This window comes from Roseibium sp. AS2 (assembly GCF_038900065.1).
In the GTDB taxonomy this organism is placed as follows: domain Bacteria; phylum Pseudomonadota; class Alphaproteobacteria; order Rhizobiales; family Stappiaceae; genus Roseibium.
On the sequence record NZ_JBBMQN010000005.1, the window covers coordinates 167109 to 224779 of the forward strand.

At 62.5% G+C, this 57671-nt stretch carries 46 protein-coding genes (1 of these 46 only partly in view); 22 read left to right on the plus strand and 24 right to left on the minus strand.

The genetic code is table 11. The annotated features are described in order from the left end of the window. A protein-coding gene (locus WNZ15_RS15935; protein ID WP_342893985.1) for a universal stress protein crosses the window boundary here: on the plus strand, positions 1-414 show its 3' portion. It extends 21 nt beyond the left edge of the window; 414 of the gene's 435 nt are visible here — the last part of the coding sequence; the start codon falls outside the window, past its left edge; the stop codon is at positions 412-414. A 21-nt stretch (positions 415-435) separates the two neighbouring features. After that, positions 436-1977, plus strand: coding sequence for an alanine/glycine:cation symporter family protein (locus WNZ15_RS15940; protein WP_342893986.1), 1542 nt, complete (start codon positions 436-438; stop codon positions 1975-1977). 831 nt (positions 1978-2808) lie between these two features. Here WNZ15_RS15940 and WNZ15_RS15945 read toward each other — a convergent pair. The 3 genes from WNZ15_RS15945 to yghU all read right to left on the minus strand — a co-directional run bounded on the left by WNZ15_RS15945 (position 2809) and on the right by yghU (position 7102). After that, on the minus strand, positions 2809-4242 hold the full coding sequence (locus tag WNZ15_RS15945; RefSeq protein ID WP_342893987.1) for an NAD(P)(+) transhydrogenase (Re/Si-specific) subunit beta: 1434 nt from the start codon (positions 4240-4242) through the stop codon (positions 2809-2811). Between the two features lie 12 nt (positions 4243-4254). Continuing rightward, the gene (locus tag WNZ15_RS15950) at positions 4255-5826 is read right to left on the minus strand and encodes a Re/Si-specific NAD(P)(+) transhydrogenase subunit alpha (protein WP_342894364.1); all 1572 of its coding nucleotides are present in this window, start codon (positions 5824-5826) and stop codon (positions 4255-4257) included. 406 nt (positions 5827-6232) lie between these two features. Beyond that, positions 6233-7102 carry a glutathione-dependent disulfide-bond oxidoreductase gene (yghU, locus tag WNZ15_RS15955; protein WP_342893988.1) on the minus strand — a complete coding sequence of 290 codons (870 nt, stop codon included), beginning with the start codon at positions 7100-7102 and terminating at the stop codon, positions 6233-6235. Between the two features lie 438 nt (positions 7103-7540). Here yghU and WNZ15_RS15960 point away from each other — a divergent pair, with 438 nt between their 5' ends. Beyond that, the gene (locus WNZ15_RS15960; RefSeq protein ID WP_342893989.1) at positions 7541-8941 is read left to right on the plus strand and encodes a selenium-binding protein SBP56-related protein; all 1401 of its coding nucleotides are present in this window, start codon (positions 7541-7543) and stop codon (positions 8939-8941) included. Positions 8942-8953: 12 nt separating this feature from the next. Beyond that, complete coding sequence (locus WNZ15_RS15965; RefSeq protein WP_342894365.1) at positions 8954-9604, plus strand: hypothetical protein; 651 nt, start codon at positions 8954-8956, stop codon at positions 9602-9604. Positions 9605-9714: 110 nt separating this feature from the next. Here the strand turns inward: WNZ15_RS15965 and WNZ15_RS15970 are convergent, their stop codons facing one another. The 4 genes from WNZ15_RS15970 to WNZ15_RS15985 form a co-directional block, all read right to left on the minus strand. Next, entirely contained in the window at positions 9715-10149 is a 435-nt protein-coding gene (locus WNZ15_RS15970) for a universal stress protein (protein WP_342893990.1), read from the minus strand. After that, a complete protein-coding gene (locus tag WNZ15_RS15975) occupies positions 10146-12782 on the minus strand; it encodes a TRAP transporter permease (RefSeq protein WP_342893991.1) in 2637 nt (878 codons plus the stop codon). Before WNZ15_RS15975 ends, WNZ15_RS15970 begins: the two co-directional genes overlap by 4 nt. Positions 12783-12967: 185 nt before the next feature. Further along, positions 12968-13930 carry a TAXI family TRAP transporter solute-binding subunit gene (locus WNZ15_RS15980; protein ID WP_342894366.1) on the minus strand — a complete coding sequence of 321 codons (963 nt, stop codon included), beginning with the start codon at positions 13928-13930 and terminating at the stop codon, positions 12968-12970. Between the two features lie 64 nt (positions 13931-13994). Then, complete coding sequence (locus tag WNZ15_RS15985; protein WP_342893992.1) at positions 13995-14864, minus strand: MurR/RpiR family transcriptional regulator; 870 nt, start codon at positions 14862-14864, stop codon at positions 13995-13997. 291 nt (positions 14865-15155) lie between these two features. Here WNZ15_RS15985 and WNZ15_RS15990 point away from each other — a divergent pair, with 291 nt between their 5' ends. Further along, positions 15156-16034: an alpha/beta hydrolase gene (locus WNZ15_RS15990; protein WP_342893993.1), complete on the plus strand. Its 879-nt coding sequence runs from the start codon at positions 15156-15158 to the stop codon at positions 16032-16034. Between the two features lie 59 nt (positions 16035-16093). Here WNZ15_RS15990 and egtD read toward each other — a convergent pair whose 3' ends face one another. Both egtD and egtB read right to left on the minus strand, forming a co-directional pair. Next, positions 16094-17041 (minus strand): L-histidine N(alpha)-methyltransferase, encoded by a 948-nt coding sequence (egtD, locus tag WNZ15_RS15995; RefSeq protein WP_342893994.1) that lies wholly within the window; start codon positions 17039-17041, stop codon positions 16094-16096. Next, positions 17038-18303 (minus strand): ergothioneine biosynthesis protein EgtB, encoded by a 1266-nt coding sequence (gene egtB / locus WNZ15_RS16000; RefSeq protein ID WP_342893995.1) that lies wholly within the window; start codon positions 18301-18303, stop codon positions 17038-17040. Before egtB ends, egtD begins: the two co-directional genes overlap by 4 nt. Positions 18304-18821: 518 nt before the next feature. Between egtB and dapA the strand changes: the two genes are divergently transcribed. Beyond that, positions 18822-19703 (plus strand): 4-hydroxy-tetrahydrodipicolinate synthase, encoded by an 882-nt coding sequence (dapA, locus tag WNZ15_RS16005; RefSeq protein WP_342893996.1) that lies wholly within the window; start codon positions 18822-18824, stop codon positions 19701-19703. 386 nt (positions 19704-20089) lie between these two features. Further along, positions 20090-20602, plus strand: a complete 513-nt coding sequence (locus WNZ15_RS16010) for an Hcp family type VI secretion system effector (RefSeq protein WP_342891585.1) — start codon at positions 20090-20092, stop codon at positions 20600-20602. Between the two features lie 177 nt (positions 20603-20779). On the opposite strand, the gene metG is transcribed toward WNZ15_RS16010, so the two are convergent. From metG to WNZ15_RS16025, 3 genes are all read right to left on the minus strand, one after another. Then, positions 20780-22306: a methionine--tRNA ligase gene (gene metG, locus WNZ15_RS16015; RefSeq protein ID WP_342893997.1), complete on the minus strand. Its 1527-nt coding sequence runs from the start codon at positions 22304-22306 to the stop codon at positions 20780-20782. Positions 22307-22631: 325 nt separating this feature from the next. Further along, positions 22632-23627, minus strand: a complete 996-nt coding sequence (locus tag WNZ15_RS16020; RefSeq protein WP_342893998.1) for a YeiH family protein — start codon at positions 23625-23627, stop codon at positions 22632-22634. A gap of 20 nt (positions 23628-23647) precedes the next feature. Continuing rightward, positions 23648-24985, minus strand: a complete 1338-nt coding sequence (locus WNZ15_RS16025) for a cytochrome c peroxidase (RefSeq protein WP_342893999.1) — start codon at positions 24983-24985, stop codon at positions 23648-23650. On the opposite strand from WNZ15_RS16025, the gene WNZ15_RS16030 reads away from it, so the two are divergent. Then, positions 24968-25450, plus strand: coding sequence for a tetratricopeptide repeat protein (locus WNZ15_RS16030; RefSeq protein WP_342894000.1), 483 nt, complete (start codon positions 24968-24970; stop codon positions 25448-25450). The genes WNZ15_RS16025 and WNZ15_RS16030 overlap by 18 nt on opposite strands. A 110-nt stretch (positions 25451-25560) precedes the next feature. Here the strand turns inward: WNZ15_RS16030 and dctP are convergent, their stop codons facing one another. From dctP to WNZ15_RS16060, 6 genes are all read right to left on the minus strand, one after another. Continuing rightward, positions 25561-26619, minus strand: a complete 1059-nt coding sequence (dctP, locus tag WNZ15_RS16035) for a TRAP transporter substrate-binding protein DctP (RefSeq protein ID WP_342894001.1) — start codon at positions 26617-26619, stop codon at positions 25561-25563. Between the two features lie 28 nt (positions 26620-26647). Continuing rightward, positions 26648-28141, minus strand: a complete 1494-nt coding sequence (locus WNZ15_RS16040) for a TRAP transporter large permease (protein WP_342894002.1) — start codon at positions 28139-28141, stop codon at positions 26648-26650. After that, positions 28141-28731, minus strand: coding sequence for a TRAP transporter small permease subunit (locus WNZ15_RS16045; protein ID WP_342894003.1), 591 nt, complete (start codon positions 28729-28731; stop codon positions 28141-28143). The genes WNZ15_RS16040 and WNZ15_RS16045 overlap by 1 nt, the downstream gene beginning before the upstream one ends. Before the next feature lie 160 nt (positions 28732-28891). Next, complete coding sequence (locus tag WNZ15_RS16050; RefSeq protein WP_342894004.1) at positions 28892-29407, minus strand: flavin reductase family protein; 516 nt, start codon at positions 29405-29407, stop codon at positions 28892-28894. Next, the gene (locus WNZ15_RS16055) at positions 29407-30297 is read right to left on the minus strand and encodes an aldo/keto reductase (RefSeq protein WP_342894005.1); all 891 of its coding nucleotides are present in this window, start codon (positions 30295-30297) and stop codon (positions 29407-29409) included. Before WNZ15_RS16055 ends, WNZ15_RS16050 begins: the two co-directional genes overlap by 1 nt. Next, complete coding sequence (locus WNZ15_RS16060; protein WP_342894006.1) at positions 30297-31451, minus strand: LLM class flavin-dependent oxidoreductase; 1155 nt, start codon at positions 31449-31451, stop codon at positions 30297-30299. The genes WNZ15_RS16055 and WNZ15_RS16060 overlap by 1 nt, the downstream gene beginning before the upstream one ends. A 182-nt stretch (positions 31452-31633) precedes the next feature. Here WNZ15_RS16060 and WNZ15_RS16065 point away from each other — a divergent pair, with 182 nt between their 5' ends. After that, positions 31634-32344 carry a GntR family transcriptional regulator gene (locus WNZ15_RS16065; RefSeq protein WP_342894007.1) on the plus strand — a complete coding sequence of 237 codons (711 nt, stop codon included), beginning with the start codon at positions 31634-31636 and terminating at the stop codon, positions 32342-32344. Positions 32345-32377: 33 nt separating this feature from the next. Continuing rightward, positions 32378-33502 carry a Gfo/Idh/MocA family oxidoreductase gene (locus WNZ15_RS16070; protein WP_342894008.1) on the plus strand — a complete coding sequence of 375 codons (1125 nt, stop codon included), beginning with the start codon at positions 32378-32380 and terminating at the stop codon, positions 33500-33502. 54 nt (positions 33503-33556) lie between these two features. Here the strand turns inward: WNZ15_RS16070 and WNZ15_RS16075 are convergent, their stop codons facing one another. Further along, positions 33557-33994, minus strand: coding sequence for a hypothetical protein (locus WNZ15_RS16075; RefSeq protein ID WP_342894009.1), 438 nt, complete (start codon positions 33992-33994; stop codon positions 33557-33559). A gap of 241 nt (positions 33995-34235) precedes the next feature. Here WNZ15_RS16075 and WNZ15_RS16080 point away from each other — a divergent pair, with 241 nt between their 5' ends. Then, positions 34236-36857 (plus strand): SH3 domain-containing protein, encoded by a 2622-nt coding sequence (locus WNZ15_RS16080; protein ID WP_342894010.1) that lies wholly within the window; start codon positions 34236-34238, stop codon positions 36855-36857. Between the two features lie 47 nt (positions 36858-36904). On the opposite strand, the gene WNZ15_RS16085 is transcribed toward WNZ15_RS16080, so the two are convergent. Next, the gene (locus WNZ15_RS16085; RefSeq protein ID WP_342894011.1) at positions 36905-37072 is read right to left on the minus strand and encodes an Lrp/AsnC ligand binding domain-containing protein; all 168 of its coding nucleotides are present in this window, start codon (positions 37070-37072) and stop codon (positions 36905-36907) included. A 39-nt stretch (positions 37073-37111) separates the two neighbouring features. Between WNZ15_RS16085 and WNZ15_RS16090 the strand changes: the two genes are divergently transcribed. Then, positions 37112-37792 carry a class II glutamine amidotransferase gene (locus tag WNZ15_RS16090; protein ID WP_342894012.1) on the plus strand — a complete coding sequence of 227 codons (681 nt, stop codon included), beginning with the start codon at positions 37112-37114 and terminating at the stop codon, positions 37790-37792. Between the two features lie 144 nt (positions 37793-37936). Here the strand turns inward: WNZ15_RS16090 and WNZ15_RS16095 are convergent, their stop codons facing one another. Further along, positions 37937-38515: an HD domain-containing protein gene (locus tag WNZ15_RS16095; protein WP_342894013.1), complete on the minus strand. Its 579-nt coding sequence runs from the start codon at positions 38513-38515 to the stop codon at positions 37937-37939. A 103-nt stretch (positions 38516-38618) separates the two neighbouring features. Then, positions 38619-39191, minus strand: a complete 573-nt coding sequence (locus WNZ15_RS16100) for a helix-turn-helix transcriptional regulator (protein ID WP_342894014.1) — start codon at positions 39189-39191, stop codon at positions 38619-38621. 325 nt (positions 39192-39516) lie between these two features. Here WNZ15_RS16100 and WNZ15_RS16105 point away from each other — a divergent pair, with 325 nt between their 5' ends. Continuing rightward, positions 39517-40767, plus strand: a complete 1251-nt coding sequence (locus tag WNZ15_RS16105; protein ID WP_342894015.1) for an 8-amino-7-oxononanoate synthase — start codon at positions 39517-39519, stop codon at positions 40765-40767. Then, entirely contained in the window at positions 40764-41606 is an 843-nt protein-coding gene (locus WNZ15_RS16110) for an SDR family NAD(P)-dependent oxidoreductase (RefSeq protein WP_342894016.1), read from the plus strand. Before WNZ15_RS16105 ends, WNZ15_RS16110 begins: the two co-directional genes overlap by 4 nt. Positions 41607-41872: 266 nt before the next feature. Here the strand turns inward: WNZ15_RS16110 and WNZ15_RS16115 are convergent, their stop codons facing one another. Together WNZ15_RS16115 and WNZ15_RS16120 are read right to left on the minus strand one after the other, a co-directional pair. Then, positions 41873-42244 carry a VOC family protein gene (locus WNZ15_RS16115; protein WP_342894017.1) on the minus strand — a complete coding sequence of 124 codons (372 nt, stop codon included), beginning with the start codon at positions 42242-42244 and terminating at the stop codon, positions 41873-41875. 104 nt (positions 42245-42348) lie between these two features. Next, positions 42349-42984 carry a DapH/DapD/GlmU-related protein gene (locus WNZ15_RS16120; RefSeq protein WP_342894018.1) on the minus strand — a complete coding sequence of 212 codons (636 nt, stop codon included), beginning with the start codon at positions 42982-42984 and terminating at the stop codon, positions 42349-42351. 386 nt (positions 42985-43370) lie between these two features. Here WNZ15_RS16120 and phnC point away from each other — a divergent pair, with 386 nt between their 5' ends. The 8 genes from phnC to pbpC all read left to right on the plus strand — a co-directional run bounded on the left by phnC (position 43371) and on the right by pbpC (position 57476). Next, positions 43371-44204, plus strand: coding sequence for a phosphonate ABC transporter ATP-binding protein (gene phnC / locus WNZ15_RS16125; protein ID WP_342894019.1), 834 nt, complete (start codon positions 43371-43373; stop codon positions 44202-44204). A gap of 57 nt (positions 44205-44261) precedes the next feature. Beyond that, positions 44262-45179 (plus strand): phosphonate ABC transporter substrate-binding protein, encoded by a 918-nt coding sequence (gene phnD / locus WNZ15_RS16130; RefSeq protein ID WP_342894020.1) that lies wholly within the window; start codon positions 44262-44264, stop codon positions 45177-45179. Between the two features lie 114 nt (positions 45180-45293). Further along, positions 45294-46142: a phosphonate ABC transporter, permease protein PhnE gene (gene phnE / locus WNZ15_RS16135; protein ID WP_342894021.1), complete on the plus strand. Its 849-nt coding sequence runs from the start codon at positions 45294-45296 to the stop codon at positions 46140-46142. Positions 46143-46153: 11 nt separating this feature from the next. Next, positions 46154-47491, plus strand: a complete 1338-nt coding sequence (gene phnE / locus WNZ15_RS16140) for a phosphonate ABC transporter, permease protein PhnE (RefSeq protein ID WP_342894022.1) — start codon at positions 46154-46156, stop codon at positions 47489-47491. 188 nt (positions 47492-47679) lie between these two features. Next, entirely contained in the window at positions 47680-48846 is a 1167-nt protein-coding gene (locus tag WNZ15_RS16145) for a lytic murein transglycosylase (protein ID WP_342894367.1), read from the plus strand. A gap of 190 nt (positions 48847-49036) precedes the next feature. Next, entirely contained in the window at positions 49037-49678 is a 642-nt protein-coding gene (gene parA, locus WNZ15_RS16150; protein WP_342894023.1) for a ParA family partition ATPase, read from the plus strand. 109 nt (positions 49679-49787) lie between these two features. Then, positions 49788-55331, plus strand: a complete 5544-nt coding sequence (locus WNZ15_RS16155; RefSeq protein WP_342894024.1) for an MG2 domain-containing protein — start codon at positions 49788-49790, stop codon at positions 55329-55331. Between the two features lie 48 nt (positions 55332-55379). Continuing rightward, the gene (gene pbpC, locus WNZ15_RS16160; protein WP_342894025.1) at positions 55380-57476 is read left to right on the plus strand and encodes a penicillin-binding protein 1C; all 2097 of its coding nucleotides are present in this window, start codon (positions 55380-55382) and stop codon (positions 57474-57476) included. Positions 57477-57671: the final 195 nt, after the last annotated feature.

The following is a 57671-nucleotide window of genomic DNA, read 5'->3' on the forward strand; positions in this document are numbered from 1 at the left end:
GGATATGACGGCAGTGAAGGCGCCGCGAATGCGCTTGAATTCGCTGCTGGTCTCGCCAAGGCCAGTGGGGCCGGACTTGTGATTGCTCATGTGTTGGAGTGGTCGCCCTATACTTTCCTGACACCCAATGAAATCGAGGAACGTCACGCGAGGCGCAAAGAGGAGCTGGAACGCGCGGACAAGGCGGTTTTGGCGCCTGTTTTGAAGAAACTGGAAGGCAGTGGCCTGGAAGTCACCTCGGCGCTGCGCTACGGCCACATTGCGGAAACGCTGATCAAGATTGCCGAAGATGAACACGTTGAACATCTGGTGATCGGCCGAACGGGCCATTCCAGTCTTTCGACCCGTATCTTCGGCTCCGTGGCCGGCAGCCTGGCGCAGGCCGCTCCGGTTCCGATCACCATCGTTCCGTGATTTCAGAAGGTGAATTCCAGCATGAAAAATTTCAGCGCTGCGGCTTTTGCCGCGACAGCCTCGCTCTGTGCGTCCGCACCGGCCATGGCTCAAACGATCGATGAACAGGTCAATGCCGTGTTTGCCAGCTCGACGGGCTGGTTCGTCAGTTTCATCTTCAGTCCCTTTCCCGGAACGTCGTTCCCCTGGATCGTGGCCTGGCTCGTGGTCGCGGCCACGATCTTCACGCTCTATTTTGGTTTCATTCAGTTCAAGGCGTTTCCGCATTCCATCGCTCTGGTGCGCGGTGACTACTCGGATCCGAATGATGCCGGAGAAGTCAGTCATTTCCAGGCCCTGGCAACCGCGCTGTCGGGCACCGTGGGTCTGGGCAACATTGCAGGTGTGGCCGTTGCGGTCGGCATCGGCGGGCCCGGGGCAACGTTCTGGATGGTCCTGGCCGGTCTCATGGGCATGGCGTCGAAATTCACCGAGTGCACGCTCGGCGTGAAGTACCGCAACGAATACGCGGACGGCACGGTGTCCGGCGGCCCGATGTACTACATGACCAAGGGTTTCGAGGAACGCGGCTTCCCCGCAGGCAAGGTGCTGGCCGTCGTGTTCGCGGTGTTCTGTATCCTCGGCGCGCTTGGTGGCGGCAACATGTTCCAGGCCAACCAGGCGCATGCCCAGATCTCGAATGTCGTGGGTGACTATCCGGGCTGGATCACGGGCATCATCTTTGCCGGGATCGTGTTCGCGGTCATCGTCGGCGGTCTGAAGTCCATTGCTTCGGTGACCGAAAAGGTCGTGCCCTTCATGGGGGTTCTCTATGTCGTCACCGCGCTGGTGATCATTCTCATGAATGCCGACAAGATCGGCTGGGCCTTCGGTCAGATCTTCGAAGGCGCCTTCAGCGGTCTGGGTGTCGCGGGCGGCATGGTCGGTGCGCTGATCCAGGGCTTCAAGCGGGCAGCCTTCTCCAACGAGGCAGGCGTCGGTTCGGCGGCGATCGCCCACTCCGCTGTTCGCACCAAGGAACCGATCACGGAAGGCTTCGTCTCCCTGCTGGAGCCGTTCATCGACACGGTCGTCATCTGCACCATGACCGCTCTGGTCATTATCATCACGGGGCAACTGGTCGCGGACCCGACAACGGGCCTCTACTTGCTCAACGAGAGCGGCTCGGCCATTCAGACGGTCGAGGGCAATTCCGGCGTGGCCCTGACTTCGGCGGCGTTCTCCTCGGCCTTCGGCTGGTTCCAGTACGTGCTGGTGATCGCGGTGGTGCTGTTTGCCTTCTCCACCATGATCAGCTGGTCCTATTACGGGCTGAAAGCCTGGACCTTCCTGTTCGGCGAAGGCAAGTCAAAGGAACTGGTGTTCAAGATCCTGTTCTGCATCTTCGTCGTGATCGGCGCGGCTGCGAGCCTGGGGCCGGTGATCGACTTCTCCGACGCGGCCATTTTCGCCATGGCGGTCGTCAACATCATCGCGCTTTACGCCCTGATGCCGATCGTCAAGAAGGAAATGAACAGCTACCTGAGCCGGCTGAAATCCGGTGAGATCAAGAAGTTCAAATGAGAACGTTCCTGATCTGGTGAAAAACCGAAGCCGCCCTTCGCAGGGCGGCTTCTTGCTGACGGTCCCTCGGTTCGCCATTCCGGACAAGGGCGGCAAGGCTGCGCGATGGTCCGGAAGCCGCAATGTCAGTGCGAGCGAATGCGAGCGCCACAGCAATTCAAGTATCAGAAATCATGAATAAAGACGCGTCAGCGGCGCGAAGTTGACGCTGGAGCGTGTCGCATTTAAACGGAAAAATCAGCATCGCTTTTTGCGTTGGAACTCCCGGTTCCAGAAAGCGAAAAGCGATTCCGATTAAATGCGATTTGCTCTAGGCTCCGGCTCTGGCCATGCAGCTCTGCTGCAGACCGTCCGGGAATGTTTGTCTCAGGTGATGTTATGATGGGGCTGGTCTCCCGGAAAGAAATTCCGGGAGACCAGTGACAGGCGACCGTGCCGGGGTGACCCGGATGGGGAATTGGTCCGGTAAACCTGAGCTGCGATCCCCGGCATCCCCCCACCCTCGGGGTCACCCCGGACGCAGCGCAGCGAAGATCCGGGGCCTACTCGTTCGCAGAGGCTTTGTTGGGTGTCCCGGAGAACACGGCATATGCTGACCTTCTGGCAAGCGTAAGGAGCGCAGCCGTTCGCAGCACGGCTTGCGCAAACCGCTGCTACCTCAGCAAGCGGCATCGCGAGTAGGCCCCGGCTCTGCGCTGCGCTTGGCCGGGGTGACGCCGAGGGTGGCAATCAGCATCTCTTTCTTTCAACAGAGTTGATGACCGCCCGAATATGTCAACAAGCTGAGCCACCCCGGGGCCGGGGTGGCTCGAAGTCGAAAAGACTGCCTTCTCAGCTGATCTGGGTCAGCAGCTTGTCGAGGCTGGCCTTGGCGTCGCCGTAGAACATCCGCGTGTTTTCCTTGTAGAACAGCGGGTTCTCGATACCTGAATAGCCCGTGCCCTGGCCGCGTTTGGAAACGAAGACCTGCTTGGCCTTCCACACTTCCAGCACCGGCATGCCGGCGATAGGAGAATTCGGGTCTTCCTGTGCGGCCGGATTGACGATGTCGTTGGACCCGATCACGATGACGACGTCCGTCTCCGGGAAGTCCTCGTTGATCTCGTCCATTTCCATGACGATGTCGTAAGGCACCTTGGCTTCGGCCAGCAGAACGTTCATGTGGCCGGGCAGGCGCCCGGCGACCGGGTGGATCGCGAAACGGACAGTCTTGCCCTTTGCGCGCAGGCGCCGGGTCAGCTCGGCGACATTCTGCTGGGCCTGGGCCACCGCCATGCCGTAGCCCGGAACGATGATGACGCTGTCCGCGTCTTCAAGCGCGGCGACCACACCATCGGCGTCGATGGCGATCTGCTCGCCTTCCACTTCCATCGCCGGCCCGGTGGTGTTGCCGAAGCCGCCGAGGATCACGGAGATGAACGAGCGGTTCATCGCCTTGCACATGATGTAGGACAGGATCGCGCCGGAGGACCCGACCAGGGCACCGACGACGATCAGCAGATCGTTGCCGAGCGAAAAGCCGATAGCCGCCGCGGCCCAGCCCGAATAGGAATTCAGCATCGATACCACCACCGGCATGTCGGCGCCGCCGATGCCCATGATCAGGTGATAGCCGATGAAGAACGCCAGCAGCGTCACCAGGATAAGTGTCCAGATTCCCGCGCCGTTCAGGAACAGGATCAGCAGGATCAGGCTGAGGATGCCCGCACCGGCATTGAGCATGTGGCCGCCCGGCAGCTTTTCCGCCTTGGAGGTGATCTTGCCGGCCAGCTTGCCGAACGCGACGACCGACCCGGTGAAGGTGATCGCGCCGATGAAGACGCCGAGAAAGACCTCGACCTTGAGGATCGACTGTTCGACCGGGCTCTTGTGCGCCAGGATCGCGGCAAACCCTTCCAGGGCTTCGCGTTCCTCGGCTCCCATGGCGAGGACCCGTCCGAGTTCGATATCAGCGTTGAAGCCGACGAAAACGGCGGCCAGGCCCACCAGCGAATGCATCGCCGCAACCAGTTGCGGCATCTCGGTCATCTGCACGCGCTGTGCCACGTAGTAACCGATGATCCCGCCGCCGGCGATCAGCAGCACCGACAGGAGCCACAGGCCGGAGCCCGGGCCGATCAGCGTGGCGGCAACCGCCAGCGCCATGCCGGCAATGCCGTACCAGACCGCGCGTTTCGCGCTTTCCTGCCCCGAGAGGCCGCCAAGAGAAAGAATGAACAGTACAGCCGCAACCACATAGGCAGCCGTCGTGAAACCGAATTCCATGGCTCGGCCTCCTTAGGATTTCTGGAACATGGCAAGCATGCGCCTGGTGACAAGGAAACCGCCGAAGATGTTGATCCCGGCCATGAAGATGGACAGACCGGCCAGCAGGATCACCAGGAAGGACCCGGACCCGATCTGCATTATGGCGCCGAGGATGATGATCGACGAAATGGCGTTGGTCACCGCCATGAGCGGCGTGTGCAGGGCGTGGCTGACATTCCAGATCACCTGGAAACCGACGAAGACGGCGAGCACGAAGACGATGAAATGCTGCATGAAGCTGGCCGGGGCGATCAGCCCCACGAGCAGCAGCAGAAGACCGCCGCCGACCAGCAGAGACACTTGCTGCCTGGTCTGCGCCTTGAAGGCGGCAACTTCAGCGGCACGCTTTTCCTCCGGCGTCAGCTCTTTCGGCTTTTCCTTGGGTTTGGCTGCGATGGCCTGAACTTTCGGCGGTGGCGGCGGGAAGGTTATTTCGCCTTCATGGGTCACCGTCGACCCGCGGATGACGTCGTCTTCCATGTTGTGAACGACCCGGCCGTCTTTCTCCGGTGTCAGGTCGGTCATCATGTGACGGATGTTGGTGGCATAGAGCGTCGAGGCCTGTGTCGCCATCCGGGACGGGAAATCGGTATAGCCGACGATGGTCACGCCGTTGTCGGTGACGACCTTCTCGTCCTTGACCGTGCCTTCCACGTTGCCGCCGCGCTCGGCGGCGAGATCGATGATCACCGAGCCCGGCTTCATGGCCTTGACCATGTCTTCCAGCCACAATTTCGGCGCGTCGCGGTTCGGGATCAGCGCCGTGGTGATGACGATGTCCATTTCCGGGGCGAGTTCGCGGAACTTGGCGAGCTGGGCTTCCCGGAATTCGGGAGAGGAGACACTGGCATAGCCGCCGGTCGCGGCGCCGTCCTGCTGCTCTTCCTTGAAATTCAGATAGACGAATTCCGCACCCATGGATTCGACCTGTTCGGCAACTTCCGGGCGGACGTCGAAGGCATAGGTTACCGCGCCGAGCGACGTGGCCGTGCCGATGGCGGCAAGGCCCGCGACACCGGCGCCGACGACCAGCACCTTCGCCGGCGGAACTTTGCCGGCGGCGGTGATCTGGCCGGTGAAGAATCGGCCGAAATTGTTGCCGGCTTCGATCACCGCACGGTAACCGGCGATGTTGGCCATGGAACTGAGTGCGTCCATCTTTTGCGCGCGCGAGATCCGCGGCACCATTTCCATGGCGATCACGCTGGCACCCTTGGCCCTGGCAGCTTCAAGTCCGGTTTCGTTGCCGCCCGGGTTGAAGAAGGAAATCAGGGTTTTGCCCTTGGCAAGATAGCCCGTTTCCTTTTCGTCCGGCTGACGCACCTTGGTGATGATGTCGGATCTTTTCCAAAGGCTCGGGGCCGTCTTGACGATTTCAACACCCGCTTCCTGATAGGCCGCGTCGGAAAAACCGGCGGCCTTGCCGGCGCCGCTCTGTATGAGGCAGGTATACCCGAGCTTGTGCAGCTGCTTTGCGGACTCCGGCGTCATCGCCACCCGGTTCTCCCCGGGAAAGGTTTCCTTTGGTGTACCGATTATCAGGGCTTCAGGCATTCGTCGCTCCAACAAGGTGTCGAGGAAAGGGATGATCGGTTGACCTGGCGAATTGACTCCTCCGCATCGCCCGGTCCCTCACAAACATGAGGCGAATTTAGAAACGATATTTTTACTGATGACAAGGTGTGATTGCCTTGAATATGCACGGTTTCGCCACACTTCGGCTGCGGCCCATGGCGGGACATTTTCACGGCGCTGGCGCGGTTCCCGGACCCGAAACGGACCCGAAACGGCCCCGGAACGGGACAATGGCCCGGTTTCCCGGACAGGACAGCTTTTACGAAAACGGTCCCGGGCAGCCATACTCAATTCGGTTTGACCGATTGCCGCACAGGCGCATTTGCTGACGCGGCGGACGGACGCGCTTCGGTCCGTCCGCCGTCGTCCGGTGCTACTCCGCCGCGTTGCCGAGGCCGGTCTTGGCATCCAGGTCGCTGGCGTCATGGCGCTCCGCAAGCTGCTCGTGGTCCTCGCCCGTGACCTTGTTGACCATGCGGCCGCGCACGACAGCGGGGCGGGCGTCGATCTTCTCGGCCCAAGCGGTGAGGTGCTTGTACTCGTGCACCGACAGGAATTCTGCGGCGCCGTAAGCCCGCCCGAGTACCATGCCACCATACCAGGGGAAGATCGCGATGTCCGCGATGGTATAGTCGTCCCCGGCAATGTAGGGCCGCTCGGCAAGGGCCTTGTCGAGCACGTCGAGCTGGCGCTTGGTCTCCATTGCGAAACGGTCGATGGGATACTGGAATTTCTCCGGCGCATAGGCGTAGAAATGCCCGAAGCCGCCGCCAAGATAGGGGGCGGACCCCATCTGCCAGAACAGCCAGTTCAGGGTTTCCGTGCGCGCCGCCGGATCCTGCGGCAGGAATTCTCCGAATTTTTCCGCCAGATAAAGCAGGATCGAGCCGGATTCGAACACGCGTGTCGTGGGCTGCGTCGAGTGATCGACCAAAGCCGGTATCTTTGAATTCGGGTTCGCACCGACAAAACCGCTGGAGAACTGGTCGCCGTCGCCGATCCGGATCAGCCAGGCATCATAGTCCGCGCCTGCGTGGCCGCGTGCCAGCAGTTCTTCCAGCATCACGGTGACCTTGACCCCGTTGGGCGTTGCCAGGGAGTAGAGCTGCAAGGGATGCTTGCCGACCGGCAGCTCCTTGTCATGCGTCGCGCCTGAAACGGGCCGGTTGATACTGGCGAACTGGCCACCGCTCGGCTGGTCCCAGGTCCAGACTTTTGGCGGGGTGTAGGTGAGGTCACTCATGAAGCATGTCTCCGCAACGGGTCAGGCATTGATCGGCGGCGACCGGCGACGCGCCTGCGCACGCAACCTATCGCAATCTTACGATAAAATAGGCGGCGGCAGTCGCAATGCCTAGTACCGTTCTCTGTTTGGAGGATCTAAATTGCGCGAAGTGCTAAAAAAATAGAACCTGGTTGTCGTCAATTCTCCTGTTGCAGTCCATTGGTGCTGCGCTGGCGGTCAAAGTTAGGATGTGTTTTCACCATCGACCCGCATGGGTTAATCGGGCATGCTCTGCTGATTGCAATCGGAAGGCAGCATTTTGGCAGACCGGTGCGAAGTCTTCGGGAGGTTGCAAGAAGCATCAAAACAGCGTCTGCGGCTTTTCGGGAATTCCGCAAAATCAAGAACATAACGGAACTCCCGTCTTGAATTTCATCGTATTCGAGGGAGCACGTCATGAATTTGAGACCAGATCCGAGTTTTTACCCAACCGCGCGCATGGCAATGGAAGCACCGGCGGAAAAACTGGCCTTTACCCTGATGCTCAGTCCGGATTTTTCGCAGCCGGACGGTCTCGCCGTTGTCAATGTCGACGCGGAGAGCCCCGACTACAGCAAGATCGTGCACACCGTTCTGATGCCGAACAAGGGAGATGAGTTCCATCACTTCGGCTGGAATGCCTGTTCCTCTGCCCTGTCTCCGCTGACCGGACATGCCTTTCTCGAGCGCCGCTATCTGATCATTCCGGGCATCCGGTCTTCGCGGATCTACGTCATTGACGTGAAAGAGCCCCTGAAGGCGAAAATTCACAAGATCATCGAACCGGAAGAGGTTTTCTCCAAGACCGGCTATTCCCGCCCGCACACGATCCATTGCGGCCCGGAAGGGATTTACGTATCGACGCTCGGCGGCGGTGGACCGGACGGCACGGACGGACCTCCCGGGATCTTCATCATGGATTGCGAAACCTTCGATATTCTCGGCCGCTACGAGATGGATCGTGGCATCCAGGACAAACACTATGATTTCTGGTGGAACCTGCCGCGCGACTACATGGTGTCGTCGGAATGGGGATTGCCGCCACAGTTCGAGAACGGCATCGTCGCGGGAGACCTTCTGTCCAACAAATACGGACACAAACTGCATTTCTGGGATTTGCGCGGACGGAAGAACATCCAGACCATCGATCTGGGCGAAAATCACCAGATGGCTCTCGAGATCCGGCCCGCCCATGATCCGGCCAAGCAATTCGGGTTCTGTGGGGTCGTGGTCGATACGACCAATCTGCAGGGCGCGATCTTCACCTGGTGGCGCAACGACGATGGCACCTTCGAAGCCAAGAAGACCGCCACCATCGACCCCCAGCCTGCCGATCCCGCGGATCTGCCGGATCTTCTGAAGGGCTTCTCGGCCGTGCCGCCGCTGGTAACGGACATCGATCTGAGCCTGGACGACAGGTTTCTCTATGTGGCCTGCTGGGGTACGGGAGAAATGCACCAGTATGATGTGTCTGATCCGATGAACCCCAAGCTGGCCGGCAAGGTCGAGATCGGCGGGATCGTGAAAAAGTCTCCGCATCCCAATGGACAGGCGTTCGGCTATGGACCGCAGATGGTCGAGATCAGCCGGGACGGTCAGCGGGTTTACTGGACCAACTCGCTCTATTCCACCTGGGACGACCAGTTCTATCCGGGCGAGCGCGGTGCAGCCATGGTCATGGCACGGGCCGCGCCCGGTGGCGGGCTGTCACTGGATCCGGATTTCTGGGTGACCTTTCCAGACGGCTACCGCTCGCATCAGATCCGGCTCGAAGGTGGCGACTGTTCGACCGACAGTTTCTGCTTTCCGTCGGTCTAGACCTTGGACGAGATGAGCGTGGCGGCCCTTTGGTGGGCCGTCGTCGCATCTGGTCTGTATCACGGACTGAACCCGGGCATGGGCTGGCCGCTGGCGGTGTCGGCCGCCCTCATGGAACAGCGGGTGCTGGCCCTGCCGCGCGCGCTGCTGGCGCTGGCGGCCGGCCATCTGGCGGCAATGCTGGTGATACTTCTTCCCTTTTCGGCGATGATCACCCTGGTGGCTCTGGAAAGGGAAATCCGTCTGGGCGCCGCCTGCCTGGTCATCGGGTTGGGGATTTACCTGCTCGTCAATACGCGCCATCCGCGCTTTCTGGCACGAATCTCACCGGCCAGACTTGGTCTCTGGTCGTTCCTGGTCGCCAATGCCCATGGCGCCGGGTTGATGCTCGTGCCGATCTATCTGGGCATTTGCGCGGTGAATGCGGATGCCGGGCACGACGCTGCGGGAACCCTGATGGCGGCAGATGTCCGCATGGCGCTGATCGTGGCTGCCGTTCATACCCTGGCCATGGCCGTGGCCGGCAGTCTGCTGGCCTTCGGGGTCTACTTCTGGCTCGGGCTTCGGTTCCTTCAGAAGGCCTGGTTCAACCTGGACCGTTTGTGGGCGGCCAGCCTTGTCGTCGTGGGCGCGTTTGCCCTGGCGCTGACCCTCCGGGCGTGATCCCGGAGGGCATTCGCACCGTGACGGCCAAAGGCGCGCCCGGCCGCGGTTGCTCAGTCGTGAGGCGGAGCGGCTAAATGCGCCTTGCCGGCAGGCGGTTGACCACAGGATTACTCGCCGCGCACGACATAGACCGAGCATTTCGAATGGCGGACGACCCGGGCGGCGTTGGGCCCGAGCAGATATTCACTCAGATGAGGCTGATGCGCGCCGATGACGATCAGGTCGGCGCCGGTCTTCTTCGCCACTTCAAGGATTTCCTCGTAGATCGACCCGGTCGCCACGAGGTGGCGGATATCCTTGTTGCGCTCTTCACCGAGCACGGTTCCGACCTTCTCGGTGAGCTTTTTCCTCGTATCCTCGACCATCTGGCCCTGGAAGTTTTCGTCGAAATAGGAAGCCACCATGTTGATTCCGGCGCTGGGAACAACGGAGATGACGTCCAGTTGGGCATTCTCGAGGCGGGCGAGCTTGTCGGCAATCTGCAGCACCTTGGTATCGTGGTCCTGCTGCACGTCGACCGCGCACAATACGGATTTCGTCATGCCGTTACTCCTTCTTCACGGACAGCCTTGCCGGCCCGGCTTTTCTGCAGCAGGTAGACGAGCAGCAGCAGCAGCAGACCCGGAATGAAGATCAGTTCCTTCGGCAACTGGTCGGCTTCGATATTCGCTTCCTTCACGATGACCGGTTCGTCACCGTAAAAGTCGAAATTGCCCAATTGTTCGAAATAGGGTGTTCCGGGGAAAGGTTCGTCGAGCTTCAGCACGCCGTCCTCGTCCAGAGTGGTCAGGCCGAGAGCGGTGAGCCGTGCCTCGCCTCCCGTTTCCGGTCCGGGGTTCAGGAGGATCCTGGTTTCCGTGATGTCGCCGGTATCGAAGTCGGGACCGCTCAGAACCATCCGGACTTCGCTTCCCTCCGGCGCGTCGCCGATGGCGGAAACGATGTTCGCGGGCTGCACCGTTTCAAAGGGAGGCTGGATCAGGTTCATGAAGTAGTCCGGCCGGAACAGGACGAAGGCGATCAGCACCAGGGCGACGCTTTCGTAGATACGGCTCTTGGTGACGAAGTGGCCCATGGTTCCGGCGGTGAACACCAGAATGGCGATCGTCGACACAATGAAGACCAGAATGCCCTGGGTCACCGTGACATCGATCAGCAGCAGGTCGGTGTTGAAGATGAACACGAAGGGCAGGGCCACGGTTCTGAGGGAATAGAAGAACGCGATGAAGCCCGTCTTGATGGCGTCGCCCCCCGACACCGCCGCGGCCGCGAAGGACGCCAGTCCCACCGGTGGCGTCACATCCGCCATGATGCCGAAATAGAACACGAACAGATGCACCGCGATCAGGGGCACGATCAGGCCCGACTGGGCGCCGAGTTCAACCACGACGCCGGCCATGAGAGAGGACACGACGATGTAGTTCGCGGTGGTCGGCAGGCCCATCCCCAGCACAAGCGACAGGATGCCGACGAAGATCAGCATCAGGATCAGGTTGCCGCCGGAGACAAACTCCACCAGGTCGGCCATCACCTGGCCGATCCCCGTGAGCGTGACCGTGCCGACGATCACGCCGGCCGTCGCGGTCGCAAGGCCGATGCCGATCATGTTGCGGGCACCGTCGATCATGCCGTTCAGCAAATCGACGAAACCGGCCTTCGTGGCCTCGAAGGTTTCGCTTTCACCCCGGAACACGGTCTTGATCGGCCGCTGGGTCAGGAGGATCACGAACAGCAGCGCGGTTGCCCAGAAAGCGGACAGACCCGGTGACTTCTGCTCGATCATCAGGAAATAGACCAGCACGACGATCGGCAGCAGGTAATAGAGCCCGGCCTTGTAGATCTCGGAGATTTCCGGAAGTGTGACTTCCTTGGCGTTCGGGTCGTCCGGGTGCAGGTCGTCTACGGTGGAGGCCAGTTTCAGGAGCGCCAGATAGGCGGCGAACACCAGCAGGGCGAGCACCCAGCCGGCGCCTTCCGGAACCAGGGCGACAACCCATCCGATCGGATACTGGATGCCGTAGCACAGCGCGGCGAACCCGGCGAAGAAGAAGAACATTCCCAGCACCGTGCGCAAGGTCGACACGGCCTTGTGGCCGATGACGGGCATGTTCCGCTTCACCGCCTCCAGATGCACGATATAGACCAGCGCGATATAGGAGATAACCGCGGGCAGGAAGGCATGCGTGATCACTTCCACGTAGGAAATGCCGACATATTCGACCATCAGGAAGGCGGCTGCCCCCATGACCGGCGGCATGATCTGGCCATTGACGGATGAGGCGACCTCAACGGAGCCGGCCTGCTCGGACGAGAAGCCGACCCGCTTCATCAGTGGAATGGTGAATGTGCCGGTGGTGACGACGTTGGCGATCGAGGAACCGGAAATCAGGCCCGTCGCGGCGGAGCCGACGACTGCGGCCTTTGCCGGGCCGCCCTTGAGGTGGCCGAGCGCACCGAAGGCCATTTTGATGAAATAGTTGCCGGCTCCGGCCTTGTCCAGCAGGGCCCCGAACAGGACAAAAAGGAACACGAATTTGGTGGAGACGCCGAGGGCGATGCCGAACACGCCTTCCGACGTGATCCACATGTGGCTCATCGCCTTTTGCAGAGATGCTCCCTTCCAGCGAATGACTTCCGGAACCCATCCGGACGATCCGAAGAAGACGTAGAGCAGGAAGACGGTGGCGACCAGGGCCATGGCGGGACCCAGAGCCCGGCGCGCGGCTTCGAACAGGACAATGATGCCGGCTAGCGCGAACCACTTGTCTGTATGGTCGGCCAGTCCGCCATTGGCGACGATCTTGTCATAGAAGAAGAAGCCGTACAGCGAGATGAAGGCTCCGAAGAACGCCAGAGCCCAGTCCTGGATCGGAATGCGGTGCCGTGGACTGCTCTTCAGGGCGGGGTAGGCCATGAAGGCCAGGAACATGGCAAAGGCCAGGTGCAATTGCCGGCTGTTGTTGATCAGGTCGGACGGCAGCACGTAGTAGACGATGGGAGAGGCAAGCAGCACCTGGTAACAGGACCAGGCCAGCGCAATGCCCGCGATCATGAGGCCGACGGGGCCCGCGGGGTTCCTTGATCCGGAATCGGAGGAGGCGACGAGTTCCTGAAGTTCCGCTTCGGACAGGCCTTGCCGCGTGTCCCGGCCGTTCGGCTGGTTCTGATCAGACATGAAGTTCCCCCGGTCTTCCGGCTGAAGGTCAGCGCCGGCGCTGTGCACAGTAGGATCCGGTCGGTTGTGGCCCGCCGGAACATGTTTTGTTCAAAATTTCATAGGCGCGCATCGGACAGGCTGTTTTGGTCCTGCGTGCGAAAACGGGCCCGGTACAAGACCGGACCCGCATGTTGTCGTCAGGCTTAGTTGATCCAGCCCTGTTCCTTGTAGTACTTGGCTGCGCCCGGATGAAGCGGGGCGGACAGGCCGTCCTTGGCCATTTCTTCCGGCTTCAGGTTGGCAAATGCCGGATGCAGCTTCTTGAACGCATCAATGTTCTCGAAGACCGACTTCACCAGGACGTAGACGGTTTCCTCGGGAACGTTGGCGGAGGAGATGAAGGTGGCGCCGACGCCGAAGGTGTTGGTGTCTGCGTCATTGCCGCGGTACATGCCGCCCGGGATCGTCGCCGTACGGTAGTAGCTGTTCTCGTTCACCAGCTTGTCGACCGCTGCTCCGTCGACGTTCACCAGAACGGAATCACATGCGGTGGTGGCTTCCTGGATGGAACCGGACGGGTGACCGACCGTGTAGACCATGGCATCGATCTGGTTGTCGCACAGGGCGGCGGACTGTTCGGCCGCTTTCAGTTCGGTCGCCTGGGTGAAATCATCGGTGGTCCAGCCCATGGCTTCCATCAGCACTTCCATCGTGCCGCGCTGACCCGAGCCCGGGTTGCCGATGTTGACGCGTTTGCCCTTCAGGTCGCTGAAGTTCTTGATGCCGCTGTCGGCGCGGGCAACCACGGTGAACGGCTCCGGATGCACGGAGAAGACAGCGCGCAGCTCTTCGAACGGACCCTTGTCCTCGAATTTCGAGGTGCCGTTGTAAGCATGATACTGCCAGTCTGACTGGGCCACGCCGAATTCAAGCTCGCCTTCGCGAACGGTGTTGATGTTGTAGACCGATCCACCGGTGGATTCGACCGAGCAGCGGATGCCGTGCTCCTTGCGGCCCTTGTTGACCAGACGGCAGATCGCGCCGCCCGTCGGGTAATAAACACCGGTCACACCGCCGGTCCCGATGGTGATGAACTCCTCCGCGGAGGCAGCGCCGGTGAATGCGATGCTGGTCGCCAGAACGGCGCCTGCAAGGTTCAGTTTCATCGTCATTTGACTAGGCTTCCCTCTTTTTATGAAACTCTTGAGTCAAGGTGTGGCTTTTCCCACCCTAGACATTTTCAAACTCGTCGAGCAAGCGGTTGTGCTTGTCGACGTCTCTGATCCGGGCTTCCGCTTCGGATCCGGCTCGCGCGACCAGCATGCCTGTGATGGTTTCGATAAGCACAAGCGTGGCCGCGTAAGATGAAAAAAAGTGTGGACTTTCAGTGCGTTGTATGAAGTGAAAGTCGGCGAACCGCAAGCCTGGAAACGCGTGGCTGTCGGTCAGCACGATGACCTTCGCACCGCGATCGGCGGCAACCTCGACGGCGCGCACGGAGCGGTGGGCATAAGGGTGCTTGGAGATGATCACCACCGTATCGGCCGACGAGACCCCGGCCAGGGTGCTGCCGAGCGTGGCGCCGTTGCGGCCCGCCACGACCCAGCGGTCATCGAACCACTTGGCGAGATAGGCGAAATAATCGGTGAACCCGGCAGAGGCGAGGGCGCCGATCAGGACGATCTTGCGGGATGCCTCAAGGCATTCGACGGCAGCTTCAAGGGTGGCGGGATCGATGTCGTCGACAAGGGCCTTGATGTTGTCGATACACGCCGACACCTGGCGCGGCAGCAGGGGCTGGCCGGCATCCGACTGCAGCCGCCTTGCCTTGTTCTGGAAGGTGTCGTCTCCCCTCCGGCTGAGTTCCGCCCGTGCCTGCTCGCGCAAGGTCTCGTAATCCGGGTAGCCGAGGGCCCGCGCAAGCCGGGTATAGCTCGCTGGCGAAACTCCGCTCGCCGATGCCACGGCACGCAGGCTGCGTGTGGCAATTTCGACCTGGTTTTCAGCTACATAGTCGGCCGCGATGCGCAATGTCTCGCTGAGATCGGTGTAATTGGCCGAAATTGCGGATTTGAGCTGTGGCGGCGAAATGGTTTCCATGGGGTTACTGTTTCATTTGTCTTTCGCCTTGTCAATTTTTGAAACAAATGTTTCGCCGTCAAAAAATCCCGAGAAGAACCCGACGTAAGTCCGGTGCGTGCTGCCGTCTGGTCACCTTCGCCAATCCGGATGATTGCCGAGGAGTCCGGGCCATTTGAGCGTATTTGCAATGATAAAAATACACGTATAAATTGAATCTTTTTGGTGTATACACTTTATGGTTTAAATTGTGTTACAATCCGTTGGGGAGACTGGGCTTTTCCATTTGTTGGAGTAGGGAAGGATAAGATCATGACTGTTTTCAGAACCAATGCGCTGGTGTCCGGTGTGCTCTCGCTGGTCTTAAGCGGGCCCGCCTTCGCGGGCGGTTATTTCGAGGTCGAACCGGGTGTCGATATCTATTACGAGGACCAGGGATCGGGGCAGCCGATCGTGCTGGTACCCGGATGGACATTCACCACCGAGGTTTTCGAACACCAACTCGCGGCGTTTTCGAAAACCAACCGGGTGATCGCCTTCGACCCGCGCAGCCACGGCCGGTCCACGGTGACGATGGAAGGCAACAACTACGTCACCCAGGGCGCGGACCTTGGCAGCCTGCTCGACTATCTGAAGGTCGAAAAACCTGTGCTGGTCGGCTGGTCGTTCGGATGTCTGGCGACGTGGGAGTTCATCAAGGTCCGGTCGACGGACGCGGCCTCCGCGCATATGTGCATCGATCTGTCGCCGACGCCCCTGACCGGCAGGGACGGTGACTGGGCCGAGGGCAGCGTGTCCGAAATCGCCGAGTTCTACGGCGGTGTGCAGACCGCCGAAGGGCACCGCGATGTCATCAACTGGTATGCCGATGAAATCATGATCGAGCAGGACTACACGCCCGATCTCGAGCGCTGGATCGTCGACCAGTCGACACAGTCACCGCCCTGGGTGGCAGCGGCCTATCTCGCGGCGGGCAATTTCAGCAACTACCTGGAAACCGCAAGGGAGGTGGATGCGCGCATGCCGTCGTCCTTCGTGATCGCCGATCACTGGGCGGACACCGCGAAGGCCTATCTTGCCAAACACACGCCGAACAGCGACGTCCATGCCTTTGGCGGTCACATGATGTTCTGGGAGTATCCGGAGAAATTCAATCCGATCCTGTCCGGCTTCATCGCACGGATCGAATAGGCTTGCAGAGTTTGGTCCGGTGCCGGCACGCGGCCGGCACCGGACCGGTCACATGCCGCTCAGCACGTCTGAAGCATGTAGACGGCGAACAGGCCGTCCGGGTCGGTATCCGCGTCCAGAATGCGCCAGCCGCCCTGGCCGGCAATGGCGGAAAAGGCCTCCAGGCTGTACTTGTGAGAGTTCTCCGTGTGGATCGTCTCGCCCCTGGCGAAGGAAATGTCTTCGCCGGCAATCGTCACAGTATGGGTCTTGAGGCTCTCCAGATGCATCTCGACACGGCTTTCCGGGGCGTTCCAGACCGCCTTGTGCGTGAAGGCGGCCAGATCGAAATCCGCATCCAGCTCCCGGTTGATCCGCTGGAGCAGGTTCTGGTTGAAAGCCGCCGTGATCCCGGCGGGATCGTCATAGGCCTCCAGGAGAACGTCCTCCGCCTTGGGTCGGTCGACACCGGCGATCAGCGTCGCACCCGGCATGGCCTCACGGATGTTGCGCAACAGCCGCGCGGCTTCGGCCGTTTCGAAGTTGCCGATGGTGGAGCCGGGAAAGAACACGAGCACCGGCAACTCAGGCAACAACGGCAGTTTGCCGAACGGCTGGGTGAAATCGGCTGCGACCGGGATCACGGCAAGCGACGGATAGGCCCGGCGCACCCGCTCGGCGGCGGCTTTCAGGTGGTTGGCCGAAATATCGATCGGCATATAGACCGACAGATCCTGGAAGGCATCGAGCAGCAGGTCGGTTTTGCGGCTCGAGCCGCTGCCGAGTTCCACCATGGCACCGCGTGCGCCCGGCAGACGCCGGTATTTCGCGGCATTTTTCTTGAGGATCTCCAGTTCCGTGCGTGTCGGATAATAGGCGTCGAGCTCGGTGATCGCTTCGAACAGATGCGAACCGACATCGTCGTAAAGCCACTTGCTGGAGATCGTCTTGCGCGCGCGTGTCAGGCCATCAAGGATGTCCTTGCGGAAGATCTGCACCTGTTCGTCGGGAATTGCATGTTTGGTCATTGATCGCCCGCCAGTCTGAGGCCCAGCATCTGCCAGCGCTGGTGCGGATAAAAGAAGGTGCGGTAGGACGCGCGCATCTGGCGTTGCGGCGTGGCGCAGGAACCGCCGCGCAGGACCATCTGGTTCACCATGAACTTGCCGTTGTATTCGCCGATCGCACCCTCAGGTGGCGTGAAGCCGGGATAGGGGGAAAACGCGCTGGAGGTCCATTGCCAGACATCGCCCCACAGGCCGGGCCGGCGGCCGACCGGAACCAGTGCGCCGCTGTCCAGGAAATTTCCCTGGATACGGGTCGCCGCGGCGGCAGCCTCCCATTCGGCTTCCGTGGGCAGACGGTGCCCGGCCCAGCGGGCGAAGGCGTCAGCCTCGTAGTAGCTGACATGCACCACGGGGGCGGCAAGGTCGACCGGCCGCGGGCCCTGCAGCGTGAAGGTCCACCAGGCGTCGTCCTGACGCCACCAGTAGAGCGGGCTGTCCCAGCGGTTTTGCTCCTTCACGGCCCAGCCTTCCATCAGCCAGAGCGTCTGGTCGGTGTAGCCGCCGTCTTCCATGAAGGCGATCCATTCGCCGTTGGTGACCGGACGGTCGGCAAGCCGGTAGGGCTCCAGCCAGACCTTGTGGCGCGGACCCTCGCAATCATAGGCGAAGCCCGTGCCGTCATGACCGATCTCGATCAGGCCGCCGTCGTGACAGGTCCAGCCGGGCGTGCTGACCGCACTGACCTGGGCAGGGCCGGGGGCGCGATAGGCGGGCAGCAGGGGATTGTAGGAAAAGGCGTTGAGAAGATCGGTGACCAGCAGTTCCTGGTGCTGCATCTCGTGATGGCAGCCAAGCGTGATCAACTCGTCGAGCCGATCTCCCTCCAGTTCGAACGCGTCCCGGTCAAGACCGTCGCGAAGGGCGTCCTCCACATGGGCACGGTAGCTCAACACGTCGGGAACGGACGGTCTGGACAGAAGCCCGCGCCTGGACCTTGTGTGCCTGGGGCCGGCCTGGACGTAGTAGGAGTTGAACAGCAATGCGAAGCGGTCGTCCCTGGGCCGGTAGCCCGGAAGCGAGGGCTTCAGGATGAACTCCTCGAAAAACCAGGTCGTGTGTGCCAGGTGCCATTTGGGAGGGCTGGCATCCTCCATCGATTGCAGGCCCATGTCTTCGTCACTCAGGGGAGCGGCCAGAGCGAGCGATTGCGCTCGCGTCTTCTCGAACAGGTCTGAAGCGGACGCTTCCCGTGACGGTTCCGTTCGTCCGTCCAATAGTGTCATCTTGATCCCTCCACGCGGGCGCCGGCTGTGCCTCCAGCCGGACCGTTGAATGCCACCAGGTTGCCTGAAGGTAGGAGCGGAGGCCGGATTTCCAATGCAGGGAATTGCACCGCCAGCGTGCATAAATGCGCTGCCGGACACCTTGAACCCACCGTGTTTACGATTTTAAACATTGTTTTGTTTTTGCTCAATTTGGCTTTCCATGGATGATAAATGCGCAAGTGATTGAAATTATGCGCAATCGGCTTTTCGCACCCTTGCGCCGGTCGGGGAGCAGGGTGCCGGAACCTTAAAAAAGCCCTCCTGACAGCGGAGCGTCAGGAGGGCTTTGATCCCGACTTCACATTGATGTGAGGACGTGCCGATCGAGTTTTTCGCGGCCGGATTTCGAGGAGGGCGGCAGGCACCGGCGCGCGAGGTTGCCTTGTGGGCCGGTTTGATGGCACAGCTTGTTTCCAGAACAACAAATCGACACGGAGCGGCGCGATTAAGCGGAACCAGCTCCGGGAGGACGCCGCATGCTCGATATCAAGGGATCCATCCCCGCGCTCGTCACGCCTTTCAGGGACGGCAAGGTGGACTGGGAGGCGCTCGAGCGTCTTGTCGAATGGCACATTGCGGAAGGCAGTGACGGTCTTGTGGCCGTGGGCACCACCGGCGAAAGCCCGACCGTCGCCAAAGACGAACACAAGGACATCATCAGGCGCGTGGTCGGCCAGGTCCGCGGCCGCATTCCGGTGATCGCCGGCACCGGTTCCAACGCCACCGCCCAGTCGCTCGACATGCTTCTGGCTGCAGAAGCTGCCGGCGCCGACGCGGCGTTGATCGTCACGCCCTACTACAACAAGCCGAACCAGGCGGGGCTTTTGGCGCACTACCGGGTTCTTCACGACAGCAGCAATCTGCCGATCATCCTTTACAACATTCCCGGCCGCAGCGTGATCGACATTCTGCCCGACACGATGGCCGAACTGGCGCGCTGGCCGGGGATTATCGGCGTCAAGGATGCCACCGGCAGCATGGAACGGGTCAGCCGGCAGCGCGCCCTGTGCGGCAAGTCCTTCATTCAGCTCAGCGCGGAAGACGCCGCCGCGCTCGGCTTCAACGCCCATGGCGGCCGGGGCTGCATCTCCGTCACCGCCAATGTGGCCCCGCGCCTGTGCGCCGAATTCCAGAAGGCTTCCCTTGCCGAGGATCTGGGCCTGGCCCGGGACTGCCAGGACCGCCTCCTGCCGCTTCATTCGGCGGTCTTCCTGGAGCCGCCGGCGGCTTGCGTGAAATACGCGCTCTCCCGCCTGGGCCATTGCCTGGAGGACACCCGGCTGCCGCTGACGCCCGTGACCGGCGTAACCAGGCAGGCGATCGACCGGGCGATGGAGATTGCGGGCCTCCTCCGGTAACAAACGGTCCGATTGCCGGGCAGAAGGCCGCACACCAGCCGATCAAGTTGGGTGGCGGAGCCATTTTCAAGCCCTTCCGGACCCCTGCGCGCCTGCAGATGACCTTCGGGGACCTCATTTTGTGATCTTCGTCACACTTTGGCTGCGCATGTTTGTTCGCACCCTGGGGTGTACTGTGCAGATTTCTGCACATGGCCATATTTCACGAGACCCAAAGAACTGTCGGTTCAGGCAATAAAATCAATGAGTTGATGATTTTTCGGCAAACTGGCACACCCGTTGCAATTCCCTTGGTATCGGCGCCACACACCAACGGCGCCCCGGAATTCAGGCAATATCGCATTCAGGCAACATCGCCTGCAGGTCAGCCAGCAAGGAGTACTGAAATGTCCAACATCGCTTACATCACCGTCAAGGGCGCAACCCAGGGCGACATGACAGCCGACGCAACCACCGCCGACAGCATCGGCAACCTGTGGCAGGAAGGCCATGAGGGCCAGTCCCTCGTGTACCACTTCGAGCAGAACGCCGTTGTTCCGCGGGACCCGCAGTCCGGGTCCATCATCGCCACCCGCCGCCACATGCCGACCACCTTCATGAAGCCGGTCGACAAGGCCACGCCGCTGCTGTGGCAGGCTCTGGCTACCGGTGAGGCTCTGGAAATCGAAGTCCATTTCTGGCGCACCGCAACGACCGGCGTCCAGGAGCACTACTACACGATCAAGTTCGAGGACGCGGTTCTGGTGGAAGGCAAGACGATCCTGCCGGACGTCACCGACGACAAGAACGCCTCGCGCGGCGACACCGACAAGTGGTCCTTCACCTACCGCAAGGTCGAATGGACCCACGAAAAGGCCGGCACCAGCGCTTCCGACGACTACCGCGCTCCTGTGACCTGACTTCTGGTCACCTGATCGCCAGGACTGACTTCAAAACGAAATTGGGCCGCTTTCTGCGAACCGGCCCATGCAGCCGGCAGGACGCCCCTCCCGCCGACTGGAACCGCCCGGCCCTGCACCGGGCGGTTCTTTTTCGTCACAAGCCGGGACGTTCTTTCGAACTTGCGGCCTGATGATCTACTGTACCCGTGGAAACAGCGTTTCGATGTCGCCAAGGTCGCTGTCGCCCTGCAGCCGGTCCAGCTCCGGTTTCCACGGATGGACGGCATCCGGCGCGTTCAGCATCGTCAGCGCCCGGCCGGCGGAGCCCGGGATCACCTGAGTGAGCGCTTCCATGACAACGCGCAGGCAATCGAGGGTCACATAGATCACCGTCTGGCAGCGTTCCCTGGTGTCGTCGTTCTTGATCAGCTCCCACGGCGCCTGTTCGGCGAAATAGTTGTTCATCTCGTCGGCCACGGTGATGATCGACTGCATCCTTGCCGGGATTTCGGCCAGGCTGATCCAGCCGCCGAGGCCTTCCGTTGCCGCGATCACCGACTTGCGGATGGCTTCGTCGGCTTCCGTAAGGGCGCCCGGAGCGGGCAGTTTGCCGTCGAACCGCGCCTTGGAGAATTTCGCCGCGCGCGACAGCAGATTGCCGATCTTGTTGCCCAGTTCGGTGTTGTAGGTCTGCTTGATGAAATCGACCGAGATCTGGCTGTCGCTGTCGGCGCGCATGTGCCGGGCGAGATACCAGCGCAGGGCATCGACGCCGAGTTCCGCGATCACTTCCATCGGGTCGACCACATTGCCGATGGATTTCGACATCTTCATGCCGCCGGCGCCGACCCAGTGGCTGTGCACGGACAGTTTCTTCGGCAGCGGCAGGCCGGCCGCCATCAGCATGATCGGCCAGTAGACACCGTGCGGCTTGAGGATGTCCTTGCCGATCAGGTGCTCGCATTCGGCCCACCAGGGCGCGTAGCTTTCGTCCGGCCAGTCTATGTTGGTCAGGTAGTTGGCGAGGGCGTCGAACCAGACATAGGTGACGAAGTCGGTGTCGAACGGCAGTTCCACACCGAGGGTCACGCGGGTCTTCGGCCGCGAGATGCACAGATCGTCCAGCGGCTCGGACAGCATCTGCTTCAGCTCGTTGCGGAAGGCTTCCGGCTGGACGAAGTCCGGATTGTCCGCGATATGCTGCAGCAGGCGCTCGCGGAACGGCTCCATCTTCAGGAAATAATTGGTCTCGTCCGTCTGCTCCACCTTCATGGTCGGGTGCAGCGGGCACTGGCCTTCTTCCGTCAGGTCCGAATCTTTCTTGAACTCCTCGCAGCCCTTGCAATAGGTGCCGGTGTAGTTCTTCTTGATGATCAGGTCCCTGTCGAAGATCGACTGTTCCATGCCGGCGACGGCCTGTTTGTGGCCCTCCCGGCTGGTGCGCACGAAATAGTCGTAGGCGACGTCCAGCTTGTCGAAGACACCCTGGAATTCCTTGCAGCGCATGGCGAGAAAGTCGTCGATCGGCATACCCAGATCCGCCGCGGCTTCCTGGTTCTTCTGGCCGTGCTCGTCGACGCCGGTGGACAGCTTCAGTTCATGCCCCAGCGCCATACGGTTGCGTTTCAGGATATCGGCCATGATGGAGGTGAAGGCGTGGCCGATATGCGGGGAACCGTTGACGTAGTAGATCGGGGTCGTGATGTAGCTTTTCATCGACATGCTTTCGGATTTCCGGCTGAAGCGGGCGGAGCGCCAAGATGTGCTGCCGCGCCGTCGCTGGGACGAGCCCAACAATGAGGTTGAAGCTATATTTCACACTCATGAGGTCAAGAAAAGCCCCGCCTCGGGTTTTGCGGGCTCCGGCTTCAGCGCGGGCTTGCCCGATCGACCTGTCCAGAACCATCAATCAGGTGGTCCGGTTCCGGAAAGCGCGTTGGTTCACCGGCCGCCCCGGCCTTGAGCCGGGGCCAGCTTCGCGAGTTCTGAGGCAGGTCCCGGATCGAGTCCGGGACAGCGGGGTGGCAACGGTTGGGTATCCTTCCACTCACCCGATCAGCCAGATCCCACCGAGCACGAACAGGGCCAGGAATGCCGTCTGGGTGGCGAGCATCCAGATCGCCGGGCCGCCGACTTCCAGAAGTTTCGGGATCGAGGTCTTCATGCCGACCGCGGCAATGGCCGCCAGCAGCGCCCAGCGGGACACCTGACCGGCAAGGTCCTTGGCGGGCTCCGGAATCAGGCCGAAGGAATTGAGCGCCGCCAGCACCAGAAACGCGATCACGAAACCCGGCATCAGCGGCGGACGGGCAGCGTCCGGTCCGGTGCTGCTGCGCAGGATCAGCGCGGCAACGAGCACGATAGGCGCCAGCAGCGTCACGCGGATCAGCTTGACCAGGGTGGACAGGTCGCCGGTTTCCTCGGAGATCGAGAAGCCGGCACCGACCACCTGGGCGACATCGTGGATCGTGCCGCCCAGGAACACCCCCGTCTCGTCCATGGAAAGCCCGAGCGCACTCGTCAGGATCGGATAGAAGATCATGGCCAGCGTCGACAGCACCGTCACCGTGATCACCGTGAACGCAAGATCCCGCTCCGCGTGCTCCCGTTTCGGCAGGATCGACCCGATCGCCATCGCCGCGGACGCGCCGCAGATGGCGACGGCGCCACCGGAAAGAAACGAAAACAGCCGGTCCTTGCCGAACAGTCGGCCGATCAGCAGCGAAAAGCCGATGGTCGCCAGCACGCCGCAGATCACCAGCAGCAGAAACGGCAGGCCGAGGGCCTGGACCATGTCCACGCTGATACGCACCCCGAGCAGGGCGACGCCGAGCCTGAGCAGGCTGCGCGCGGAAAACGCAATGCCTTCGGCCGTGCGCTGTTCCTCCGCCAGAAAATTGAGCGGCATGCCGAGCAGGATCGCCATCAGCATGGCGGGCGCACCGTAATGCTCGTTCAGGAACTGCGCCGCGATGGCGACCAGTCCGGCAATAACGAGGCCGGGGAACAGCCGGTTGGCCCGGTCCTTCAATGGTGCAACCAATGTGTGTCCTTTTGCTTTTCTTATCTGTCGACCGGCAGGCCGCTCGGGACCGTGGCGGGAATGCCGAAGGGTGGAGCGGCCACGGAGCCGGTCCCGGTAAGCGCCTTGAGGAACGCCACCAGGTCGGAAATCTCCGCCTCCGCCAGCGCGACAGGCCCAATATCCCTGAACCGGGCATGGCGCGCCATCTCGCGGGCGTCGTTCCAGACCGCGAAATCGACGGCGGCAAGCCAGGGCGCGTCGGGCAGGGCGGCCGTGTCCGGGGCCCATGCCTGCAGCATTGTGTCAGGGGCTAGATGGTGGCGGATGATGCCGTCCAGGGTCGGATAGGCGCCATTGTGGCCGTAGGGCGCTGTCAGCTCCACATTCCGGAGCATGGGCGTGCGGAACCGGTAGGCATCTTCCAGCCGGTCGCTTTCGCCCATGCGGCCGACGTCGCGCACCATGGGGTCGAACCGGCGGGTCCGGCCCGGTCCGAAGGGCGGCAGTCCGATCGCGTGGAATTTCTGGTCGCTCATCAGCTTGCCCGAATGGCAGCTCGCGCAATTCGCCTTGCCGTAGAAGAGCGCCATGCCGCGCGTCTGCGCTCCGTCAAGGGCCGTCGTGTCACCGGCAAGATAGCGGTCGAACGGACTGTCGAGGCTCTGCCATTCGATCGCCTGGAAGGCGGCGAGGGCGTTGGCGATCTCCACGATAGTGACCTGCTCCGGGGTGTCGATGTGATCGAAGGCGGCAACGAACCTGCGGCCGTAGTCCGGGATCACGCGGACCCTCTTGGCGAGGATCGGCCAGGCGGCATCGATGCGATCGTGGATCGCGCCGGCGATTTCGTTTTCCCTCGGGTTGCCGGACATCTCGAACTGGGCGACCAGCGGAAACACCGCCTGTGCGGCCAGCAGGGAATTGAAGCCGTCGGGCAGCCATTCCTCCGCCGGTGAATTGAAGCCGTTGTCATAGGTGTCCGCAACCGAGAGCCGGCCATCGTGGAACAGGGTGTGAAGCTCTTTTGTGCCAAGATTCCAGAGGCCTGGAGCGTTTCTCGGAATCCGTTTCCTGATCCGGTCGCCGCCTGTTCCGGCAAGTCGGTCCGGTCCCAGTCCTTCCCCGCCTTCGCCGATGCCGAGCGACAGCCCGTCGCCGGTGCCGTGCCGCGGGTGATGGCATGTGGCGCAGGCAATATTCCTGTTGCCGGACAGGATCCTGTCGTAAAACAGGAGCTGGCCGAGCGCGGCCTGCCTGTGGTCGAACGCAAGGAAATCGGCTTTGGTCAGCGGGGCGGGCAGCTCCACCGCCCATGCAGATGCCGAGACAAGAACCAACAGAGGAAACGACAGGACACCATGAAGACGACGTTGCAAGCCGCGATGCTGTATTTTGCCGTTCTGGCCGGGCCGGCTCTTGCCGAAATCGAACAGGCGCGCGATCTGATGGAGGCCAACCGTTACGAGGAGGCGATGAAGGAGCTGTGGCCGGCGGCGCGCTCCGGCAACGCCGACGCCGAGGAACTGATCGGCGTGATGTACGCCATGGGTCTTGGCGTGGAACGCGATGACCGGCGCGCCTTCGAGTGGTATTTGAGAAGCGCCATGAAAGGCCATCCCGGTGCGCAGTCGGGAGTCGGCTGGTACTATGAGGTTGGCCGGGGACTGCCGGCGCCCGATCTCGTCAGGGCCTACATGTGGTACACGCTCTCGGCCATCGGCGGCGATCCCGATGCGGCGATCTCTCTGGAAGAGGTGGTCAAGAAGATGACCGGCGAGGAAATTGAAAAGGCGCATGTCCTGGTCGATGACTACAAGGTCTGGATGTATCCGTTCCGGTGAGGGTCGGTTCTGATCGGATCAAGGCTCCACGCTGAAACCTTCATCGGATTGGAACCGCAATGAAATTGCCGAAGGCAGGAACCCGGCCGTAGCCGGGTTCCCTTGTCAGATCAGTTCAGGTCCGCGTCGCGGGCCCCGTTGACGTCGGTGTCTGCAGCCTGAACGGCTTCTTCCAGCGCACCGAAGATTTCCTCGCCGCGGCCGACATTGGCCTTGAACCAGTCATAGACCGGTGCGGCGGCGTCCCTGAAGGCGGCCTTCTGATCCGGGGTCGGCACATAGAGATCGCCGCCGCCGGCAACAAATTCCTCATAGGCCTGGATGGACTTGCGCTTCGGCGAGGCGAAGGTCGCCTGCTGAAGGGCATAGAAGCCATCGACTACCACGCGGCGAAGCTCTTCCGGCATGGATAGGAACTTCTCGTTGTTCATCCACCACAGCGCGCCCATGTAGGCATGGCCGTCCAGGGTGACATATTGCAGGCCTGCATCCGGGAATTTCATGCCCATGATGTCGGTGATGCCGTTCTTGGAGCCCTCGACGACACCGGTCTGGAACGAGGTGAACAGCTCCGGCCACGGGATCGGGGTCGGGGAAGCGCCAAGGGCCTTGACCAGTTCCTGCGGCAGGTCGGCGACAACGGTGCGGATCTTCAGGCCTTCCATGTCGGCGGGCTCGGCCACCCGGCGCTTGGTGTTGGCGAAGTTGCGCCAGCCGCCGGTGTTGCCGACGGTCATCAGGCGGATGGAATTGTCACTGTCTTCAAGCGCCATGGCGCGCATGGTGCGCACGAAATCGCCGGACAGGACATGTTCTGCGATGCGGTCGTCGCTCATCATGTAGGGCAGGTCGAGGACCTGAACATACGGAAAGATGCCCGATGCGCCGCCGGAGGTGGAGATGTAGATGTCGATCGCGCCGCCGGCGATGCCCTGCAGGCACTCCGCGCCATTGGAGCAGAGCTGGGTACCGATGAACAGTTCGACTTCGATGGCGCCGTTGGAAGCGGCTTCAACGAAGTTCTTGAAGACGACGAGACCGTCATAGTCCTCGTCGTTCTCGTTGGAGTTGGCGGTCGCGCGCAGCGTATAGTCCGCGGCCATGGCACTCATGGCCGAGCCGGCGAGCATCGCCGCGACGGTGAGTGTCTTCAAGGTGGTTTTGAGCATCAGGTTCCTCCCATTATTAAGCTCAGGGTCAGTTGGCAAATCCGGTCAAACGCGGGATCGTCATCGAAAGTGCCGGGATATAGGTGATCAGGAAGATCACCGCGACCTCCACCGCCAGAAACGGCAGAATGGCCTTGGCTATGGTTTCAACCCGTTCTCCTGAAACCGAAGCCGCGACGAACAGCACCAGCCCCATCGGCGGCGTCGCCAGACCGATGGTCAGGTTGACGCTCATGATGATGGCGAAGTGGATGGGGTCGACCCCCATCGAGATGAAGATGGGGCCGAGGATCGGTCCCAGAATGATGATCGCCGGCCCCGCGTCCAGGAACATGCCGACGATGAACAGCAGCAGGTTGATCAGAAAGAGCAGGATCAGGGGATTGTCGGACAGGCTCAGCACGAAACCGGCCATCAGTTCCGGGGCGTGGCTGAGACTGACGACGGTCTTGAAGGCCATCGCCGCGCCGACCAGCAGCAGCACCACGGCGGAGGTGATGCCGGCACGGTTGAGCACACCGGGAAGTTCTGCCGGCTTGAGCGAATGCAGCACGAAGAACCCGATGATGAGCGCATAGGCAACGGCAACGGCCGCCGCTTCCGTCGGCGTGAACACGCCGAGCAGGATGCCGCCCAGGATGATGATCGGCGTCTGCAGCGGCGCGACCGCCTTCTTGCACACCATGCGGAAGTCGCTGGAGACCGCCCCGCGCAGGCTCATCAGCAGGGCATGGACTAGAACGAGAAACACCGCGAAGAGCAGCAGGGTCATCGCCGTGGAATAGTCCGCGATGCCCAGGCCTCTGGCGGCGATCCCGGCACATGCGGTCGCCAATCCGGCCAGGTTGATCCGCAGCACCACGAACGAGAACCAGTATTCGACAGGCGCCATGGCCTGGCCCGGGTTGACGATCCTTTGGGCTTTCGGCAGATCGTATTTGTCGGCCATGACCCGAACCACCAGCATCAGGCCGATGCCGACCATCACGCCGGGAACGATGCCCGCCAGGAACAGCGCGGCGACGCTCTCGCCCATGACATAGGCGTAGATGATCATGATGCCGGACGGCGGGATGATCGGGCCGATGACGGAGGAGGCGGCAGTCACCGCGGCGGCGAACTTGCGGGTATAGCCCTGTTTTTCCATCGCCGGGATCAGCATGGAGCCGAGCGCGGACGTGTCGGCGACGGCCGACCCCGAAAGGCCGGCGAACAGCATCGACGACAGGATGTTCACATGAGCCAGGCCACCGCGCAGGTGGCCCATCAGCGCCTGGGAGAACTCCACAAGGCGCATGGTGATGCCGCCCTTGTTCATCAGCTCGCCGGCAAGCATGAAGAACGGAATCGCCATCAGAGGAAAGCTGTCCATACCGTTGTAGACGTTGCGGTAGAGCAGCGTGATGTCGCGCTCCTGGCCGTTCATCCACAGAAGGATGCCAGGCGCGGCCAGCAGGCCGAAGAAGACCGGCAGGCCGATCATCAGGAACAAGAGGAAGACGGGGAGGAACCAGATCAGCATCAGTCAGCCCCCGCCATGTCCGTGTCCGCGATTACCGGCAGGCGCTCAGCTCCGCCCAGGGTGTCGATCAGGTTGCGCAGGATCAGTTCGGCATTGACCAGGATCAGAAGGCCGACGCCGACCAGTAGCGAAGTCATCATCCAGCTGCGCGGGACGCGGATCCATTCGGTGAGCATGAGATTGCCCGGGACATATAGGGAGGCGGTCGCGAACCGGCCGCCGAAGCCGGTGACTTCGGCATAGCCGATCTGGACCGCAACAATGAGGACAGCGAGTGAAATCAGCAGCAGCAGCAGCGACAGAAGATTGCCGACCAGGCGAGGAAGGGCATAGGTCAGCATGTCAATGGCGACGAATCCACCGCGCCGGAAGGCGGTCGGGGCCATCAGACCGGTCATCCACAGCATGCAGAAGCGCGCGGCCTCGTCGGGCCAGGGCAGCGCGTTGTTGAAGACATAGCGGAACACGACCTGAATCAGGATCGCGACCACCATCAGGGCCACGGCAGCAATGCCGATCCAGCGTCCGATCCGCAATAGATGCGAATTGAGCCAGTCGAGCGGTGCAAGGACCGCCAGCAAAACGCCCATGCGGGCTCCTCCCTGGATCGACCTGCTTTCACGAGACATCGTGTGAAAGCGGAAAGCCGATCTTTTTTATAGTGTTAGAGAGACATTCTTTTTCCGCTCACAGGCGGTGCCTTCTCCAACTTTCCCCTGGTCCAGGCCGCCCACCGACCTGTCGCCGCGCTTATTCTGGCGCGATTTGTCCGAGTTTGCCTGCAAAAAACGTCAATGCGTCTCCCTGGCGCATTTCCGCCTGCACGACTTCGCCCAGAACGATCAGATGATCGCCGCCGTCATAGGCCGCATAACGTTTGCATTCGAAGCGGGCGAGACAGTTCTCGATCAGCGGCACGCCGTTGTCGTCGACCCGGTAGGTGAGCTGGTCGAAGGCATGGGCGTTGCGCACGAAACCGTTGCAGACTTGCTGCTGCTGATGGCTCAGCACATGGATGGCGTAATGTTCCGCCGGTTCGAAATAACGAAAGCGGCGCGAGCCCTTGTCCGGCATCCAAAGCACCAGCGGCGGCTCCAGCGACACGGAGGAAAAGCTGTTGGCGGTGATGCCAACCGGACCATCCTTCGATCCGGTGGTCACGACCGTGACACCGGTGGCGAAACGGCCGAACGCGTCCCGCAGCAGACGCGTGTTGTCTGCATCCGGTTCGAAGGTAACGGGATGATTGGCTGTCTGCATGGTCATCAGGGCACCTCTTGCCCAAGGGCCGCCTCATAAAGACGAAACCAGGTCTGCCGGTCCAGATTGACCTTCAGGGCATCGGAGATTTTGGCGATCCGGTCCGGATTGTTCGTGCCCAGAACCGGCAGAAGCTGTGCCGGATGCGCCAGCAGGAAAGCGACGGCAACCGCGGACCGGTCGACACCGTTTTCAGACGCGATCTCGTCCAGAACGGCGCCGAGCGGACCGTCTTCGGACATCACGGACCCGCCGCCGAGCGGCGACCAGGCCATCAGCCTGGTTCCGAGCCGCTGGTGAAACGCCAGGTCGCCGTTGGTGAAGGGGGCGGCTTCCTTCAGGGAGATCTCGATCTGGTTGGTCACCAGCCGTGCCGTCATGGCCGATTGCAGCAGCTCCCAGTCCCAGGGACGGAAGTTGGAGACGCCGACGGCCTTCACCTTGCCGCTTCTGACCAGATCGTCGAGGGCTGCGCCGGTTTCGTGAGCGTCCATCAGCGGATCGGGACGGTGAATCAGCAACAGGTCGATCGTCTCGATGCCCATGTCGGCCAGCGAAGTCTCGACGGATTTTTCCAGATGGGCGCGGGACGTGTCGTAGTGCTTCACCCTGGCGCCGGCGTAGCGGCCCACGGGCGCGACGATGTCGCACTTGGTCACGATTTCCATTTTTGCGCGCAAGGAAGGATTGGCTTTCAGCGCACCGCCGAGCACGGCTTCGGCTGTATACCCGCCGTAGATATCGGCCTGGTCGAAGGTGGTGATGCCCTGGTCGAGACAGGTCTGGATCTTTCGCTCCACATAGGCGGGCGAGGTGTCGCTGTCGTCGCCGAGCCGCCACATGCCGTAGATCAGGCGGGAAAATTCGAGCGAGCCGGAGAGTTTGACACGGTCCATTAGCGACGGGCTCCATTGCCGAGCGGGGTGAGTGGGGTTTCGGCCGGAACGCGGCCATAAGCGTGGGGAAGAGAGCAGGTCTTCAGGTTCGGCAGCACCCGTGCCCCGAAATGCTTCGCTTCTTCCTCGTGGGGATAGCCGGAGAAGATGAACGCGCGGATGCCCATTTTCCGGTAGGCCTCGATCTTCGACATCACCTGGTCGGTGGACCCGACCAGCGCTGCTCCGCAGCCTGAGCGTGCCCGGCCGACGCCGGTCCACAGGTTGGGTTCGATATAGCCGTAGGCGTCGGCGATCTCGCGGTTCTTCGCCTGATGGCTCACGCCGAGGGATTTGGCATCAAGCGCGCGTTCGCGGATGGCCGTGCCCTGGTCGTCATCCAGCCTGGAGACGATGTAGTCGGCATATTCCTGCGCTTCCTTTTCGGTGTCGCGCACGATCATGTGGACACGCAGGCCGTAATCGAGCGTGCGGCCGTAATTTTCGGCGACCGCATTGACCGCCTTCATGCGGCCTTCCAGCTCTTCGATCTTTTCCGGCCACATCAGGTAGACGTCGCAATGCTGGCCGCACAATTCGAGTGCGGCCGGAGAATACCCGCCGAAATAAAGCAGGGGGCCGCCGGTCTGATAGGGTTTGACGGGATCGGTAGTCAGCCCCTTGAAAGTGTAGATCTCGCCTTCGTAGTTGATCTCGTCCTGCGTCCAGGCCTGCTTCAGGATTTCGACCACCTCGCGCGAGCGCTGGTAGCGGTAGCCGCTGTCGGCCTGCTCGCCCGGAAAATCGGACGAGATGATGTTGACCGTCAGGCGGCCTTTCAGCATGTGGTCGAGTGTTGCGATGGTCCGGGCCAGCATGATCGGCTGCATCTCGCCGCAGCGGACCGCTGCAAGCAGATTGATCTTGTCGGTGATCGGCGCGCATCCGGCAACGAAGGACAGGGTGTCCTGGCCGACCTGGTAGGACGAGGGGCACAGAATGTTTCGAAAGCCCTGGGCCTCTGCGGTCTTGACGATCGACGAACAGTGCTCCCATGAGGAGCGCAGGCGGCCTTCGGGAACGCCCAGAAACTGATAATCGTCGGAGCACAGTGCGGCAAACCAGGAAACCTCCGCAGCATCGAGATCCACTGATGTGACCGGAACTACTGTCATGAATCGCCTCTTCCCTGGAGCGCCGGAGTCTTGCCGTCCAGGCCTCTTGGGCGAACGGGTCTCCGTGGTTTTCGTTTGTTTTCGATTGGCTTCATTTCACCATCGATTTTTTCTTGCATATCACCCGGTTTGATGTAAATCAATAGTGTATCAATTTTGCAGGTTAGACAACCGGAACCGCCATGCCAACCGCTTCGCAGTCGCCGAACGCGCTGCCGCTCTACGTCCAGATAAGCGAGCTTTTGATCCGGGATATTGCGTCCGGGCGGCTGATTGACGGCGAGCGCCTGCCCCCCGAACGGGACATGGCGGAAGAGCTGGGGATCTCGATCGGAACCCTTCGCAAGGCCTTGGCGGACCTGACGGAAAAAGGCCTGCTCGAACGCATTCAGGGCTCGGGAAATTACATTCGTCAGGGCGGCTCCCAGGAAAGCGTCTACGCCATGTTCCGGCTGGAGCTGCTGTCGGGAGGCGGCTTGCCGCGCGCGGAGATCCTGGACGTCGAGCGCATGCGCAAACCTTCGGACCTGGCCGCCTTCGGCACCAGCGAGGAGGGCACCCGCATCCGGCGCCTCAGGTATCTCAACGATGTCCTGATCGCGGTCGAAGAAATCTGGCTCGACGGCGACGCCGGAACGGTCAGGCGCGATCTCTTGTCGGATTCGCTCTACCGTTTTTACCAGAAGCATCTGGGGTTCTGGATTGTCCGTGCCGAGGACAGGGTGACCATCCTGCCGCTGCCGGACTGGACGCCCGGCGTGTTCCAGAAAGCACCGGGCACCATCACGGGGTTCATAGAACGGTTCAGCTGGGCGGACCGCCCCGATCCGATCGAATATTCGCGCACCTGGTTTGACACCGACAGGGCGCATTACGTACAGCGACTGAAATAGCGGATGGAAAATCCGCATTACCGGGAGGAAAACATGGCTGCAAAGGTCAGATACGGCGTCATCGGCTGCGGCATGATGGGGCAGGAACACCTGCGCAACATCTCACTTTTGCCGGACACGGAAGTGGCCGCGATCTTTGAGCCGGATGCGGCAATGGCCGCCGCGGCGGCGGACATCATGCCGGGCGCGACGTTTGCCGCTTCGGTGTCCGAACTGCTTGATGTCGGCGCGCTCGATTGCATTCTGATCGCCAGCCCCAACCACTGCCACATACCGCAGATGGAGGAAATCCGGCGCAAGCGGCCCCTGCCGCTGCTCGTTGAAAAGCCGCTTTTCACCGATCCCAGAGATCTGGCCGAACTGGATGCCTTCAAGGCGGCCTATCCGGCGCCGGTATGGGTGGCCATGGAATACCGGTACATGCCGCCGATCGCAGCGCTGATCGAGCAGGCAGAGCGGGTGACCGGCGGTATCAAGATGCTGACCATCCGCGAACACCGTTTTCCCTTCCTGGACAAGGTCGGTGCCTGGAACCGCTTCAACCGCTATTCAGGCGGCACATTTGTTGAAAAATGCTGCCATTTCTTCGACCTGATGCGCCTGATCATGAAATGCGAGCCGGTGCGCATCATGGCCTCGGCCGGCCAGGACGCCAACCACAAGGATGAAATGTACGATGGCGAACAGCCGGACATCCTCGACAACGGCTATGTCATCGTCGATTTTGAAAACGGCGCGCGGGCCATGCTGGAACTGTGCATGTTTGCAGAAGGCTCACGCTATCAGGAAGAGGTGATCGCGGTCGGCCCGGAAGGCAAGATCGAAGCCTTCGTGCCGGGGCCGGGCCGTTTCTGGCCCGCGGATCTTGGCGATCCGCCGGTGCCGCAACTGGTCGTGTCGCCCCGCAATCCCAAGGGGCCGCGTCAGATCGACATTCCGGTTGACCCCGCAATTCTGGAGGCCGGCGATCACAATGGGTCCACCTTCTACCAGCATGCCGGTTTCGTGGCGGTCGTGCGCGGCGAGAAGACGGACCCCGAAGTGACGCTGGAGGACGGCCGACGGGCCGTCGAAATGGGCCTGGCCGCCCAGAGGTCCGCGCGAACCGGCCAGTCCGTGTCGTTCACGTCACCGGCCGTTTCCTCCGTTGCCTGCTGACAGGCAACCCTCTGTTGCGGGTTCTGCAGGCAAACGCGCCCGCGCGGGCTCCCGTCACTGCCAGTTGTCATTGGGCAGGTGCTGGGCGACGGCATCGGTGCTGTAGCCGTCCCGGCCGCGGCGCATGTTGAGCGCACGGACAGGCACCTGGTAGTTGCGTCCCGTGTCCGACTGCCGGCATTGCCGTGTACGGTAGGCAATGTTGTCCGGCACGCCGATTGTGTTTTGCACCAGAACGCAGAAGACCTGATACTGGCCATTGAGGGGCACCTCGCGCCGGGCGCCCTGCGCCACGACGATCTGACGGTGCCGATTGAAAGACCGGTCGAACAGCAGAAAGTTGCAATATTTGGAACTGCCGTCGGGCCCGCGGGTGCTCTGGCAGTAGAACACCTCCGCATTGGCCTGGCCGGCGGAGAGAAGCGGTAGAAGCAAGCCTGCGAAGACAGCGGCGGCGGCACCTGCAAGGGCGGTTCGGTAAGCGGTCGGCATGAGATCGGATCCCTGAATTCGTCGCGGATGGTGCAAGTGTCATCTTGCAGCCGGAATATGGCTTCATGGACTGGAAGCTGAATGTGCCGCGCATCACTGGACATTTCACGGCCGGCTGCGCAGGATCCGATATCCATGTCTTGGCTGATCCGTTTTTCAGTCGATACCGTGCCGAAGCCTGGATCAACCAGCCGGTCACCCACGCGGGAGAAAGCCAGTGCGCAAGGTCCTTTCAGTCCTCATGTCCTCAACCCTTCTTCTCCAGACGGTACTTGTGGAAGGCGTGCTGGCCGCGCCGGCGGTTACAACGGCCAACGTCAATTTCCGCCAGGGGCCGGGAACCGGTCACGGCTCCCTGGGCACGGTGCCGAACGGGACGCCGGTGGACCTGGAAAACTGTGATGACAGCGGCGCCTGGTGTTCGGTCAGCTACAACGGCCAGAACGGCTTCATCAGCGGCCGGTACCTGCAACTGACGGAGCCGGAGGAGACCACCGGCTGGCCCCGTTCGTTCCGCACGGATGCCGGGGCCACGCTCGTGCTCTATCAGCCGCAATTTACCGAATGGGACAACTTCAAGACGCTCAAGGCACTGGTTGCCGCCGAATATCTCGAAAACAAGGATGCCAAGCCGGTCTTCGGCGTGATTGGCGTCAGCGGTCAGACCGTGGCGGACCCCGACAAGGGCGACATCGATGTCAGTGCGCTCCAGGTGACACGGCTTGATTTTTCCGCGCTCGGGCGCGAAGCGCTTACGGATCTTTCGCTGCAGGTCGGCAAGATCATGCCCACCGGCACGATCACGGTGAAGGAGGACCGGATCACCGCGGGCCTCGCCGAATACCAGCGCATGGAGGATGTCCAGGGCCTGGGAACGGAGGCCCCGCCGGTTTTCGTATCCACCGAGCCCGCCATTCTGGTGCAGACCGAAGGGGCCCCGATCTTCGCACCGGTCAAGGGCGTGCAGGGCCTCGGTTTCGTCGTCAACACCAACTGGGACATTCTCAAGATCGACGAAACCGGAGAGCTTTATCTGCGGGACGAAAAAGCCTGGATGTCGACGCAGGACGTATCGGCGGGCTGGCAGCCGGTGACCGAATTGCCCGAGCCTATCAGCAAGCTGCCCGACGACGACAACTGGAGTGACACCCGGGAGGCCATTCCCGCTCAACCGTTGCCCGACAACAAGGCGCCGAAGGTCATTTATTCCGACAAGCCGGCCGAAATGATCCTTTTCGATGGCGAACCGAAACTGGAACCTGTCGAAGGGACCGGACTGGAATGGGCGTCCAACACGGACAGCGACGTGTTTTTCCTGAAGTCCACGTCCACCTGGTACATTCTGGTCTCCGGGCGCTGGTTCAGATCGTCGTCGCTTGAGGGTCCCTGGGTCTTCACCACGCCGGACATGCCCTCGGATTTCCTCAACATTCCCGAAGACGCCCCCTACTACTCGGTGCGCGCCACCATTCCCGGCACCTCGGAAGCCGCCCAGGCCCGCCTGAAAGCGAGTATTCCGACGACGGCGCGGGTCGAGACCGGTTCGCTCAGCGCGGATGTGGCCTATGCGGGGGATCCGGAGTTTACACCGATCGAAGGGACCTCGATGTCCTATGCGCTCAATACGAGCGACCAGGTCATCCAGGTCGGCGCGAAATACTATGTGCTCCAGGACGGTGTCTGGTTCGTCGGCGACAGCCCGGAGGGACCGTTCGAGGTGGCAACCTCGGTTCCCGACCAGATCTATACCATCCCGCCGTCCTCGCCGGTCTACAACACCACCTATGTGCGGATCTACGAAACCGAACCCGGTGCGGTCTGGTACGGCTACACGATGGGGTATCTGACGGGATTCCTGGCCTGGGGTGTCTTCGTCTACGGCACGGGCTATTACTACCGGCCCTGGTACCGTCCCGGCGTCCGGCCGATCTACTTTCCGCGGCCGGTGACTTACGGTATCGGCGCCTTCTACAATCCCGTGCGCGGCACCTACGGCCGCTATGGCTATGCCTATGGCCCGCGGCGCGGCATCGCCGGAGGCGGCATCTACAATCCGCGTACCGGCGGTTACATTCGCGGCGGCGCCATCAGCGGGCCGCGCGGCAGCGCCGGCTTCATCTCAGCCTATAACCCGCGTACCGGCAATCGCATTGTCGCGGGCGGCGCCAGGGGGATCTACGGTTCGTGGGGCGGCAAGGTCGTCACCGGACCGCAGTGGTCCAGAACGCGCGCCCTTCAGGCCGATGGGGCGAAGCGCTGGCAGCAGGAAGGCGCGGCCGGACGGGTGGCCAGTCTCGATCGGCGCGGCGATGTCTTTGCCGGACGGGACGGCTCGGTCTATCGGCGCGAGGGCGAAAACTGGCAGAAATTCCAGGGCGGCAGATGGGGGGAGGTCGCGGCACCCTCGCGTGACGACATCCGGAACCGGCTCGGGAATGCCGGCGCGGGGGCGGCGATCGGCGCGGGCGGAGCACTGGCGAACCGGCCGGCCGGCGACAGGACCCGGCCCAATGTCCAGCGCCCCAATGTGCAGCGCCCAACGAACCTGCCGGCTGGCCAGCGGCCAAATGTTCAAAGGCCGAACGTGCAGCGGCCGGCCCAGCGACCGAACGTGCAGAGGCCATCTGTGCAAAGGCCGCCCGCGCAACGGCCCAATGTGCAGCGGCCCAATGTCCAGCGACCGGCGCAGCGCCCCGCGACCCGTCCGGCACAGCGGCCGCAGGCGCCCGCCCACCTCAACCGCGACCGCAGGGCGCGTCAGTCCGGCAACAGCCAGGTCAACCGGCAGCGCAACGTGCAGCGGTCCCGGCCGCAACAGGCACGGCCGCAGCGCGGCGGTGGTGGCGCACGCCGCCGCCGCTGAGGCGATCCTCATTCGCGGTGCTGGTGGCGTCTTTGTGTTGAAACACGCTAGATGGGCAGGTCGCGGGCAACCGCGATCGCCTCCATGGTCATGTAGGACGTGACCGTGTCCAGGTCGACCTTCTCGATCAGGCGCTGGTAGACCCTGTCAAAGGCGTTCATGTCTTCCACGACCACTTTCAGCACGTAGTCGTAGTCGCCCGCGATCCGGCGCATTCGCTGATCGATCAGAGCCGGAATGCGCTGTCCTGCAAGATGCCCGTGAATGCGGACGGATTCGGAGTCGCCTGGTACGGCGATCAGGACACACCTTGCCTTTACAAGGATGTGCGGCCGGCCTGGTCCGATCCGAACCTGTTGCAGATTGCCCGGCACATCCGCTCGGGACACTTCCTGGCCCATGTCAGGGCATCGACCGGGACCGCGACCACGCGCGACAACTGCCACCCGTTCACCCATCAGCGCTGGAGCTTCATGCACAACGGCCAGGTCGGCGGATACGGCAAGCTGCGCAGACGTCTGGACAACATGATCCCCGACGACCTCTTTCACAACCGGACCGGCGGTACCGACAGCGAATGCCTGTTTCTGGTGGCGCTGGCCTATGGTCTGGACCGCAATCCGCGCGCGGCCATGGTCCGCGCGATCTTCGAAGTTGAGGCGTTGTCGCGCACCGCAGGGTCCGCGCCGCATATGCGCTTTGCGGCCGGGTGGTCGGACGGCAAGACACTTTACGCGGCCCGCTATGCCTCCGACAGGTTTGCGCCGACGCTCTACTACCGTGTCTATGACACCGGCGTGATGGTCGTCTCCGAACCTCTGGACGAGGCCCGCGACTGCTGGCAGGAAGTGCCGCAGGGCCACATGATCGAGGTGCGGGACGGCAAGGTCCGCCAGATGACGTTTCTCAGCGACGAGGAACCGGCGATCGCGTGAAGTCCAGTGGGCAACTCTCGATCCAGTGTCAGGCTGTCTCGATCCCGGCGCTGGCGACAAGTGCCTGTTCCTGGTCGAAATCCTGTCGGCATCGGCGACTGCAATTCCTTGGTGACAGCAGGTCCTGCTTCGCCAGGGCAGCACTCATGTTTCGGCAAAGCTCCGGATCATTTCAAGGGTTTCTGCGTCCACCCGGTCGCGGATCTGACGCGTCAGGGGGTGATAGTCCGTGCGGTCGCGGCCGTAGGTCAGGTTGAACCTGTAAAAATCCGCGGACGGCGGCGGCATCAGGAGATGCTGGAAGATGGTTTCCAGCTTGTCGAAGGCCTTGGCGAATCGCGCTTCGACTGTCTCTGCCCCGGCATATTCGTCCCATATGGCAAGCAGGTCTTCCGAAAGGTCCGGGGGAAGCGGTGCGCAAAGGGTACAAAAATCGCGCCTTTCGCGCGCCTGCCGGTCGTCACCCGGCTTCTGCTCCGGGGCGGGGACGTCACCTGAGATCGCCTCGCCCAGATCGTGGACTAGGCACAGCTTCAAAAGCTTCGGAAAATCGATGCCCTTGAGCTCTTTTTCCAGAAGCAGGACCAGCAACGCGAGGCGCCAGCTGTGCTCGGCGGTGCTTTCCGGCCGGCCTTTGCGGGTGGTACCGGAGCGGATCGTGTCCTTCAACTGCTCTGCAGCCTGGAGAAAAGCCAGGATCCCGGACAGTCTGTCGGCGGCCATCGGCGCATCTGTATCGGGGGCAGGGGATGAGGTAGGCGATGTCATCTGTGTCATGTCCGCAAGCCTAGCGGCAGTGCGTCAGCCGGACGATGCCATGAATATTTTATGCGGCGGGTAAAGGCTCCTCGCGCACCAGCCGGGCAAAACTGCCATCGGCAAGCGGCAGCCGGGATATCCTGATACGGCTTTCCGGGATGGTCATTTCGGGAAAATCGGCCCGTTCGGTCTGAAACAGGATGTCGGGACTGTCCGGCTCGTACCAGCCACGCTCTGCAAGACTTGCCTCCGCCGATCGAATGCCTTCGGACGCAAAGCGCCACAACGGCAGATTGAGGAATTCACTGACCGGGGCACGCCACTCCCGTGTGCGGGCAGGGGATATCGCCAGCAGCCGGTGGGTGAGATCGCAGACCAGATGCACCGGGGCACCGGATCCGGCCACCAGATCGACGAGCGCTCTGTCGGCCGCCGTTTCGGGCCGCGCGCGGAGCATCCGGGTTATTTCCAGAAGGTGCTGCCCTGCGGGCGTTGCCTGTCCGCTTTCCCACCTGGAGACACGGGCCTGTGAAACCCCGAGTTCGTGTGCCAGCACGTCCTGCTTGACGCGGTTGAGCATCCGCCACCGGCGCAGTGACGGGCCAAGACTGTTCTGAAGGACGGCTGGTTCTGCGGACATGAGGTCAGTTTATCCGGTCCCGCTGAGAAAAGCAGTGCAAATCGACGCGAGACAATGCGTCGGAAAGAGACGTGTAATTGCAGGCTGAAGCCCAAGTCGGGTGGGTGGAAGAACTTTCCTGGAGCTGGCGAACGTAATTTAATGTATAAATAATCGTCTAGCTTAATATAAATTAAATTTATACTAAAATTCAAATATTTAATACTTGTTGTCAGTGTTGAAGTATTGGTGTCTTCTATTTTTGATTGAAAGCATAGCCGGGTATTCGTGAAGGGGTCACGGAGCTCAAGTAGGGAACATTTTTCGCAATCGAGGTGGCATACTTATGGGCATCAAGCGTCAGGCGGCAGACACCGCATTTCACAACAGGATATACGACAACGCAATGATGCAGCGGGTCCGGCAGACCCGCGCGGCCGGGCAGTATTGCTATCACATCGCCCAGTGCCCGGTGGGAACGGACGAGACCGAAATCGACGGCCGTAGGCTCATTCTACTTGGCTCCACCAATTACCTGGGTCTCGCGCAGGACCCGAGGGTGGTCGAGGCGAGTGTAAGGGCGAGTGAAAAATACGGGACTTCCTGCACGTCGAGCCGCCTTCTCACGGGGACACGGCCCGTCCATGAGGAGCTTGAGGCCCGATTGGCGCGCTTCCTGGGCAAGGAAGCTGCTCTTGTCTTCACGACGGGCTACCTCGCCAACATTGGCGCCATTCCGGCATTGATCGGCCGTCACGACGGCGCCTATTTCGATGCCGAGGTTCATGCCTGTATCGTCGACGGGGTCATGCTCTCCGGCGCGGAGCGCTATCGCTTCCGCCATAACAATGTCGAGGACCTGCGCAGCCGGTTGGCGCATTCGGAACATGAGCGCAAACTGGTCCTGATCGACAGCATCTATTCCCTGGCCGGCGACCTCGCGCCACTCGAGCAGATCGTCGATGTGGCCGACGAGCATGGCGCCTGGGTCATGCTGGACGACGCGCATGGCTGCGGTGTCATCGGTCCGGGAGGACGGGGTCTGGCCCATGCAACGGGCATGGCCGACCGGATTCCGGTCATCATGGGGGTTTTCAGCAAGTGTTTCGCCTCGACGGGTGGTTTCGTGGCGGGCTCGGCGGATCTCATCGATCACCTGCGTTTCAACGCAAGGTCGTTTCTGTTCAGCAATGCCCTGGCCCCGGGGCAGACGGCAGCGGCTCTTGCGGCCCTCGACATTCTGATCGCGGAGCCGGAAATCGCTGAACGGGCCTGCGCGCTCGGCGACAGGGCGCGCCGGGCCCTGCGTGCCATGGGATGGCGCTGCGGCGGTGACGGAACCCAGATGGTTCCGGTTCTGCTCGGCAACGATGTTCTGGCCTTCAAGGTGACCAAGGCGCTTGCCGATGCCGGGGTCCTCGTGAGCCCGGCCGTTCAGCCGGGCGTGCCGAAGGGCAAGGATCTCCTGCGGATCACCTTCCCGCCGACGCTGAGCGAGGCCAGCTTCAGCCGGGTCCTTGACGCGTTCCAGGCCGTTGCCGGCCAGTTTCCCGAAGCGCTTTGCGGCGTCGAAGAACGCGCGATGAGCGACGCATGACGGTGTCAAAGCCGCAGCATGTGGCCATCTCCGGCGCCGGAGGGCAGCTCGGCCGCGCGTTGGTCGACGTCCTGTCGCCCGTGGCCACGCTCCTGTCGGTGTCCGATCGCGACATAAACGCCCTTGAGGGTCTTGCCCGGACAGGTCCGGAGGCCGGGCCGGAAGAGGCGCCGAAGGACGGGCCGAAGGAGAGGAGAGCCAGCATCCACACGGCCCCGGTCGATGTCGGCGATGGTGACGCCTTGAGGCTCTGGCTCGCGGCCTGCCGCGAGCGCGGGCGGCTCGACTGGATGATCGTCAATGCGGGGCTGGGTGGACCGGCCCCAGAAGGGTCCCTCGGTGAGGACCCCTTGCGCACCGCCGCGCTGATCGATGTCAATTTGCGGGCGGCCATCGAACAGTGCCGCCTCGCCTCTGAGATGATGATTGCCGACGGCGGGGGACGGATCGTCCTGATAAGTTCGCTGTCCGCGAAGATCGGCTATCCGCAGGCACCCGTTTATGCGGCGACGAAAGCGGGTCTGAGGGCGTATGGTCTGTCCATGGCAGCCCGCCTGGCCGGAACCGGCGTCGGTATCACCATCGCCCTGCCGGGCTTCCTGAGCCGGGGCATGGCGGAAAACAGCTCCTGGCGGCCGTTCAGCATGGCGCCGCGGCAGGCCGCGCGCAAGATCGTCAGGGCGGCATCTTCGGGACGCACGGAAACAGCCTTCCCTGGATCCATGTCGGCAGCCGTCGGCGCGCTCGGCCTCCTGCCGGCCTCCCTGCGCGGCACGATCTATCGCCGCTGGTCCGGGCAGAGGCAGAGTGTTCACGAACGCCAGGGCATGTTGCGTTAGATTGAATTCAGGATCTGGCCCGAACGCAATTGCATTGCAAACGGTGCCTCGGGCCTCGTCCCTTACCCAGACAAGCGAAACACGCCATAGAGTGGTTTTTGATCATATTGAGCCCTTTGTCCGGCCCATCGGACATCTTTTCAAGTGCCACCGCTTGCTTCGAGTGGCTTGAAAGCCCTGTCGGAAGCGTTGTGTCGCTTGCGCGGTGCACCTTGCCGGGCAAGCCGTTCAAGGCCATCAGACAGGCCAGGAAAATCGGAAAGCGCTTAGCTGATACCCGGATCCCGAAAGGCCCGGCTGGACACTTGCAGGGAATTGCCGTCCGGGTCCTTGGCATTGGCGAATTGATATCCGTCCGCCTGATGAGGAGATCCAAAGACAAGTCCGTTGCTCTTGGCCGTTTCGCAGAAACCTGGAATATCCTCGATATCAAAGACCAGCTTGACCAGAACTTGCCCCAGTTTCTGTGCTTTACCCGCCTTGTGCAACAGAAGACGTGCTCCGCCATCAGCGGGGATGAGTTCCGTGATCCTGTCCGAAGGCGATTGGAGAACGGAAAAACCAAAATGCAGCGCGTAGAACGCTGCGCTGCGGTCCACATCCTTGACGTAAAGAATTATGCGCGTAATCGACGCCATGAAGCCGACCTGACCAGTTCGCGAAAGGGAGGGCGGACTTTGCCCGTGTGAACGAGGATAATTGTCTCGGGCAGATGGTCAAGCTGTCTCCCGCCGTCGACAGGTTACTCGGTCTCACTGTATTTTTCGATAAACGCATCTATGGACAGCAGTCGGAAATCCGGCAGCCGGGCCTTGAGCTGGAGGTGGTTCCAGTCCCACCAGGAAATGCCGAGCAGCGCCTCTTCCTGGGCTTCAGTGAACCGCCGCTTGATCGGTTTGGCGGCGACGCCACCGACAACCGTATAGGGCGCCACATCCTTGGACACCACGGCGCCCGCTGCGACGATCGCACCCGTGCCGATGGTGACACCGGCAAGAACGGTCACATTGTGTCCGATCCAGACGTCGTGGCCGATGGTCACCCAGTCATCCTTGCGCCACTGAAAGAAGTCGGCATCGTCCTCGCCCAGGCCGTAGGCGGCGGCACGATACGTGAAATGGTGCTGGGAGGCGCGCCATGTTGCGTGGTTGCCCGGATTGAGGCGGACCCGGCGCGCGATGGAGCAGAATTTTCCGATTGTCGACCAGACCACGTCCCCGTCCTGGACGATGTAGGAATAGTCTCCCATCCGGCTCTCCCGCATGTCCGTCCGTGCGCCCACCTCCGTCCAAATGCCCAGGTCGCAGTCCAGCACACTGGCCTCGGGGTGAACATTCGGTGCTTCGGTCAGGGATGGTTTTCGGGAGGGTGCGGACATGGGGGCTCCATCTGCTGTCATGGCTGTTGCAACGCCGTGTTCTAGCGGTGGCGGAAACGAAAATGGTGACAACCTGATGACAGATCAGTGACCGGCCGCGCTTTTTTCACGATTGGGAAACCGCGGGGAAAGTGGCCCGGCCGCGCAGAAGTGCTCCAGGCGCTGCGGGAATATTGGGCAAATCACAGCAATGGCGATCTTCAGGAAGATATTGCCCGAATTGCCGGATTTCGCTGCTCGCAGCCGGTTTGCATGGTTTCAGGGCAGGGGTGTCACTGAACTGTCATCAATTTTTGACGGTTTGGTCAAGTGACTGTCATTTTACTGCAATGGTCCGGTGGCTCTTGTCGCGCAGCAAGACGAACCAACACGGACAGGGCTGACGCGTGATTCACTTTCAGGAAGTCACCAAGAACTTCGGGTCTCGGACCGCGGTCGATAATGTGAGCTTTGAAATCAGCCAGCCGCAGATGGTCGGTATCATCGGCCGTTCCGGCGCCGGCAAATCGACGCTGCTTCGCATGATCAACAGGCTGACCCCAGCCAGCTCCGGAAAGATCCTGTTCGAGGGCCGGGACATTCTCAGCCTCAAGGGCGGCATGAAGCGCCGCTGGCAGCGCGACTGCGCCATGGTGTTCCAGCAATTCAACCTGGTCCCGCGCCTTGACGTGGTCACCAACGTGATGCTCGGCCGGCTCAATGGCCACGGCACCTTGAAAAGTCTCTGCAATGTTTTCAGCGCCAAGGACGTCAACACCGCGCTCGCCGCCCTGGACCGGCTGGGGATTGTCCAGGAGGCGACCAAACGCGCCGAGGAACTGTCCGGGGGTCAGCAGCAGCGCGTCGCGATCGCAAGGGCGCTGATGCAGGATCCGCACATGATCCTGGCCGACGAGCCGATTGCCTCGCTCGACCCGATGAATGCCAAGATCGTCATGGACGCGCTGCGCGAGATCCACGAGCGCGACAACAAGGTCGTCATCTGCAATTTGCACACGCTCGACACGGCACGCAGCTATTGCGACCGCGTCATCGGCATGCGCGACGGCCTGATCGTATTCGACGGCAAACCGGACGAACTGACGACCGGTGCCGCCCGCGAGATCTACGGAGCCGACGAAAGCTTCAACGAGGCTGCGACCTCCACGTCCATCGATGCCGGCACTGCCGGCTCCAAAGAATCCGCCGGCGTGATGGCCCCGGCGGCAGCAGCGGTCTGATCCGGCTGCACACCCTTCAATGTCATCGCGATTGAGAACTCTCGGAGAGTGTCCCAAATGAAAATCCTTGTTAAAGCCGCAACACTTGCTGCGGTGAGCATGATCGCCCTGAATGCCTCTGTTGCAGGCGCGGAAGAAATCACCGAATTCCGCATCGGCATCCTGGGCGGCGAAAACGCCTCTGACCGTCTGCGCGCCTATGAGTGCCTCGAGCAGAAATCAGCCGACCTTCTCGGCGTTCCGGTCAAGCTGTTCGCTCCGGCCGACTACAACGGCGTGATCGAAGGTCTGCTCGGTGGCAATCTCGACCTGGCATGGCTGGGCGCTTCCGGCTACGCGAAGGTCTTCCTGACGGACCCGGAAGCCGTTGACCCGGTTCTGGTCAAGGTCAACGTTGACGGTGGCTACGGCTACTATTCCGTCGGTTTTGCCCGCGTCGACAACGAGATCAACTCGCTGGACGACATGAAGGGCAAGGTATTCGGCTTCGGTGATCCGAACTCCACATCCGGCTACCTGATCCCGTCCATCGCCATCCCGCAGGAAGGCTACTCCATGAAGCCGGGCGAATACTTCGGCGACGTGGTCTTCACCGGCGGTCACGAGCAGACCATCATTGCCGTTGCCAACGGTGACATCGACGCCGGCGTGACCTGGGCCGACGGCCTTGGCGAATGGGAAGACGGCTACAACTCCGGCGCCCTGCGCAAGGCGTCCGATGCCGGCCTGGTCGACATGACTGAAATGCGTCAGATCTGGCAGTCTCCGGTGATCCCGGAAGGCCCGATCGTTCTGGCCAAGAACCTGCCGGAAGACGTCAAGCTGAAGATGACCGGTCTGATCGCTTCCATGAACTCGATCGATCCGGACTGCGCCTACAACATCGCGGCCGGTGAGACCAAGGGCTTCATGCCGATCACCCATGAAGCTTACGAGAACATCATTGCCGCCCGTAAGGCGAAAAACGCAAACTGATCGGTTCTCCGGAACCCGGACGCGGGCCGATCTCGGCCCGCGTTTTGTTTCCAGACCTCTTCCAGATCCTGATTGTCCACAGACCCCAGAGATCACCGCCAAAGGAATCCGGTAATGGCCGTTGCCGCTCTCGAACAGGAAATCCTGACACTGCGCAAGCGCCGGCAGCTTTACTCCCTGATGGGCGTGTTGCTGGTTGTGGCCGTGGTCGTCTCCGGATATTCGAAATCCAACGAGATGAACTCCGGCGGTTTTCTGCAGGGCCTGTCCAAGTTCTTCGACTATCCCGGCGAGATCGTCGTCGAGGCCTGGCAAGCCGGTCCGGCATTCTTCGGGCTGATCATCCAATACATTCCGGCCATGCTGGAAACCCTGAACATTGCCGCCGTCGCCACCCTGTTGGGCGGAGCGATCGCGGTGGTTTTCGCAATGGCGTCGACGCGCAACGTGGACAGTTGGGGACCGCTCATTCCGGTGGTCAGGCGCATGATGGACATCATGCGCGCGTTCCCGGAACTGATCGTGGCGCTCTTCCTGATATTTGTGCTCGGGTCCAGCCCGATCCCCGCCATGATCGCGGTGGCCTTTCACACAGCCGGCGCGCTGGGCAAGCTGTTCTCCGAGGTCAACGAGAACATCGACCGCAAGCCGATCGAGGGCCTGTCCGCCTGCGGCGCCAACTGGCTGCAACGGGTCCGGTACGCGGTCATGCCGCAGGTGGCGCCGAATTACCTGAGCTATTTCCTGCTCCGCCTGGAGATCAACGTGCGCGCATCCGCCATTCTCGGCTTCGTCGGTGCCGGCGGGATCGGCCAGGAGCTGCGCCGCACCATCGGCTGGGGGCAGGGCGCCGGGGATGAGACGGCGGCGATCTTCGTGCTTCTCTTCCTGACCATAATGCTCATCGACCAGACATCGTCCTACCTGCGCGGCAAGCTTGTCGGCGCCGGCCGGGCCCATTGAGGAGTTTCGAAATGGCTGTCGACACGCTCAATGAACCGGTCTTTGACCGCAGCACTGTGTTCCAGAACGTGCGCCGCCGCGCCTGGGTCACCGTTGGCTTTCCCGTCGCGATCCTCATGTATCTTGCATACACCTGGTTTGCGTTCGGCGTGCCGGATCTGCTCGCCAAGGCCCGGCCGGAGCGGGCGGCGATCCTGGCAACGGACTCCGTCGCCTACAAGGTGCACGTCACCAAGTTGCTCCGCCGCGACCTCATGGAAGTGTCGGTCGAGGGCGAACGCAGGGCGACCTACGAAACAGATGACTTGCCGGACTGGGTCCAGGTGGACGGGACCGACGCACAGGTCGATCTCGGCCAGGGCTATACCGTCTCGATCACCGGCAAGGTGATGGAATTCGATGTTCCGGACTACGGTCTGATCAAGGTGACCGCGACCGATACCGGTGTGCGCACCCAACTGCCGCCGGGACCGGTGCCGGACTGGCTCACGGACAATCCGAAGAGGTTCGATGCCCGTCCGACGCTGGACCGGCGCGTCCAGGTGACCCGCACCAAGATCGAGGTGCACAATTTCTTCGGTGGCTGGGAGAACTTCTGGTTCCCGTTCCAGTCCGAACTGCACGGCATGCCGTTCAGCCAGCTCTGGGCGCTGGCATTGTCCGGCGAGCGTATCGATCCTCTGCAATCCAACATGTCGCTGATCCTGCATGAATTTCTCGACAACCCGGACTGGCAGCACGGTGAAGTGTTCATGGCCCTGTTCGAGACCATCATGATGGCCGTTCTGGGCACGTTGACCGCCGCGTTCTTCGGTCTGCCTCTGGCATTTCTGGCAGCGCGCAATTTCACGCCGTCCAGGTTCCTGCGGTTCGGGACCCGCCGTCTGTTCGACTTCCTGCGCGGCATCGACATGCTGATCTGGTCCCTGATCTTCATCCGCGCCTTCGGCCTCGGGCCGCTGACCGGCGCCCTGGCGATCGCGTTCACCGACACCGGCTCGCTCGGCAAGCTGTTCTCCGAAGCGCTGGAGAACATCGACAACAGGCAGGTCGAGGGCGTCCGGGCGACCGGCGCCAACCAGATCCAGCGCTACCGGTTCGGAGTCATTCCGCAAATTCTGCCGGTCTTCGTGTCCCAGGTGCTCTATTATCTGGAATCGAATACCCGGTCTGCCACGGTCATCGGTGCGCTCGGTGCCGGCGGCATCGGGCTCATGCTGGTTGAAACCATGAAGACCTCGCGGGATTGGGAAAACACCAGCTACATCATCATCTTGACCATCGTGGTCGTGATCCTGATGGATCAGGCGTCCGGCTGGCTGCGCCGCAGGCTGATCGAGGGCAAATAGCCCGCTGCGCCCTTACAAGGTGAAGACCCGGCCCGGAAACGGTGCCGGGTTTACCGCTTAGCGCTTGATAACCACGCGATCCTTCTTCCTGCCCCAATTCCGTCGCGCTAGCGTGGCAGCGTTCAGGAAATGATTCAAAGCGGGAGGAGGGGCGCGTGCGTCAGCGGATCGGGAACAGACTTGCGGGATTGGTCCTTGGGGCCGGGACCGTCCTTTTGGCGGCAACAGGTGCCGCGCAGGCAATCGAGAGCTGTGTCGCCGCGCTGAAGAAGCAGGCCATTGCCGCGGGGGTGCGCCCGGACGTCGCCGAGCGCATGCTTGCGGGGGCGGTCTTTGACGAGAAGGTCATCCGCTTTTCGACCTCCCAGCCTGAACACAAGACCGAGATCTGGGACTACATGGCCTTCCTGGTCGACGTGCAACGGATCGAGGACGGCAAGAAGTACCTCAAGCAGAACCGCCGGACCCTGACAGCGATCGAGAAACGCTATGGCGTTGACCGCCACGTGGTCCTCGCGGTCTGGGGCATCGAGAGCGATTTCGGAAACTACCGCGGCGACTTCTACACGCCGCACGCGCTGGCAAACCTGGCCTGCGCAGGAAAACGCCGCCAGAAATACTTCCGCGGCGAGCTCATGAAGACCCTGCAGATCGCCTCGCGCGGCGACGTTCCGGCCAAGGACTTTGTCGGTTCCTGGGCAGGCGCCTTCGGTCAGACCCAGTTCATGCCGAGCACTTACAACAGCCTCGCGGTCGACCACGACGGCGACGGGCGCAAGGATCTGGTCAATTCGGTGCCGGATGCGCTTGCCTCGACAGCCAATTTCCTGAAAAACGCCGGCTGGCGCGACAGCCAGCCCTGGGGCTTCGAGGTCAAGGTTCCCAAAGGGTATTCCGGTCCGTCCGGCCGGAAGAAATACACGTCCCTGTCGACCTGGAACAAGCGCGGCCTCACCAGGATCGGCGGCGGCGCCCTGTCGGGCAAGCTGGAGGCGGCGCTGATCCGGCCTGCGGGGGCCAACGGGCCGGCCTTTCTGGTGACCCGGAACTTCCGGGCACTGCGGTCCTACAATGCGTCTACCTCCTATGGCCTCGCCATCGCCCTGTTGTCCGAACTCGTCGCCGGGCGCGAGCCCTTCAAGACACCCTGGCCGACCGACAATCCGGGCTTGTCCCGCGCGCAGCGCCTCGACCTGCAGAAGCTGCTGAACAGGAACGGCTTCGATGTCGGCAAGCCGGACGGCAAGGTTGGTCCGGCCACGCGCGCGGGCATTCGCAAGGCAGAGGCAAAACACGGCATGCCGGTGACCGGACGCCCGTCCTGGAATGTCTATTACGCCCTCGGCGGCCGGTGAGGCGATCCGGGCGGCAGTCGCCCGGAGACTGCAATGTCCGCCTGGCCTCTGCGGGGAGCTGAAATACCGTCGTCCGCATGCGGGCTCGTCTGACGATCGGATGCGGAAATTCCACCTGACAAGGAGATGGACTTGTTGCGCGGCGCAGTTTTGCGGCGCAATATGCCGCTGATGAGCTGGAGGATCGGACATGTCCGGACGGATTTTGACTGTTGCACAGCAGAAGGGCGGGTCAGGCAAGACAACCCTGGCGGTCCATCTTGCCGTTGCGCTTGCCCGTCACTCCGGAGAGCCGGTCGCCATACTCGACGTCGATCCGCAAGGGTCGCTCGGAACCTGGTACGAGGCGCGTGAGGACAGGCTGGGCGAAGACATGACCGGCCTGGAATTCCGGACCGCGTCGGGATGGGGTGCGCGCCGGGAGGCCAGGGCGCTCGCCAGATCGCACGGATATGTCATCGTCGACACACCGCCCAAGACCGACGTCGATGCCAAGCCGGCCATTGACGCCGCCGATTTTGTCATCGTGCCGGTGCAGCCGACCCCCGTCGACCTGTGGGCGACATCGCAGACGATCGAACTGGCGGCCCGGGAGGACACGCCCGCGCTGCTCGTCCTCAACCGTGTGCCGCCACGGGCGTCCCTGACGGCGGAAATGGCCGGGGCCATCGACACTTCGGGGTACGACACGCTCACTGCCCGGCTCGGCAACCGGACCGTTTTCGCGGCAGCCATGGGGCGGGGCTCCACCGTCACGGAAGTCGCGCCGTCGAGCAAGGCGGCACTGGAAGTCAACGCCCTGATCGACGAACTGGTCGGACGCGTCGGCTGACCGCGCGGGGTGTGGCGCCGGCACGAGACCGCGCCAGTCGAGATTTGCCTTGTCCTTGTCATGATCCGGTGCCTTGATAGAACAAGGTATCGGCCCGGGAGGACTGGCCATGGTTGTTTTTTCGCTTGTTTTCAAACGTGTTCATCTGAATTTCGGATCAAAGATCATGCTCATATCGAAGAAACTGCGACGTGCATCGCTGGCGGCCTGTGCCGCGGCCCTTTTGGTGCTGCCGGCAGCCGCCCAGGACAAGCGCATCGTGACCATCGACCAGGCCGACTTTTTCGGCGGTGACTACCGAACCGTGAAGGATGTCGATCTGGAGGCCTGCAAGTCCGCCTGTCTTGAGGACAACCAGTGCCGGGCCTTTACCTTCAACACCTCCGCGGGCTGGTGTTTCCTGAAATCCGACTTCGGAGAACTGCAGAGCTTCGCCGGAGCGATCGCCGGCCGTGTTGTCGAGGTCAGGGCGCCCAGGGCCGATCAGAGCGCGGAGCGGAAAGCCGAGCTTGCCTTCGTTCCCGCAGCGCAGCTTGAAAGCGCTCAAACCTACAAGCTCGGCATCGGAAATTCCGTGCGGCCGGGCGGACAGAGCACCGATCAATTGCGCCGCAGCGGCCTTGCGGCGCTCGGCAATGGCAATGCAGCCCTGGCGGAAGCGGACTTTCTGCAACTGCTCCGGCTGGAACCGGGCGACTTCGATGCCTGGATGCGGCTCTCCACAGCCTTGCTCCAGCAGAACCCGGACGACTGGCAGCAGCGGGAAACCAAACGGAAAAACGGCGTCTTTGCCTCGATCAATGCATATCTGCAAGCGGTGAGCAGCCCGGAGCGTGCACAGGCCCTTGATCTCCTGGGCCGCTCTCTGGCGCTTCGAAATGAATTCAGGACCGCGATCAAGGCTCTGCGTGCCTCCCTTGCTCTTGAGGACAATCCGGGCGTCCGCCGGCGCTACGAGGATTTCGTCGCCAAGCACGGTTTTCGCATCGTCTCGCACGAGGTCGATTCCGACAGCGCATCGCCACGGGTGTGCCTGGTGTTCTCGCAGAAACTGCCGGTCGGCGAAGACATGAGCCCTTATGTCACCGTCAGTGGCGAGGGCACCTTCGCGATCGGAGCGGAGGAGAGCCAGATCTGTGCCGACGGCCTGAAGCACGGGGCCCGCTACCGGGTCACGGCCCGCAGCGGCCTTCCCGCCGCTGATGGCGAAAAGCTGGAAAAGTCCGCCGAACTGTCCATCTACGTGAAAGACCGGTCGCCGTCCGTGAATTTCCTGAGCCGGTCCTATGTGCTGCCCTCGGGAGGCAATCCGACCATTCCGATCGTGTCGGTGAACACTTCCGAAGTCGAAACCGCGATTTACCGGGTGGGCGACCGGACCGTTGCCGAAATTCTTCGGGACAACAGGTTCCTGCGCCAGCTGGACCCCTATCAGGCAGATCAGGTCGAGGACGAACTCGGTGAAAAGGTCTGGTCGGGGATCGTCGAGACCGGCAATGATCTCAATGTGGACATGACCACAGCCATTCCGGTGGCCGAAACGGGCATTGACCTGAAGCCCGGCGTCTATGCCATGACGGCCCGGTCCAGCCTGGACCAGAAGAACCGGTGGAGCGCGCTGGCGACCCAATGGTTCCTCGTCTCCGATCTGGGGATCACGACCCTGTCCGGCGATGCCGGGATCGCGGCGAACATCCGCTCCCTGTCGACGGCGGCGGCGCTGGAGGGCGTGACCGTCCGGCTGCTTGCGATCAACAACGAGATCCTCGGTGAAACGGCGACCAACGCGGACGGCTTTGCCGAATTCGCCGCGGGCCTGTCCCGTGGCCGCGGCGGTCTGGCTCCCGGCGTGCTGGTCGCCGAAACGGCTGACGGCGACTATTCGTTCCTGGACCTGCGCAAACCCGCATTCGATCTTTCCGACCGCGGCGTCGAGGGCCGGCCTGCGCCGGGACCGCTGGATGTCTTCGCCTGGACCGAACGCGGCATCTACAAGGCCGGCGAGACCGTTCATGCCCAGGCATTGCTGCGCAACGCGAGCGCGGTGGCACAGGAGGATTTCCCGCTTACCTTCATCTTTACCCGTCCGGACGGTGTCGAACATGCCCGCTACACGGTCGCCGACGGTGGTCTTGGCGGTCATCTTCAGGATCTGACCCTGGGCGCTTCCGCCCAGCAGGGCATCTGGTCCTGGCGGGTGTTCGCCGATCCCAAGGGACAGGCGCTGTCGCAGCAGACGTTCCTGGTGGAAGACTACCAGCCGGAGCGTGTCGATTTCGACCTCGAAACAGCGGCCACATCGTTCAGCAGGACAGCTGCGACCGACGTGTCGCTCGAAGCCAGGTACCTTTATGGCTCGCCCGCCGGCGGACAGACGCTTGAAGGGGATGTCATCGTCCGGCCCGTGCGCGCTCTGGAGGCGTTTCCGGGCTACCGCTTCGGCGTGGCCGATGCGGATGCATACGCGGAGCGCGGTTCCATCACGTCCGGCCTGAAGACGGATGCGGACGGCAAGCTCGATTTCGAGGTGGTCCTGCCGGAATTGCCCGAAACGACAATGCTCTATGACGCGCGGCTGGTGACCCGTCTGGTCGAAGCCGGCGGCCGTTACGTGGAACGGGACCTGGATCTGCCGGTGGCCCTGGACAGCGCCCGCATCGGCGTCAAGCCGGCGTTTGACGGCGGTGTCGACGAAGGTGGCCCGGCGGAGTTTTCCGTGATCGTGGTCGGTGCGAACGGCGAGGAAACCGACGCTTCGGGCCTCGGCTGGAGCCTTTCGAAGGTCGACCGCCGGTATCAGTGGTACCGGTATGACGGCCGCTGGTCGTATGAACCGATCACCACGACGCGCAGGATTGCCTCCGGAGAACTCGAGACAACCGCCGGACAGCCGGGGCAATTGTCACTCCCGGTCGAATGGGGCGAATACCGGCTTGATGTCGAGGGCAGCGGCGCACTGCAGACCATGACGCGCGTGACCTTCAATGCCGGCTGGTACACAGCCGACGCAACTTCGGAGACGCCGGACTATCTCGATGTCGGCCTGGACAAGACCAGCTACCGGCCCGGTGACGTCGCCAAATTGCGCCTGAAACCGCAAATGGCGGGCATTGCCGTGGTCAATGTCGTCTCAGGTGGTCTGCTGGCCAGCAGGACGGTGGAAGTCTCCGGAGAGGAAACCGAGGTCGAGATCCCTGTCAGCGATGACTGGGGGGCCGGTGCCTATATCACGGCCAGCCTCTACCGCCCCATGGATCTGGACCAGAAACGCATGCCGTCCCGGGCGATGGGCCTGTCCTGGCTGCAGGTCGACCCAGGTGTGCGCGCGCTTGCCGTCGAATTGTCGCCGCCGGCCCGCATTCTGCCGGAAACCATGCTGGAGGTTCCTGTCAAGCTTGCCAATCTCGAACCCGGCACGCAGGCCTATGTCACCGTGGCGGCGGTCGATGTCGGTATCCTCAACCTCACCGCATATGAAACCCCCGACCCGGAAGGCTGGTATTTCGGCCAGCGCAGGCTCGGCACCGACGTCCGCGATCTTTACGGTCAGCTGATCGACCGGATGGCGGGCACGCCAGGGCGCGTGCGGTCCGGCGGAGATGCCGCCGGGATGCGGCTGGACGCGCCGCCGCCGGACGAGGAACCGGTCGCACTGTTCTCCGGCCTGGTGGCACTGGACGCCGATGGTGAGGCCATGGTGTCTTTCGACATTCCCGCCTTTAACGGAGCCCTCAAACTGATGGCGGTCGCCTGGACCGGGCAGGGCGTCGGCCACGCGGACAAGGAAGTGGAAGTCCGCTCACCGGTGGTGATGACGGCAAGCACACCGGCGTTCCTTGCGCCGGGAGACCGGTCACGCCTTGCGCTCGAGATCGACAATGTCGACGGCGCCCCGGGCGCCTACGCGCTGGAAGTGTCGGTTGATGCCGGTCTGAGCCTTGAGGGCGGCAGTGCCAGCCAGACCCGGACACTGGAGCTGGAGAGCGGCGGCAAGTCGCTCGTGCTCATGACCATGGCCGCAGGGGACATCCGAACGACGTCCGAGGTGGTCGCGTCCCTGACGGGCCCCGAGGGCAAGACCTACGTCAAGCGCTTCGGTCTCGAGATCAGGAACACCCAGCCGGAAGTGGTGCGCAGGTCCGCGTTCACGCTTGCGTCCGGAGACACCCTGTCGCTGACGGCGGACAGTTTCGACGGCCTGCGGGCGGACACGGTCGACATTACGTTGACCGCGGGCGGCGCCGCGAGCGTCGACGTCGCGGGCTTGCTGGCGGCTCTGGACCGGTATCCCTATGGCTGCACCGAGCAGACCACCAGCCGCGCGCTGCCGCTTCTTTATCTGGGTGAGGTCGCCGAGGCCGCGGGCCTTGGCGGCGACAGCGCCATCCGCGCGCGGGTGGTCAAGGCGGTGGCCCGCGTTCTGGCGAACCAGTCCTCCTCCGGGGATTTCGGCCTCTGGTCGAGTTATGGCGACGGCGACACCTGGCTCGATGCCTATGTGACGGACTTTCTGACGCGCGCCCGGGAAAAAGGCTACCTTGTGCCCGATCTGGCCTTCACCACGGCGCTGGACAATCTGGAGAACAGGCTTGCCTATGCCTCCGATTTCCAGGATGGCGGCGAAGGTGTCGCCTATGCGCTTTATGTGCTGGCCCGCAACGGGCGCGCCTCCATGGGGGACCTGCGTTATTATCTCGACGCCAAGCTGCAGAGTTTTGCCACGCCGCTGGCAAAGGCACAGGTGGCGGCGGGCCTGGCTCTCTACGGGGAGCGGGAGCGCGCGGCCACCGGGTTCCAGGCGGCGCTTGCCGCATTGCCGTCCGACCGGGCGCAATCCTACCGCAGCGATTATGGCTCAAAGCTGCGCGACAGCGCCGGTGTGACCGACTATGTCGCGTCGGCCTCGATGGGGGACAGTCTCAGGAACGAGGCGGTCGCTCTCCTCAAGGCCGCCCAGAGCGGGACACCGAACCGGTCGACCCAGGACATGGCGTGGCTGCTGCTGGCGGCGAACGCGCTCAACGAATCTGCGGCCGAGGCCCGCCTTTCGGTGCGCGGCGAAGAGACGCCCGGCCGTCTTGCCTGGTCGCTCGCGGGCAGCGAGGTCGGCGATTTCCCGGCCGAGGTGAAGAACAACGGCGGCATGGCCACCGAGCTTCTGGTGTCTGTTGCCGGTCAGCCGCTGGTTCCCGAACCGGCAAGCGGCAAGGACTATGCCCTGGAGCGGACCGTCTATGATCTCGATGGCAATCCGGTGGATCCGTCCGCCGTGCCGGTGAACACGCGTCTCGCGGTTGTCGTCACCGTCCGGGCCTTGAGCGACCAGCCGGGCCGGTTGATGGTGGTCGACAGGCTGCCGGCAGGTCTGGTCATCGACAATCCCCGCCTTGTGCGCTCGGGCGATCTGGGCGGGCTGTCATTCCTCGACACGGTGGATCAGCCCGAGCATTCGGCGTTCTACACCGACAGGTTCGAGGTCGCGGTCGACCAGACCCGCTGGAGCGGCAAGGAATTGACGTTCGCCTATCTCGCCCGTGCCGCCACGCCCGGCAGCTACGCCCACCCGCCGGCATCGGTCGAGGACATGTATCGTCCCGACAGGCGGGCCGTCACCGCGACCGGAAGGTTTGTGGTGCTCGGACCGACCAGATAAAGCGGCGAGATGCAGCTCATGCGTATCGCGAGGCCGGCGGATTGGCACATGGCCCGGCGCTGGGGCGCCGCCGCCGGCTTGGCGCTCGCCGCGCTGGCGCTGTGCGGCCAGGCCAAGCTGCGCCACGACTACGCCGCGCTGCCGGCGCCGCTGCGTGTCGCCGACCTGCCGCTTTCGTCGGTCGTGCTCGACCGGGAGGACCGGTTGCTGCGTGCCTTCACCAGCTCGGACGACAAGTGGCGGCTGCCGGTTGAACCCGATACGATCGATCCGCTTTATTTCAGACTGCTGCTCGCCTTCGAGGACAAGCGGTTCTTCGACCATGGCGGATACGATCTGCGCGCGCTTGTCCGTTCCGCCCTGCAGAGCCTGCGTTCCGGGCGCATCGTTTCCGGTGGCTCCACACTGACCATGCAGGTTGCCCGCCTTCTGGACGAGCGGCCGACCAGATCGCTTCAACGCAAATACGAACAGCTCCTGCGCGCGGTGAAACTGGAAAACACCTTCTCGAAGGAAGACATCCTGCGGCTCTATGCGCTGCGCGCGCCGTTCGGCGGCAACCTTGAAGGCGTGCGGGCGGCGAGCCTGACCTGGTTCGGCAAGGAACCGCGTCGGCTGACACCGGCCGAAGCAGCGCTTCTGGTCGCCCTGCCGCAGAGCCCGGAAGCCCGGCGCCCCGACCGGTATCCGGGGCAGGCGATCAAGGCTCGCAACCGGGTGCTGCGCCGGGCCGTGCAAGCCGGCATCCTGAGCGCAGAGGAGGCAGGGTCCGCGGCAGGGGAGCCTCTCGGGGCGAGGCGGCATGCCATGCCGCTGTTCGCACCGCATGAAAGCCGCAGGGCACGGCAGCGCGCGCCGCGACGGCAGGTGCACCGGCTGACCATCGATCGGGACCTGCAGTCCGGGCTTGAAGCCCTGACCCGGCGCAAGGCCGGGGCCCTGCCGCGTCCGGTGTCGCTGGCACTGCTGATCGCCGACCACCGCAGCGGAGAAATCCTGGCCAGCATCGGCGCCCCGGATCTTCTGGACAGCGCGCGCGAAGGCCATGTCGACATGACCCGCGCGATCCGCTCGCCCGGCTCAACGCTCAAGCCATTTATATACGGGTTGGCCTTCGAAGAGGGAATCGGACTTCCCGAAAGCTACATCGAGGACCGTGCGACCGACATTGCCGGTTACCAGCCGACCAATTTCGACCAGGGTTATCAGGGAACGGTGACGCTGCGCGAAGCCTTGCAGCTTTCGCTGAACACGCCCGCGGTCAAGCTGCTGGAAGCGGTGGGCCCGGCGCGGCTGATCGCGAGGCTGAAACGTGCGGGCGCCGCGCCGGTTCTGGAAAAGGGCGTTTCCCCGGGGCTGGCGATCAGCCTGGGGGGCGTGGGCCTGTCGCTGAAGGACCTGGCACAGGCCTATGCCGCGTTGGGACGGGGCGGCAAAGCCGTGAGGCTGTCGGTCTGCCGCGAAACCTGCGATTCCCTCCAGGCCGGATCGGCGGCGCCGGTCTTGAGCGAAAAGGCCGCGTGGCAGGTGAGTGATGTTCTGGCGGGGCTGCCCCAGGTTCAAAGTGCCGAGACCTTCCATGTCGCCTACAAGACCGGCACATCCTATGGCTACCGCGATGCCTGGGCTGTCGGCTATGACGGCCGCCATGTCATTGCGGTCTGGTCGGGCCGTCCGGACGGAACTCCGGTTCCGGGTGCCACCGGCATGAAGGTTGCCGTGCCGGTTCTGTTCGAGGCCTTCCAGGCGCTCGGGTCCAGGCGTGTGCCGTTTCCGGCGAGACCGCCGATTGCCTGGCCGCAAGTTGCCGGCGAAGTACCCGTGCCGCTTCGTTTCGCCAGGTTGCCGGATCGGGTCGCCAACATGGCGGCCGGGGATCCGGTCCGCATTTTCTATCCGCCCGATGGCGCGGAACTGGATCTGGGACTCGGTGGGACGGACGGCGGCGGGAAAACCGCGCAACCTCTTGTCGTCAAGTTCAAGGGCGGTAAAGGGCCTTTCTCCTATCTGGTCAACGACCACCCTCTGCCGGGAGGCAGCAGGGAACGGCAACTTGTGTGGCAGCCCGGGCAAGCCGGGTTCGCCGAAGTGACCATCCTCGATTCGTCGGGAAAGAGTGCAGGGGTCACTGTTCGTCTCCGGTAAAGAGCAGCGCGGCCTGACCGATGACGGGAATCGCCCTTATGATCCGGCCTCCGCTTGCGCGGAGCCTGTCGGCGAATCCGACCCGGCAACGAAAGACGGCAAAGAGATTCGGTTCTCCTGCCAAAAACAGCCGATCGGGCAGGCGCAATCAACGGGGGCGGAAGCCTGATAACGGGCGTGACCTGTCGCCAAATC

Excerpts from the sequence above, each read along its gene's own strand:
- WNZ15_RS15940 (WP_342893986.1), top strand. The coding sequence starts at position 436 with ATGAAAAATTTCAGCGCTGCGGCTTTTGCCGCGACAGCCTCGCTCTGT.
- WNZ15_RS15945 (WP_342893987.1), bottom strand. The coding sequence starts at position 4,242 with ATGGAATTCGGTTTCACGACGGCTGCCTATGTGGTTGCGGCTGTACTG.
- yghU (WP_342893988.1), bottom strand. The coding sequence starts at position 7,102 with ATGAGTGACCTCACCTACACCCCGCCAAAAGTCTGGACCTGGGACCAG.
- WNZ15_RS15960 (WP_342893989.1), top strand. The coding sequence starts at position 7,541 with ATGAATTTGAGACCAGATCCGAGTTTTTACCCAACCGCGCGCATGGCA.
- WNZ15_RS15965 (WP_342894365.1), top strand. The coding sequence starts at position 8,954 with ATGAGCGTGGCGGCCCTTTGGTGGGCCGTCGTCGCATCTGGTCTGTAT.
- WNZ15_RS15970 (WP_342893990.1), bottom strand. The coding sequence starts at position 10,149 with ATGACGAAATCCGTATTGTGCGCGGTCGACGTGCAGCAGGACCACGAT.
- WNZ15_RS15975 (WP_342893991.1), bottom strand. The coding sequence starts at position 12,782 with ATGTCTGATCAGAACCAGCCGAACGGCCGGGACACGCGGCAAGGCCTG.
- WNZ15_RS15980 (WP_342894366.1), bottom strand. The coding sequence starts at position 13,930 with ATGAAACTGAACCTTGCAGGCGCCGTTCTGGCGACCAGCATCGCATTC.
- WNZ15_RS15985 (WP_342893992.1), bottom strand. The coding sequence starts at position 14,864 with ATGGAAACCATTTCGCCGCCACAGCTCAAATCCGCAATTTCGGCCAAT.
- WNZ15_RS15990 (WP_342893993.1), top strand. The coding sequence starts at position 15,156 with ATGACTGTTTTCAGAACCAATGCGCTGGTGTCCGGTGTGCTCTCGCTG.
- egtD (WP_342893994.1), bottom strand. The coding sequence starts at position 17,041 with ATGACCAAACATGCAATTCCCGACGAACAGGTGCAGATCTTCCGCAAG.
- egtB (WP_342893995.1), bottom strand. The coding sequence starts at position 18,303 with ATGACACTATTGGACGGACGAACGGAACCGTCACGGGAAGCGTCCGCT.
- dapA (WP_342893996.1), top strand. The coding sequence starts at position 18,822 with ATGCTCGATATCAAGGGATCCATCCCCGCGCTCGTCACGCCTTTCAGG.
- WNZ15_RS16010 (WP_342891585.1), top strand. The coding sequence starts at position 20,090 with ATGTCCAACATCGCTTACATCACCGTCAAGGGCGCAACCCAGGGCGAC.
- metG (WP_342893997.1), bottom strand. The coding sequence starts at position 22,306 with ATGTCGATGAAAAGCTACATCACGACCCCGATCTACTACGTCAACGGT.
- WNZ15_RS16030 (WP_342894000.1), top strand. The coding sequence starts at position 24,968 with ATGAAGACGACGTTGCAAGCCGCGATGCTGTATTTTGCCGTTCTGGCC.
- dctP (WP_342894001.1), bottom strand. The coding sequence starts at position 26,619 with ATGCTCAAAACCACCTTGAAGACACTCACCGTCGCGGCGATGCTCGCC.
- WNZ15_RS16040 (WP_342894002.1), bottom strand. The coding sequence starts at position 28,141 with ATGCTGATCTGGTTCCTCCCCGTCTTCCTCTTGTTCCTGATGATCGGC.
- WNZ15_RS16045 (WP_342894003.1), bottom strand. The coding sequence starts at position 28,731 with ATGGGCGTTTTGCTGGCGGTCCTTGCACCGCTCGACTGGCTCAATTCG.
- WNZ15_RS16050 (WP_342894004.1), bottom strand. The coding sequence starts at position 29,407 with ATGACCATGCAGACAGCCAATCATCCCGTTACCTTCGAACCGGATGCA.
- WNZ15_RS16055 (WP_342894005.1), bottom strand. The coding sequence starts at position 30,297 with ATGGACCGTGTCAAACTCTCCGGCTCGCTCGAATTTTCCCGCCTGATC.
- WNZ15_RS16060 (WP_342894006.1), bottom strand. The coding sequence starts at position 31,451 with ATGACAGTAGTTCCGGTCACATCAGTGGATCTCGATGCTGCGGAGGTT.
- WNZ15_RS16065 (WP_342894007.1), top strand. The coding sequence starts at position 31,634 with ATGCCAACCGCTTCGCAGTCGCCGAACGCGCTGCCGCTCTACGTCCAG.
- WNZ15_RS16070 (WP_342894008.1), top strand. The coding sequence starts at position 32,378 with ATGGCTGCAAAGGTCAGATACGGCGTCATCGGCTGCGGCATGATGGGG.
- WNZ15_RS16075 (WP_342894009.1), bottom strand. The coding sequence starts at position 33,994 with ATGCCGACCGCTTACCGAACCGCCCTTGCAGGTGCCGCCGCCGCTGTC.
- WNZ15_RS16080 (WP_342894010.1), top strand. The coding sequence starts at position 34,236 with ATGTCCTCAACCCTTCTTCTCCAGACGGTACTTGTGGAAGGCGTGCTG.
- WNZ15_RS16085 (WP_342894011.1), bottom strand. The coding sequence starts at position 37,072 with ATGCGCCGGATCGCGGGCGACTACGACTACGTGCTGAAAGTGGTCGTG.
- WNZ15_RS16090 (WP_342894012.1), top strand. The coding sequence starts at position 37,112 with ATGCCCGTGAATGCGGACGGATTCGGAGTCGCCTGGTACGGCGATCAG.
- WNZ15_RS16095 (WP_342894013.1), bottom strand. The coding sequence starts at position 38,515 with ATGGCCGCCGACAGACTGTCCGGGATCCTGGCTTTTCTCCAGGCTGCA.
- WNZ15_RS16100 (WP_342894014.1), bottom strand. The coding sequence starts at position 39,191 with ATGTCCGCAGAACCAGCCGTCCTTCAGAACAGTCTTGGCCCGTCACTG.
- WNZ15_RS16105 (WP_342894015.1), top strand. The coding sequence starts at position 39,517 with ATGGGCATCAAGCGTCAGGCGGCAGACACCGCATTTCACAACAGGATA.
- WNZ15_RS16110 (WP_342894016.1), top strand. The coding sequence starts at position 40,764 with ATGACGGTGTCAAAGCCGCAGCATGTGGCCATCTCCGGCGCCGGAGGG.
- WNZ15_RS16115 (WP_342894017.1), bottom strand. The coding sequence starts at position 42,244 with ATGGCGTCGATTACGCGCATAATTCTTTACGTCAAGGATGTGGACCGC.
- WNZ15_RS16120 (WP_342894018.1), bottom strand. The coding sequence starts at position 42,984 with ATGTCCGCACCCTCCCGAAAACCATCCCTGACCGAAGCACCGAATGTT.
- phnD (WP_342894020.1), top strand. The coding sequence starts at position 44,262 with ATGAAAATCCTTGTTAAAGCCGCAACACTTGCTGCGGTGAGCATGATC.
- phnE (WP_342894021.1), top strand. The coding sequence starts at position 45,294 with ATGGCCGTTGCCGCTCTCGAACAGGAAATCCTGACACTGCGCAAGCGC.
- phnE (WP_342894022.1), top strand. The coding sequence starts at position 46,154 with ATGGCTGTCGACACGCTCAATGAACCGGTCTTTGACCGCAGCACTGTG.
- parA (WP_342894023.1), top strand. The coding sequence starts at position 49,037 with ATGTCCGGACGGATTTTGACTGTTGCACAGCAGAAGGGCGGGTCAGGC.
- WNZ15_RS16155 (WP_342894024.1), top strand. The coding sequence starts at position 49,788 with ATGGTTGTTTTTTCGCTTGTTTTCAAACGTGTTCATCTGAATTTCGGA.
- pbpC (WP_342894025.1), top strand. The coding sequence starts at position 55,380 with ATGGCCCGGCGCTGGGGCGCCGCCGCCGGCTTGGCGCTCGCCGCGCTG.